Source organism: Candidatus Arsenophonus triatominarum, assembly GCF_001640365.1.
GTDB classification, from domain to species: domain Bacteria; phylum Pseudomonadota; class Gammaproteobacteria; order Enterobacterales; family Enterobacteriaceae; genus Arsenophonus; species Arsenophonus triatominarum.
On the sequence record NZ_LWMI01000017.1, the window covers coordinates 1 to 55,297 of the forward strand.

Below are 55,297 nucleotides of genomic sequence, written 5' to 3' on the forward strand. Positions count from 1 at the left end.
TTTATATTTTGATCATACCATCTATGCGCCCTTTAAAATAGATGGACAATTGAGCAATGGTTAACGCCCAGTTACTAATCGGCATAGTCCATTTATTGGATACCGGATTGATGCCAATATAGAGTAATTTTAATAAGCTGTTTTCATTAGGAAAAGCCCCTTTGGTTTTAGTTAATTTCCTAAACTGCCGATGAACCGCCTCTACTGCATTGGTCGTATAAATGGGTTTTTAATGGCTTTAGGGTATCGAAAATAAGCACTGAGCAACTCCCATTTACTTCGCCAGGATTCTAGCACTATCGGGTATTTTTCACCCCATTTCGTTTCCAGTTCATCAAGGGCAAGCTCAGCAGCCGCTTTAGTATCTGCACGATAAACCGGCTTAAAATCAGCCATAAAGGCTTTTTGGTCTTTACTGGTATAACGTAAGCTATTGCGAATTTGATGAACTACGCATAGCTGAGCTTCTGTCTGCGGGAAAATACTGGCTATCGCTTCTGGAAACCCTTTTAATCCGTCAACACAAGCGATTAAAATATCTTGTATACCACGGTTATGTAAGTCAGAACGCTCAGCCAATGATGTGCTCCTTCTGTTTCAGACATATAGAGTCCTAACAATTCCTTATGCCCATCGGTGGTTAGTCCAAGTACCGTGTAGATTGCCTTATTGATATAGTGACCATCATGTTTTACTTGTAATGAATGGCATCGAGCCAGACAAAAGGATAGAGCGCCTCCAGAGGGCGTTGTTGCCAGGCTTTTAATTCAGGGAGTAATTTGTCAGTAATATGCGTAATAGCTCCATCTGATATTTCCAGTCCATATAATTCTGCAACATGTTTTTGAATATCACGATAACTCATGCCTAATGCAAATAACGATAGGATTTTGTTATCAATATCCTCTGATAATTTTGTCTGATTTTTCTTAATGAGCTGAGGCTCAAAAGCACCTGACCTGTCTCTGGGCGTTTTCAGTTCAAATTGACCTGATGTCGATTTAACCGTTTTTCGAGTATAGCCATTTTTACGCGTATCGATTGACGTTGTCGATAGGTAGTGTTCTATTTCTGCCTGCAGGGCAGCTGTTTTATGAGTGGTGTAAGTATTCCATCCGTACCGAGTAAATTTTTACCTGATTGTAATTGCTTCAACGTTTCATCAAAATTAAATGATTGATTTCTCATATTGTCATACCTCTTTTTTTTGAGTTTAAGATATGACACAGATTTTTGAACACTACCAAAGTACCATCTTCGTTTGGAGTAATAGATGCCTGAAATCTATCCTGATAAACAGGATATGCCATTTCCTTAAGTTGGTAAAAAGCTGTCACTTTTTTAATATGGTTTCAGTATCAGGTTCATCATTGCTATGGTGTTAATTCATAAATTTTTTCCAGCGCTTCACTTGTATTGGTTCCACAAAACCAATCTTTAATTTTTTCCCATATGCCAACACGAAGCCTGTGGTGAGATTGAAACAGCGCATCCAGGTTATCTGGGTTCACAAGATACTTTTTATGTCGGTCATTTAAAAGGCGTTGGTCGTGTTTATCAACAAACTTACATTAATACTTACAGTAAAGTCGTTCATTGTAAGCTTTACACAACAAAAAGCGCGATAACGGCGGCAGATTATTAAATGACAAGGTTCTCCCTTTTTATTCCCAGCATGGGTTACCGGTGTTACGTATACTGACGGACAGAGGCAGTGAGTATTGTGGTAAAGTTGAACATCACGATTATCAACTTTATCTCGCTATCAGATGATATTGATCATACAAAAACTAAAGCTCGTTCACCTCAAACTAATGGGATTTGTGAACGCTTTCATAAAACTGTATTACAAGAGTTCTATCAGGTGGCTTTTCGTAAGAAAATCTATAGGGCTTTAAATGAATTACAAGCTGATTTAGATAAATGGTTAGCGGAATATAATAACCAACGCACTCATCAAGGAAAAATGTGTTGCGGTCGAACTCCTATGGCAACTTTACACGATGGAAAACAACTTTGGAGAGAGAAAGATTTAAATCAAATTTAACCTGACAGGTACTGTATAAATAACCGGTAACTGTCAGATTAAGTCTGAGCTACCACATGAGCTGGAGGCTCAAAAGCACCTGACCTGTCTCTGGGCGTTTTCAGTTCAAATTGACCTGATGTCGATTTAACCGTTTTTCGAGTATAGCCATTTTTACGCGTATCGATTGACGTTGTCGATAGGTAGTGTTCTATTTCTGCCTGCAGGGCAGCTTCGGTCAGCTGTTTTATGAGTGGTGTGAGTGTATTCCATCCGTACCGGAGTAAATTTTTACCTGATTGTAATTGCTTCAACGCTTCATCAAAATTAAATGATTGATTTCTCATATGTCATACCTCTTTTTTTGAGTTTAAGATATGACACAGATTTTTGAACACTACCGCTACCAAAGCTTTAGTACTGCTCAGTCAGCCATTATTCGCTACATAACCCACTAGGCATCGGATGATTGACCCTTCTGATAATTTCCCCCGTTATTCATGATATGTATTTAAAACGGCTACCAACTCTCTCAACCTAACCTTTCCCATCGTTTTGACATTATTTTGTTTGATGAAGCGCCAGGACGCTAATCCGGTTACTCACGATATTGTGTTTCGTCAAACCACGAAGTTAGTGATGGTTGGCGATGCCCATCAACAGATTTATCGTTTTTCGAGGGGCGTTCGATGTGTTGAATGCACCTTCGCTTACGGATGCTGACCGTCTCTGGTTAACCCATAGATTTCGCTTTGGTGCCTGTGTCGCGGATATGGCTAATGCATTACTGGCCATGAACGATTGAAACCCATTAGATGGTTGGCAGAGGTGAAAAAGATGAAATCCTGATTGATATTCCTAAGCAAGACTTTCCTCACCGAGTCATACTCAGTCGAATAATAGCCGGTGTGATTAGAGTAGCATTGGAAGCCAGTAGCAAAAAAGCGACTGTTTACTGGGTCAACGGAATTGATGCTTATCGTATCGATGAATTAATTAACCTTCACTGGTTTTCACTCGGTAAGCGAAAAAAGATGAGTAACCAACGGCTTTACACCGAATATCATGATTATTCGAATTATAAGCGCATGGAGAATGCCAGTGGTGACCAGGAAATGTTGCAATCTATCAAAATCATTGAAAAATTTACGCCATTACCAAAAAAAAGTGGATATTTTACGTAAACGAACCGTAGACACTGAAGAGGAAGCCAGTATTATCGTTACAACTGCCCACCGAGCAAAGGGACTGGAGTGGGACATTGTCGAAATCAATAATGATTTTCCGAATAATCTTTTTGACCCTAATATGGACAAAGCAGCCTTTAGAGATGAAGTGAATTTGTTGTATGTTTCAACAACCCGAGCGAAGAAGACACTTATCCTCCATAAATTGTTGGTAAATATTCTGGCCAAAGTTGCTGAGAATGAAAAAACGCCACAAACCTAACTCAGGAATGCCTATAAAACAGCCTGTAATCGATTGTGAGCCATTTTCTTGTGATTAGTCTAAGCTAAAAACGCACCTGAGAAGATAGGGGCGTTTTTGCATGGCTGGATTATAATGCCGGACACGTAATGAATAAATAGCGTATTTAATATAGCCGGTTTGTTTGCCATAATTCAATCTGATGCTAGCAATCATTGAAGATATCGGATGAGTAAAAAAATTTACCCCAACGCCACACGATAGTATATTCAAGCAATTCCTAAGTGAAAAAGAGACGGCAAAAGATTTTTTCGAAATTTGGCTACCCGATGAGATTAAAGCATTGTGTGATTTAGAGAGTCTCAAAATAGAGGCTGGGTCTTTTGTCGATAGCGAAATGAAAAATTACCAGAGTGATATTCTTTACTCAGTCAATACCTTAAAGGGAAGCGGTTATATCTATGTTTTAATTGAAGCACAATCTACGCCAGATAAACTTATCGCTTGGCGATTGATGCGCTACAGTATGGCTGCTATGCACAAGCATCTAGAAGCCGGAAATAAAGAACTGCCGCTCGTTTTTCCTATTTTGTTTTACTCCGGTGAACAAAGCCCTCATCCTTATAGCACGAATTGGTTTGACTGTTTTCATGACAGAAAACTGGCCGAGAGTATTTATACAAAACCGTTCCGATTAGCAGATGTCACGACTTTAGATGATGGTGAGATTATGCAACATAAGCGAATGGCTTTGTTGACCCTCATCCAAAAACACATTCGTAGACGAGATATGACGGAGCTTCTGAATGAAATTATTACTCTGTTGTCGTATAATTATTATACTGATAATCAAGTCATTACTCTGTTTAACTATCTCATCCAGGAAGGTAACGCCCAAAAGCCAATGGAATTTATCACCGAGATAGCGAAACAATCAGAAAAACACGAAGGAGCACTTATGACGATTGCTCAACAAATTGAAGAAATTGGCCTTAAAAAAGGCATACAACAAGGTAAAGCCGAAGGCCGTCAAGAAGGCTATCAGCTAGGTAAAAATGATGGTGTTCAAGAGGGCGAAAAACAGGCTTCGATGAAGATAGCGCGTCAACTTCTTGAGAAGGGCGTAGAAAGAGATATAGTGAAACTGTCAACAGGTCTTACTGATACTGAAATGAGCAACCTGTTTAAAGATTAAACTATGACGGAACGCAAGAAATTAAACTTAAATCGCCCAAGAAAGGCTTCACAGGAAGAACAGCTCCAAAGTAACTCAGTTTACCGTAAAAAGGTCTTGGTCAATACTGCGCCTAAAAAACAGGCAAAAAAGCCGCATCCTCCCAAAGTAGCAAAACAGCAGCCTAAGAAACCTGTCGTTAAACCTAAACAGGTAGTGAAGGTTAAAATACCTAAACCCACAAACCCGCCTAAAAAGCGATTGCCGTTAGAAGCAGCAATCTTACAGATAACCACTTTTTGGCCTAATTTATTTTCTGAAAATCAATTGAGACCGATGAAAATTGGTATACAACAATTAAGCCAACGTACTAAAGACGCTTTTCCAATACGGAATTGTTTCGCAGTTTCTCGAATTGTTAAACCTTCGGCTTTCCTTACAGATATTACTTTACGTCGAAAATCAATTGTATAACTCATAACACACCTTGTAATCAAAATTAAGTCGCCTAGCTATATGACTGACGAAACGAGGAAAATTGGATTTATCCCCATGATCAAAAATGGGCGCCGTCACGATAAACGCTTACTCGATAAAGTCGATATAATTCGCCATATTCCCCCTGAGGTAACCATCTGGGCCGATACCGGTTTTCAAGGTATAGATAAACAGCATCCTAATACACAAATCCCAAAAAAAGGAACTCGAAAAAGACCTTTATCGCCTGAACAAAAACAAGAAAATAAAATAATCTCGGGCATCCGTATTACGGTTGAACACGCCATCGCGGGTATCAAGCGCCTCGGTTGTATGACCCAAATTTTACGGAATCGTAAACCCTTTATTGATGATACCTTTTTACTCCTTAGTGCCGGTCTTTGGAATTTCCATCTCAGAACAGCCTAAAATTTACTTCAATCACCGAAATACCCTTATTTCACTATTAAGCAACACGCTTAAAGTTTTCACCGGATAAAGCACTCTTAGCTTTTCAACTACCGAAAATTTTTCAGTGAGTCGGACATTAAGAGCGCAGTAGCCTTTTTTAAGATGTCATTCTCCATTTCCAGCCGGTGGATTTTTTTCTTCATTTCTCTGAACTCAATTTGTTCAGGTGTTAATAAGCGTGTTGCTTAATAGTGAAATAAGGGTATTTCGGTGATTGAAGTAAATTTTAGGCTGTTCTGAGATGGAAATTCCAAAGACCGGCACTAAGGAGTAAAAAGGTATCATCAATAAAGGGTTTACGATTCCGTAAAATTTGGGTCATACAACCGAGGCGCTTGATACCCGCGATGGCGTGTTCAACCGTAATACGGATGCCCGAGATTATTTTATTTTCTTGTTTTTGTTCAGGCGATAAAGGTCTTTTTCGAGTTCCTTTTTTTGGGATTTGTGTATTAGGATGCTGTTTATCTATACCTTGAAAACCGGTATCGGCCCAGATGGTTACCTCAGGGGGAATATGGCGAATTATATCGACTTTATCGAGTAAGCGTTTATCGTGACGGCGCCCATTTTTGATCATGGGGATAAATCCAATTTTCCTCGTTTCGTCAGTCATAATAAGCCCTTTTCGAGTGGTCTGTCTTTTCTTTCCCGAATACATTTTTTTTCGCCGACGCAGATTCTTAGGCTTTTGGACAGGTCGCTCTGTCCCATCAATAAAGACGTCTTTAACTCCAGGAAAGGCGCGAAAAAATTCCTCAGCAGAGCGAATTTGACGAGCGGGCAAAACACATTCGCGCCCCAAGGTCATCTCTAAAACCTATAGCTAGGCGACTTAATTTTGATTACAGCATATGTATTAAAAACAGGTCATCGATAGTGCATCCTGTTTCCATCTTTTTACGTTTAGCTTGAGACCATTTATGTTCTATAGGATTTAAATCTGGTGAATACACAGGCAAATATTCTATCTGGTGTCCTGCGTTTATAATTGCCTGTTCAATATTCTTACCTTTGTGAAAGCTAGCGTTGTCCATAAAAATAACAGAATTTTCAGGAAGTTCTGGGAGCAATATTTTTGTGATCCAAACATAAAAAACATCACGATTAATATTGCAATCAAATAATCCGATAGCAAAAAGGGTTGTTCCCAATAAAGCGCCAATAACATTTGTTCTTCCCTTAGCACCCCAGTTTTTCAGGCCAAAACAACGGTGACCTTTTGGGGAATAGCCGTGAGTTCGTGGAGTGTCATGTGAAAAACCACTTTCATCAATAAAAACAACAGATTTATCTTTTTTTTCATACTGTTGTCTTTTTTGCTGATGTGCCAGCCTGTCGCTTTCGTTGGTTTTTGGATGGAATAGAGTTTTTTTATAGGTTAATCCCAGCTTTTTAAGGGATTGCCAAATAGTCTTTTTACAAACACCGAATCGCTCTGCCCGTTCCTTTTGGTAAGCATCTGGATACTGTTCCACATCTTTTGATAAAGCATTTTTATCGAGCTTCCTCTTACGTGGCGTTGAATTTTTTGGCTCTGGTCATTTAAGCCAACGTACTAAAGACGCTTTTCCAATACGGAATTGTTTCGCAGTTTCTCGAATTGTTAAACCTTCGGCTTTCCTTACAGATATTACTTTACGTCGAAAATCAATTGTATAACTCATAACACACCTTGTAATCAAAATTAAGTCGCCTAGCTATATCTAAACCAAAAAGAAGTCCTTGCAAATCATAGGTCGGATAACATTTTAAATACAATAAAATAAAAAGCAGTTTATCTAATGGGGTTGGGATAAATCCTTTCTGCCCTGCACCCATCTGCCGCTCGTGATCTTTTCGATTCTTTTTCCGATAAATCAAATAACAAGCTGAAAATTCAGCGGCTAAATTTTTCAATTCTTCGACTGATAATCCAATGATTGCTTTACATAAACGATTATCTCGTAACAACCGCTCTTTGTTGATCATTTCAAACCGTTATTTTCTAAGTTAAACCTCTTTTTATTGTCTATAGCGTGACAAAAAATGCAAGTCTCTATTCAGCAACTATTTTTTTGTGTCGTATTTTTAATGTTCACCGAAGCAGTTATCGCTATTGGTGTCGGCCTAAGGAGCCAGATATTGAGCGGACGATAAAACGTAGCCTAGTCAGCGAAGCGTGGAACGTTAGTGGCGGCTCTGCTGGCGCAAGGACTATCGCCACGATGGTTACCAATTTTACCTGGATTCTTGGCACTCTTGTCGGCGTACTCTTCAACTTGGGCATCCCTTCTTTGAATTCTACACGAGTTTCGCACCAATAAAAAACGCTCTATTTTTAAGTTTAATTCAGCATAATATATAAATAGACAAAATCTTATAAATTAAAAGCAACTTATTGTAATTTAAACAAATTTATACGTTTTAGTAACTTGCAAATTAACCATTGCTTTTAAGCCATTTCTGGAATTTTATATGCCTGTGCGAAACTCGTGTTCTATTCTGATAGCTGCAGTGGCTTATTGGATTTTGATGAAGCTCAAAAAAAGTTAATGTCGTTTTTGAATATTTTCACGTTTTGACTACATTCAAAACTCTACAATTATGTTTTGCGTTATAAAATCTCATTATGAGAAAAATAAATCTCAAAAAATATAATAAATAATATTTAAATTGAGTTTAATTTGTAAATACCTTGCCAAAATACTTTATTACTTCCTAAAATAATACTTTAAGTTCTCATATCGAATAACTAAACAAACAAAAAGAGATTATATATGCTCAAGATAATGTGTGATGACGGCTCAACATGTGTTAAATTAGCATGGCTAGAAGATGGAAATCTTAAAACTCATATTTCTCCAAATGCCTTTAGGGAAGGATGGAAAACGGATGCATTTAATGAAGTTTTAAATTTTGAAATTGAAGGAAAAAAATACACTTTTGATAAAGGCCATAGCGCAATAATTTCAACAACAAACATAGCATTCCAATACAGCGATATAGATATTTTAGCTATTCACAAAGCGCTGTTAACATCAAGCATAACACCACAAGAAATAGAATTAACGGTAACACTTCCAATTAATGAATTTTTTTATGCAGACGGTCAAAAAAATACAGAGAACATTGAAAGAAAAAGAAAAAATGTTTTACGCAATATAACCATAAACAACAAAAACAAATTTGAAATAAAAAAAGTCTTTGTTATGCCTGAATCTATCCCAGCCGTTGCAGAAGAACTTAAAAAAGATGAAGTTTCTGAACTTGAAAAAAGCATCATTGTTGATTTAGGTGGAACAACTATGGATTGCGGTATTGTTATTGGTGGAAATCTTGATGTATCCGAAGTATATGGAAATCCATCAATTGGAACTAGAAGTATTGCCCTTGCAATTATTAAAGCCATGAGCATAGCGGATAGCGATATCAATGAATATGAGGCGAATGTTATTTTAAGCTCAAAAAACAGGAAAAAAGAAATTAATAATATTATCAATAACTTAGAAATGACAGATACTGTTATTTCTGAAATAAACATTGCAATTGAAAACTATGCAAAAAGCGTTGTTAACCAGATTGAAAAACTACAAAAAGTGAACAGAATCTATATTGCAGGGGGAGGAGCAGAGTTAATAAGTAATTATGTCTCTGATTTTTTTAAAAATAAAAAAGTTAAGAAACTAGATGATGCTCAACTAGCATTAGTAAAAACATTGGTTCACATTTGAGATATATGCAATGAATGATAGAAGAAAAATTCAATCTTATTTACATCCTAAAATATATCCTCAAGACAATGACGTGTGTACGTTTATTGAGAAAATTCCTTTAAAAATGAGAGGTGAGTTAATAAGACAGTCTGTAATATGTGGAATTGCTCTGGCAGAAGTAGACATTCGATTGCCAGCTATAATATCCAATCTTTACAGAAAGGGGATAACTGGTAATGATATCATTGCTATGATAAATCAATTTGATAAACCAACTAATAAAATTGAAAAATTAGAAAATAAATCATTTGATATAGATAGCAATGCTTTAACAAATCTGCGTTCTATGAAATCTTGAATTTTTGCCTTGATTAGCCAACTGCGAAAGTTGGCTTTTTCTTTCTGAAATTCAAAAACACGAGTTTCGCACAGGCATATAAAATTCCAGAAATGGCTTAAAAGCAATGGTTAATTTGCAAGTTACTAAAACGTATAAATTTGTTTAAATTACAATAAGTTGCTTTTTATTTATAAGATTTTGTCTATTTATATATTATACTGAATTAAACTTTAAAATAGAGCGTTTTTTATTGGTGCGAAACTCGTGAGATAGTCATAAATGGCATGATTCCAGCCCTTTACGAGAGTGCTTATCATGCAAATTGGCTATGTACGGGTGTCAATAAATGACCAGATCACCGATTTACAGCGAAACGCGCTGGATTGCGCAGGATGTGAACTGATTTTTGAAGACAAAATAGTGTAGATTGCCTTATTGATATGGTGACCATCATGTTTTATCTTGTAATGAATGGCATCGAGCCAGACAAAAGGATAGAGCGCCTCCAGAGGGCGTTGTTGTCAGGCTTTTAATTCAGGGAGTAATTTGTCAGTAATATGCGTAATAGCTCCATCTGATATTTCCAGTCCATATAATTCTGCAACATGTTTTTGAATATCACGATAACTCATGCCTAATGCAAATAACGATAGGATTTTGTTATCAACATCCTCTGATAATTTTTCTGATTTTTCTTAATGAGCTGAGGCTCAAAAGCACCTAACCTGTCTCTGGGCGTTTTCAGTTCAAATTGACCTGATGTCGATTTAACCGTTTTTCGAGTATAGCCATTTTTACGCGTATCGATTGACGTTGTCGATAGGTAGTGTTCTATTTCTGCCTGCAGGGCAGCTTCGGTCAGCTGTTTTATGAGTGGTGTGAGTATTCCATCCGTACCAAGTAAATTTTTACCTGATTGTAATTGCTTCAACGTTTCATCAAAATTAAATGATTGATTTCTCATATTGTCATACCTCTTTTTTTTGAGTTTAAGATATGACACAGATTTTTGAACACTACCACTTGTTTCGACAAAGCCATCTTGTGTCATCCGTTCTGTCATTGAAACGGTATTTGATGAGTTAAAAATCTTTGTCAGATAGAGCATACGCGGCACCGCTCTCCTGCTAACTTTGTAGTGAATTTATTAGCCGGGCGGGTTACATATTGTTTAATTCCATCTAAACTAAAGATACCGGTGTCAGGAACATATCTTCAAGCATAATTGATAATGCTTATCCAGAACTCAGTTTATTTTTTACGTTAAGCACCCGTCGATTTTGATTAATTAAAGCGTCTATCCCACCATCTTAACAAGTTCCTGGTAGCGATAAAATGTATCTCGGGATATCCCCATAATCTTACAGGCTTTTGAGACGTTATTTAAGCTCTTCAGCGAGGTTAAGTAACCCAACTTTATGTTTGATGATAGGATTATTTGTTTGATACATAGAATTACCTTTTATTTAATTATCTAATGATGTTAATTAAAACCGGTAACGATCTTTAAATCAGAATTGTCAGATTAAGTTAAGACTAACATAGCTAAGTTTCCCTACTCTCTAAAATAAAATTATCTATTTCTTTGAGTAATTCTGATTTATTAACATTTGTTTTATCTACTTTCGCATAAATATCACCATTTATTGGTCCTTTATAATATTTATTAGATGAAATTTCTGATGAATTAGATTGAATACTCTCATAAATAGGCTCATTGTTTTTATATGGTTCAGAGTAAATAGGTTCAATCATTTATCTCATCATTAAATTCTTTGGCAAGGTTTTCTTGTGTATTTCTTCTTATTTCGTTAATTGATTGAGCAAAATGATAAATCCACTCATTTTTTGTTCCTATTACACGGGTAATATCCAAGCCATCAATAGAGTCTAGCGAGGAACGTTGTGCAGCATAATAATCAAAACATTTCATTTGTAATGCAATCCATTTTTGGGCGAAACGCTGATTAACAGCCATTTCTTGCTTTGTTTCTTCGTTCAATAAATGCAGATTCACTCTTCCCTGATTGGCTAAAGCAGCACCCTCTAATTTATTTTCCTCATTATCATATTTTACTTGGTTTAAAGCTCCATCGAGACCTTCGCGGATAACAGTATTGTTGTCCAATAACTCACTATTATTAGTTAATTCTCTTTCTTTTAAAGAATAAATATCTTTTTCAGTGTTCCCATAAACCAATGCGCGTTCATCCATAACATCTCTAATGGAAAAAGAAAAAGTATATGCTCCATCTTCGTTTGGAGTAATAGATGCCTGAAATCTATCCTGATAAACAGGATATGCCATTTCCTTAAGTTGGTAAAACGCCGTCACTTTTTTTAATATGGTTTCAGTATCAGGTTCATCATTGCTATGTGTTAATTCATAAATTTTTCCCAGCGCTTCACTTGCATTGGTTCCACAAAACCAATCTTTAATTTTTTCCCATATGCCAACATGTGTAGCTTCTTCTTTTGATGAACTATTAATAGCGTGCTGTATATCTTCATGGCTAAGCATTCTCTTGAATAGGAATAAGGAATTACCTTGAATAGAAAGTGACATAATCGCTCCTTTTTATTTACCTAAAATTTGTTTTTATTATTACAAACAAACAGGCTATATTAAATACGCCACGAGTTTCGCACCAATAAAAAAACGCTCTATTTTTAAGTTTAATTCAGCATAATATATAAATAGACAAAATCTTATAAATTAAAAGCAACTTATTGTAATTTAAATAAATTTATACGTTTTAGTAAATTGCAAATTAACCATTACTTTTAAGCCATTTCTGGAATTTTATATGCCTGTGCGAAACTCCTGTACGCTATTTATTCATTACCTATCAGGCATTATAATCCAGCCATACAAAAACGCCCCCTATCTTCTCGGTGGCGTTTATTTTTTGTTATTATATACTTATTTTCTAATCACAGGAAAACCGCTCAGACAACTCTATTTTCTCTGCTTTCCCACCCGTTAACGAAAAAATCATGAGCGGTGAATGTATCACGCTTGAGATGTTGAACGGCTGTGTTGATGCGCTGAAACCCACAGAAAGTTTAATTGTTCGCCGTCTGTCAAATAGCACCTATCACGCGGCAAGCGGTTATTCGAGTACGCAAATTAGGTTGTGCAACGGGGAGGATTGGGGGCGCTAGACTGGTACAAGAACGCCCCAAGACAGGACGACAAAAAACAAGGGGCGCTCTTGATTGGTACTGCGATTCACTCGGCTATTCTAGAGCCTGAGTGTTTTGAAATGCAATACCTTTGTGCGCCATACGTTGATTTGAGAACCAAAGACGGTAAACAGGCATTGGCAGAATTTGAAGCTCAAGCCGTAGTCAACAGTCAAATTGTGCTCAAAAAAGACGACTTTGAGCAAATTGAGCTGATGCGTGATTCTGCGTTGGCTTATCCACTGGTTGCTGAATTACTCGAAAACGGTGAACCGGAATTATCAATTTTCTACCGTGTCACCGATCATCTAAAACTGATCCACTTGGTATTATTCGTACATTTTTGTACAGGTAATTTATGTTAACCAAGGAGATATTTGTGGATATTCATGTTCGCTTTGCACAAGGACAAAGCATTTGAAAAATGGCCCGTGAACTGGGGGTATAATCAAAATATAAAATCCCCTGACACAGAATTATGAACACCATCACGCTTACTACCGTTATTCAGCAAAATTTCATGCATTTTTGGCTCGAAGTCTTTACAAAAATCATCCATCAGGCAATAAAGTTCTGTAAGATTTTCCATAATTGTTTAACAATGCTCTACTCTTTAACCAGATTGTTAGAGTATTTTAACGAAATATACGCATTCAACTATTTGAATAGCAAGACTTTCACTTTATTTCTTATCCCGAACTCAGGTTAGCACTAGAGCTTCTCTACGTTTTCTGTCCGCCTGTTTTGCCCAGAAAGGACGGGATAGCGTAGCAAAGGCTTGCGTTTCTCTGCCGTTTTCCAGCGCATCAATCACGTGGTTAACCTGAATCACACCCTCTTCGCTATCTTCTTCATCCAACATACCCAACTGCACGGGATAGCGCCCACACTCCGGTCTTTTGCCAATTGCACAGAACAGAAAATCAATATCAAGATTAAAAACTTTTTGAGCGATAATCTGGTAGAACGCTGCCTGTAAGTGATAGCCAAACTTGTCAACGGACTTACCGAAGTCATGAAAATCATCGGTCGTTTTCACATCGAGGATGAACGACGCACCGGAGTAAAGTCCCAACCAATCAGGGCGGATTTTTAACAGCGTGCCTTTTTCCGTGTGGTAGAAAATTGATAATTCCGGCTCGCCGTTTTCGAGTAGTTCTGAAACCAGCGCAGAATCACGCATCAGCTCAATTTGCTCAAAGTCGTCTTTTTTGAGCACAATTTGACTAAGCCTGTTGCTCAATAGCAAAATTAATTATGACTTACAAAAAAACCAGCCGATGATGATAAAATAATCAATTTTTGCATTAAAAACAACCTATGTAAGATTAAAAAATAAACTATTTTTGTATTTTTTAGATGTATAGCTAGGCGACTTAATTTTGATTACAGCATATGTATTAAAAACAGGTCATCGATAGTGCATCCTGTTTCCATCTTTTTACGTTTAGCTTGAGACCATTTATGTTCTATAGGATTTAAATCTGGTGAATACACAGGCAAATATTCTATCTGGTGTCCTGCGTTTATAATTGCCTGTTCAATATTCTTACCTTTGTGAAAGCTAGCGTTGTCCATAAAAATAACAGAATTTTCAGGAAGTTCTGGGAGCAATATTTTTGTGATCCAAACATAAAAAACATCACGATTAATATTGCAATCAAATAATCCGATAGCAAAAAGGGTTGTTCCCAATAAAGCGCCAATAACATTTGTTCTTCCCTTAGCACCCCAGTTTTTCAGGCCAAAACAACGGTGACCTTTTGGGGAATAGCCGTGAGTTCGTGGAGTGTCATGTGAAAAACCACTTTCATCAATAAAAACAACAGATTTATCTTTTTTTTCATACTGTTGTCTTTTTTGCTGATGTGCCAGCCTGTCGCTTTCGTTGGTTTTTGGATGGAATAGAGTTTTTTTTATAGGTTAATCCCAGCTTTTTAAGGGATTGCCAAATAGTCTTTTTACAAACACCGAATCGCTCTGCCCGTTCCTTTTGGTAAGCATCTGGATACTGTTCCACATCTTTTGCTAAAGCATTTTTATCGAGCTTCCTCTTACGTGGCGTTGAATTTTTTGGCTCTGGTCGTTTAAGCCAACGTACTAAAGACGCTTTTCCAATACGGAATTGTTTCGCAGTTTCTCGAATTGTTAAACCTTCGGCTTTCCTTACAGATATTACTTTACGTCGAAAATCAATTATATAACTCATAACACACCTTGTAATCAAAATTAAGTCGCCTAGCTATATCAACACGCCTTTAAAGTCGATCCACTTGCTTGTCTCTCATGTGGGAAAAAATTAGTTTTCGCAGGAATGAATTTTGGATTGAATCGTAAAGAACTTATGGCACGTCACCATGATCTGGCTTGTTTGCGGTGGCGATAAAAACTCACGACAGGGTAGATCTATCCTTTTGTTCAAAATTGATTAATAATTAGTCGTTTTTTAACCATCTATTCCGTTCCTTATCTCAACCTTCAACATAATTTTGGCAAAATTTAGAAGAAAATAAAAAGGATTTCATCATGGCTCAGGTTAATAAGTAACCATTTCGGGTATTAATTTCTTATACATCAAGTGCGACATCCGTCTCGCTTTTTTCCACTTCTCCCACGTTTTCCACAGGCATAACGACAAATTCAGTGGATAACTCTGTTGATTGCGGTGACAACTCGTTATTTTTTCCACACTCAAACATATCAATCGCTATTGCTTTGATTTCATTAACACGAGTTTCGCACAAACATATAAAATTCCAGAAATGGCTTAAAAGCAATGGTTAATTTGCAAGTTACTAAAACGTATAAATTTGTTTAAATTACAATAAGTTGCTTTTAATTTAAAAGATTTTGTCTATTTATATATTATGCTGAATTAAACTTAAAAATAGAGCGTTTTTTATTGGTGCGAAACTCGTGTCCGGTTTGGCATTGAGAATTACCCAGCGTAGTGGATGAAATGCCAAATCAATCCTTACTCAGAATTACTGAGGTATTAGTACAATGAAACTCCAAACACGCAAAATGGAGAAAAGAAAATCATGAAAAGATATCTCACTATCGGGTTATTACTGGGTACATTTTTGCTGCCAATGCTTGCTCTGGCTGAAACATCATTATCTTCACAAAATATTAAAAGAATGGTCGAAGCTTACGAAATGTACACTGGAAAATTAACCCCCGTTTTAAATGCAAAGTCTCGGGTAGGTGTTATTGCGCTATATAATTATCATTGTAAGTCTTGTGCAAAGATGGTTCAGACGATTTTAAATCTGGTTAAAACACACCCTGATATCCGGTTTGTTTTTAAAAATTTACCTGACAAATCAGAACAATCTGTTTTAGGCGCACAAGCAGAATTGATGGTGTGGAGCAAATGTCCCAATGCGTTTTTAAAATATTTTACTGAGTTATTTAAAAGCGGGAATGTTCAGCAAGCAATAGAAAAATCGAAGTATCCTTTTACGGATATTGAAACTGAATTAACTAATGTTGCTATTGATAATGATGTTATGTCACTTGTAACGGCTCATTATGCTAACCAGTTAAATATCAAAAAGCTCCCCACTTTTATTGTTGTTAATTTTACTAATCCTACTGCAGAAAATACGACAATGTTAACCGGTGTGGTGGATGAAAAAACATTATTAGCCGCCGTTGAAAAAGCAAAGCGAGGCGAATAATGAAACCGCGCCTCTTACGCTTAGCTTATTGTTCGCTTTTTTGTTACTTAATCCGATATTGTCGGCAAAAGCGTCATTGTGTGAGGGGCGATGAGTGAATCCCATTACTGATATCTGCTGGCGTTGTCTATTTCCAATTAGCCTCGGCAATATCGGCTTAAATAGCAGTGAATTACCGGATACGCGCAATCCCTCCTCACCGATTCAGTTATGCCCTGCGCCGCCGCCGTTATTTCAGCGGCCAGGCCTTGCGATTGGTTTTTGGGAGCCGTTTGCGATGACCGATGTCACCCGTGCCCCAATGTGTATGGTCAATATGGGCGGTTTCACGATTCCGATTGGGCAAATTGGTATGGGGAAAGGGACGAAAGATGTGAATGAAAATCCAGGCGGCGAATATGACATTGGGTATCTCTCTGAGCTCGCATCGCCCAGTTAGATTGTGCAGCTGGATGCGATTGCTGCTGAAGCCCGTTTACCACTCGATGCGCTCTTTTAGTGCGCAGGCTCTCACGGCTCGATTATCCCTTTACGGGTACGATTTATTCCGAAAGCAGTGGCATTAATAGCGCGTTGTTACTCACCGAGCGCATGAATTTTAAATTACATCGCCAGGGCATGATTTGGGACACGATAGGGGAAAACCGCGCGGTATGTCAGGAATATCCCACTGTCATTATGCCCAAAAGCCGTTACCGCTATCAGATGTTGAATCCCGTTCCGGATGCCAATCAGTGCCATCCCACCGGTCGCAGTGTTATTCGCTGGCAAACCGGCAAAGAAATGCCAAATACCAACACGAATTTCGCACCAATAAAAAACGCTCTATTTTTAAGTTTAATTCAGCATAATATATAAATAGAAAAACCCTTATAAATTAAAAGCAATTTATTGTAATTTAAACAAATTTATACGTTTTAGTAACTTGCAAATTAACCATTGCTTTTAAGCCATTTCTGGAATTTTATATGCCTGTGCGAAACTCGTGGAATTAACTTAGCTGAAGTTTTGTTGTTTAAATTCAAAACTGGGGCGGTGTTATCATCCACAAATCGATTTTAAGGTACCCAGGAAGCCCGTAGTGGCATTTTCTCTATGTAAGACATAAAACTACCAACTAAAATCTAAAATATCTCAAAATCGATTTTATGAATTTGAAGTTGAGCTTAAGTAGTTTTGGTCATAAGCTAAACCTGTTTTTAATACTCCATAGCATAAATGAACTAGTTTCCTCATTGCCGCACCTAGAGCAGACATTTTTGATTTACCTCTAGCAACTAAACGTTCATATAGTGCTTTAACGTGAGGGTTATAGCGTATTGCTGTCAAAGCTGAAAAATATAATTTAGCGCGAATTTGAGCAGAGCCCATTTTAGATAAATGAGCCCGACCGTTAACAGATGTACCCGAACGACGCTCTACAGGCACTAATCCCAAATAGGCAGCAACCTGTTCTGCACTAATAAAGTCGTGACTACGTAATACCATCAGCATCTGGCTTCCAACCTGAGCACCTATTGATTTGATTGATGTCAGTAATTCCATATCTTTTTTTAACTCAGGATGGTTATTGATATGCCTGGAAATTTCAGCTTCAATGCCCTGTAATTGTTTATTTAATGCTTTAAGTGATTTCGTAATGGATTTAATAACCACCGTGGAAGTATAACTCGTTAAAGTTTTCTCTTTCCGATTTTGTTCCCGTAATAAATCCGCTAAAATTGCTTCCCGACGTTTAATTAGAGATTTTAATTCTCGAATTTCCGACGATGGCGCAACCCAGGCAGAAGGTTTCTTTAGTTCACCGTAACAAGCCAAAGCAAACGAATCGACTTTATCCGTTTTTGTTAAAATACCTATCCCTTTTGCAAATTCTCTTATACGGTAAGGGTTGACGATGGAAACATGAAGGCCGATATCATAAAGCTCATTGCAAAGTTGTTCGTGATAAATCCCAGTAGACTCAAGATGGTCGCCTATGGCGACGACTTGTCATTGCTTGTTAGTACTGATATAACCCGATACCTATTGTCTCAATCTTTTGGTCCCTTTTATGTCACCGCGTTTTAGTCATGTTTTTCAATTTGGTCAACGCTGGCTCAATTGGCTTAATCGCCAACCCTCTGATAGTGCCTGCACTGTTGTGATGGAAACCATGGGAAAGATTATGGCTTGCGGTACTTCGCTTATGGGGTGGTCAATTTGGCGCTGTCCTGACCCTCAATGTAATTCTGAGAAACGGGTTAAATTTACCTGCAAAAGTCGAAGCTGCCCACATTGTGGCGTCAAAGCTTGCCTACAATGGATTAACATACGCTAGCTTGGTTACCCGAAGTTCCTTGGAAGCACATCACTTTTACCATGCCTTGTGAATATTGGCCTATTATTTGCGCCAACCGTTGGCTTCTCGGTGAAATGAATCGATTAGCCGCTGATGTGATATTAACCATCTGCCGTGACCTCAATATCACCCGGGCGTTTTCACTGCCATCCATACCTGGGGACGAGACCAAAATGGCATCCGCATATTCATTTTTCAACCACAGCCGGCGGGGTGACTAAAAAGAATACCTGGCGGGATATCAGCTTTTATCGCGAAAACATTATGACAATGTGGCGATATCGGATAACGGCATTACTGAGAAAACATTATTACACGCTCACCATTCCCGATGAGCTTAAAGCTGAAGGAAGAAGTAAAGCATGATGGAATCAATTACTTAACACTCACTACAAGCGCGGGTAGAATATTAATCTTTCTGATATTCTTTCCAATATTACCCATGTCACCCTTTATCTCTGATTTTATCTAAAGAAACCCCCCTGTCTCGCTCAGTCGCTTAAAACATTATTCCGGCGAAGATAACATCACGTTACGCTATAAGAGCCACCGCACGAAAAAACAGGAAGACCTGGTCATGATATCCGATGAATTTATTACCCTGTTTGCGTCTCATGTGCCAGAAAAATGGTTTCACATGATCCGCTATTACGGCTTTTTAAGTCCATCAGCACGGATGCGAAAAATGTTAACGGAGGTTGTTTATCCTTTAGCCCAGCAAGATAAAAAACCCGCTAAAAAAGTCACCTGGCGAAACATGTATCAACACGTCTTTAAAGTCGATCCACTTGCTTGTCTCTTATGTGGGAAAAAATTACTTTTCGCAGGAATGAATTTTGGATTGAATCGTAAAGAACTTATGGCACGTCACCATGATCTAGCTTGTTTGCGGTGGCGATAAAAACTCACGACAGGGTAGATCTATCCTTTTGTTCAAAATTGATTGATAATTAATCGTTTTTTAACCATCTATTCCGTTCCTTATCTCAACCTTCAACATAATTTTGGCAAAATTTAGAAGAAAATAAAAAGGATTTCATCATGACGCAGGTTAATGAGTAACCATTTCGGGTATTAATTTCTTATACATCAAGCCAATCTCTTTTCATTTTCCCTTTATTGTCGTAAATATATTGGTGATTCTATCCCAATTCTTTTTGGTTGTGCTTTATTTTCGTTGAATTGAATTGGAGCGCAAGATATTCCCGTTATGCTAATGAGAGTTGTAAGTAAAATACAAATTAACTTTGAGTCATAGGTCATGTGTTACTTCACCGCCTGTTTGAGATTTTGACCTGCTTTAAAACTCGGTACGTTTGCAGCAGCAATTTTAAATGGTTCGCCTGTTTTTGGATTTCGTCCCGTTTTGGCTACTCTTTGCTTAACTTGGAAATTACCAAAGCCAATGAGTTGTAAATCATTGCCAGATTTTAAATATTCTGTCACAGATTCGATGAAAGCGTTAACCGACTTCTCTGCGTCTTTCTTGCTCAAACCTGATTTCTCTGAAACTTTGTTGATGAGTTTTGTTTATGTTATGCCTGAATTAATAGATACGTTAATTTTTGTGATGTTAGCAGTGATAATTAGAGAGTGTAATGTTTCAGAGTTAATTAACTCAAAAAAATCTTTTTAATTAAAATCCCACCGCTCGCCGGAGTTTGTGACCGAGTATAGCGAGTGAGCAGACAAGGAAGCGGAATATCACTATTAGCAAAAAATAAATTGGGTCACTCAGTAGTAACATATTTTTAGAAGAAAAGTTATCCACAAGTAAGGTTAGGCTAATTAAAAAAGATTATATTTTTTTGATTATAAAAGATTATCAGGTTTCTGGAGATGATTGTTTTTTTTATTTTTTCTTTTATTTTCAATTAGTTATATAAAATTCTTGTTTATTTTTTTATCTTTTAAATCAATGCTTTATAAATTTAGTGAGTCGAAGTATTATCTTCTTATTTATTTTACTTAATGAATTTAAATTATTGTATTTATTAATTTTTTATGTCATAAAATTACTTTTTATTACAGCTATTCTGTACTTTCGGTCTTACATATCCCGTAAATTGGTATCCGCTATCCCGTGAATCGGTATCCGCTATCCCGTGAATCGGTATCCGCTATCCCGTGAATCGGTATCCGTTATCCCGTGAATCGGTATCCGTTATCCCGTGAGTCGGTATCCGCTATTTCGTGAATGATAGGCTTAAAGTAAAAAATCTTGATGTATAAGAAATTAATACCCGAAATGGTTACTCATTAACCTGCGCCATGATGAAATCCTTTTTATTTTCTTCTAAATTTTGCCAAAATTATGTTGAAGGTTAAGAGTAAGGAACGGAATAGATGGTTAAAAAACGATTAATTATTAATCAATTTTGAACAAAAGGATAGATCTACCCTATCGTGAGTTTTTATCGCCACCGCAAACAAGCCAGATCATGGTGACGTGCCATAAGTTCTTTACGATTCAATCCAAAATTCATTCCTGCGAAAAGTAATTTTTTCCCACATAAGAGACAAGCAAGTGGATCAACTTTAAAGACGTGTTGATACATGTTTCGCCAGGTGACTTTTTTAGCGGGTTTTTTATCTTGATGGTTAGGAAATTGAATCGCACTTAAGGTGAGGAGTAAAAGCCATCCATTATTGCTAAAAGGACACGAGTTTCGCACCAATAAAAAAACGCTCTATTTTTAAGTTTAATTCAGCATAATATATAAATAGATAAAATTTTATAAATTAAAAGCAACTTATTATAATTTAAACAAATTTATACGTTTTAGTAACTTGCAATTAACCATTGCTTTTAAGCCATTTCTGGAATTTTATATGCCTGTGCGAAACTCGTGAAGGAGAGAGAATCGGTTTATTGGAATTGTTGCAGGTCGAATTTTCATCAGATAGTGTGTTTTTTCATCTAACACCCTAATTTTAGAGACATTAACCCTAGGTTTAGCTGAGTAACCCTCGTTTTTTCTCCAGGTTATCCAGTCTTTCTTACAACAATTTCGTTGCCTGTTTGCCAGCCTGGGCGCTGGTAAAAATAGCCTGTCGCCACACAGAATACATTTGTACGGATCGGTGCGCAGAAACCCTTTCATCAGCACGGCAAAACCAGGTTTCTCCGGTTTTTTACGCGCCGTCATCTCCAACGCCTTATACACCTTCGGCAATAGCATGCCCCTTTTGCGATTCGACAAAAAACCGTAGTAACGCACTATCTTAAAATGCCTTGCCGGAATATGGCTAATATAACGCCTACACGAGTTTCGCACAGGCATATAAAATTCCAGAAATGGCTTAAAAGCAATGGTTAATTTGCAAGTTACTAAAACGTATAAATTTGTTTAAATTATAATAAGTTGCTTTTAATTTATAAAATTTTATCTATTTATATATTATGCTGAATTAAACTTAAAAATAGAGCGTTTTTTTATTGGTGCGAAACTCGTGACCAAGCATTGTTCCCGAACCTGTCGTCCGTTTTGAAACACAGCCAGGTCAACAAATGCAAATCGACTTCACGACCATCCGACGAGGCAAACGATCACTAAAAGCGTTTGTTGCAACGCTTGGCTACTCGCGTGCTAGCTATGTAAAGTTCTTTCATAATGAGCGGACAGAAGCCTGGCAACAAGGTTTAAAAGAAGCTTTCGACTATTTTGGTGGTGTGCCACAGCAAGTATTGTGTGATAACGCAAAAGCACTCATCATCGAACGAGATGCTTATGCAGAAGGTGAACATAAATTGCATGTCGAAATGCTTCAGATGTCGAAAGATTACGGGTTTAAATTGAGCGCTTACAAGCCATACAGGGCAAAAACGAAAGGTAAAGTAGAGCGCTTTAACCACTATTTAAAAAACAGGTTTATCATACCATTAAATACCGTACTTCGTGCTCATAATCTTGAACTGAATATCGAGATAGCCAATGCAAAAGTGGGTCCATGGTTAGAACGAGTCGCTCATCAGCGGATTCATGGAACAACCTTAGAAAAGCCAGTAAACAGATTAGATAAAGGAAGTTAAGTATTTTCTTCCCTTACCAGCAAGGGTAGTGTTCAAAAATCTGTGTCATATCTTAAACTCAAAAAAAGAGGTATGACATATGAGAATCAATCATTTAATTTTGATGAAGCGTTGAAGCAATTACAATCAGGTAAAAATTTACTCGGTACAGATGGAATACTCACACCACTCATAAAACAGCTGACCGAAGCTGCCCTGCAGGCAGAAATAGAACACTCCCTATCGACAACGTCAATCGATACGCGTAAAAATGGCTATACTCGAAAAACGGTTAAATCGACATCAGGTCAATTTGAACTGAAAACGCCCAGAGACAGGTCAGGTGCTTTTGAGCCTCAGCTCATTAAGAAAAATCAGACAAAATTATCAGAGGATGTTGATAACAAAATCCTATCGTTATTTGCATTAGGCATGAGTTATCGTGATATTCAAAAACATGTTGCAGAATTATATGGACTGGAAATATCAGATGGAGCTATTACGAATATTACTGACAAATTACTCCCTGAATTAAAAGCCTGGCAACAACGCCCTCTGGAGGCGCTCTATCCTTTTGTCTGGCTCGATGCCATTCATTACAAGTAAAACATGATGGTCACTATATCAATAAGGCAATCTACACGGTACTTGGACTAACCACCGATGGGCATAAGGAATTGTTAGGACTCTATATGTCTGAAACAGAAGGAGCACATCATTGGCTGAGCGTTCTGACTTACATAACCGTGGTATACAAGATATTTTAATCGCTTGTGTTGGCGGATTAAAAGGGTTTCCAGAAGCGATAGCCAGTATTTTCCCGCAGACAGAAGCTCAGCTATGCGTAGTTCATCAAATTCGCAATAGCTTACGTTATACCAGTAAAGACCAAAAAGCCTTTATGGCTGATTTTAAGCCGGTTTATCGTGCAGATACTAAAGCGGCTGCTGAGCCTTGATGAACTGGAAACGAAATGGGGTGAAAAATACCCGATAGTGCTAGAATCCTGGCGAAGTAAATAGGAGTTGCTCAGTGCTTATTTTCGATACCCTAAAGCCATTAGAAAACTCATTTATACGACCAATGCAGTAGAGGCGGTTCATCGGCAGTTTAGGACATTAACTAAAACCAAAGGGGCTTTTCCTAATGAAAACAGCTTATTAAAATTACTTTATATTGGCATCAATCAGGTGGACTATGCCGATTAGTAACTGGGCGTTAACCATTGCTCAATTGTCCATCTATTTTAAAGGGCGCCTAGATGGTATAATCAAAATATAAAATCCCCTGACACAGAATTATGAACACCCTCCCAGCAAGGGTTTGCCAATCTATCTCGCAGACTAATACGCTTAATATCCGTATCGTACCGCCCCTTGAATCTGTCAATTTGCAACACTCAATCAGCGTATATAGCTAGGCGACTTAATTTTGATTACAGCATATGTATTAAAAACAGGTCATCGATAGTGCATCCTGTTTCCATCTTTTTACGTTTAGCTTGAGACCATTTATGTTCTATAGGATTTAAATCTGGTGAATACACAGGCAAATATTTTATCTGGTGTCCTGCGTTTATAATTGCCTGTTCAATATTCTTACCTTTGTGAAAGCTAGCGTTGTCCATAAAAATAACAGAATTTTCAGGAAGTTCTGGGAGCAATATTTTTGTGATCCAAACATAAAAAACATCACGATTAATATTGCAATCAAATAATCCGATAGCAAAAAGGGTTGTTCCCAATAAAGCGCCAATAACATTTGTTCTTCCCTTAGCACCCCAGTTTTTCAGGCCAAAACAACGGTGACCTTTTGGGGAATAGCCGTGAGTTCGTGGAGTGTCATGTGAAAAACCACTTTCATCAATAAAAACAACAGATTTATCTTTTTTTTCATACTGTTGTCTTTTTTGCTGATGTGCCAGCCTGTCGCTTTCGTTGGTTTTTGGATGGAATAGAGTTTTTTTTATAGGTTATAGCTAGGCGACTTAATTTTGATTACAGCATATGTATTAAAAACAGGTCATCGATAGTGCATCCTGTTTCCATCTTTTTACGTTTAGCTTGAGACCATTTATGTTCTATAGGATTTAAATCTGGTGAATACACAGGCAAATATTCTATCTGGTGTCCTGCGTTTATAATTGCCTGTTCAATATTCTTACCTTTGTGAAAGCTAGCGTTGTCCATAAAAATAACAGAATTTTCAGGAAGTTCTGGGAGCAATATTTTTGTGATCCAAACATAAAAAACATCACGATTAATATTGCAATCAAATAATCCGATAGCAAAAAGGGTTGTTCCCAATAAAGCGCCAATAACATTTGTTCTTCCCTTAGCACCCCAGTTTTTCAGGCCAAAACAACGGTGACCTTTTGGGGAATAGCCGTGAGTTCGTGGAGTGTCATGTGAAAAACCACTTTCATCAATAAAAACAACAGATTTATCTTTTTTTTCATACTGTTGTCTTTTTTGCTGATGTGCCAGCCTGTCGCTTTCGTTGGTTTTTGGATGGAATAGAGTTTTTTTTATAGGTTAATCCCAGCTTTTTAAGGGATTGCCAAATAGTCTTTTTACAAACACCGAATCGCTCTGCCCGTTCCTTTTGGTAAGCATCTGGATACTGTTCCACATCTTTTGCTAAAGCATTTTTATCGAGCTTCCTCTTACGTGGCGTTGAATTTTTTGGCTCTGGTCGTTTAAGCCAACGTACTAAAGACGCTTTTCCAATACGGAATTGTTTCGCAGTTTCTCGAATTGTTAAACCTTCGGCTTTCCTTACAGATATTACTTTACGTCGAAAATCAATTGTATAACTCATAACACACCTTGTAATCAAAATTAAGTCGCCTAGCTATAATCCCAGCTTTTTAAGGGATTGCCAAATAGTCTTTTTACAAACACCGAATCGCTCTGCCCGTTCCTTTTGGTAAGCATCTGGATACTGTTCCACATCTTTTGCTAAAGCATTTTTATCGAGCTTCCTCTTACGTGGCGTTGAATTTTTTGGCTCTGGTCGTTTAAGCCAACGTACTAAAGACGCTTTTCCAATACGGAATTGTTTCGCAGTTTCTCGAATTGTTAAACCTTCGGCTTTCCTTACAGATATTACTTTACGTCGAAAATCAATTGTATAACTCATAACACACCTTGTAATCAAAATTAAGTCGCCTAGCTATATGAAGCATTGCTGGGAGGTGAACATGTTATTGCATGAACAAATTGAACACCTGAGTGAGTCATTGAAATTAAATTCTGTTCCGACTCATTGGTCATCACTTGCCGAATAGTGCATCGCCTAAGACAAAAGCTACGGAGAGTTTTTACTGTCCCTATTAAAATGTGAGCAACAACAACGAGATGAACGAACTCGCAATCTCTTTAGTCGGATGGCGGGATTCCCAACGCACAAAGAACTTAGTACGTTCGATTTTAAGTTTGCAACGGGCGTTCTTAAGCAACAAATACGGGAATTAAGCGCATTAACGTTTATTGAGCGTAATGAAAATGTAGTGTTGCTTGGCCCAAGCGGTGTAGGCAAAACGCATTTAGCTATTGGATTAGGATTAAAAGCAGTACAGGCCAAGAGGAAAACCCGCTTTACGACAGCGGCTGAACTGATATTGCAACTCTCAACGGCTAAACGACAAAATAAGCTCAAACAATATCTATCACGTTCGGTGATGGCACCGAAGTTGCTAATCAATAGATGAGATTGGATACCTACCGTTTGGGCGAGAGGAAGCAAACCTATTTTTCAATGTGATTGCCAAGTGTTATGAGCATGCCAGTGTTATATTGACGAGTAACTTATCATTTGGGCAATGGCCCAGTGCCTTTGCTGATGACGTAACATTAACCGCCTCTATGCTTGATCGTTTACTTCATCATTCGCATGTACTGCAATTGAGCGGTGAAAGCTATCGATTGAAAGAAGATTAAGCGGCGCTCAGGAGCAATAACCGAGTAAAACAGTGGATCAATTTTGATTGATCGTATTTAACTAAAAAGTGGATCAGTTTTCGGTGATCGTTGACAATCCGGTGGTCATAGTAATGATGGACAACCGCTCCCCCTCGGTAATGCCGCAGTTTTGACGCAGATATCGGTGGGCGTTTAAGGTAACGACCTAGGTATTTTACGTTATGCCACACCTCTTTCGTTTTCTTGGCAAAGTGCACTTTCCAGTAACGCCGCCACTGCTTCCGGTCACGGATATGCCCAAGACAGGGAAGCTGGCCAGGATTTATCAGGTCATAACTGTAACGCAGCAGCCTGATGACAACGCCTCGCCAAATTTCTTCGACTATTCTTTTTTTTGAAGAACAAGCTCACGCCATACACCATGTTCACTATCCAAACCATCCGGGTGACGGAGACATGGATATGCGGATGTTGATTGAGCTGTCTGCTATAAGTGTGCAAGGCACAGAAGATACCGATTTCGATACCCTGTTTGCGCGCCCATTGCAGCATAGCTCGGGTGGCGGCGCGAAACAAGGCGTTAAGTAGCGGCCAGTTATTGTTGAAAAAAGGCCAAAGGAGATGGGGCATGGTGAAAGTAATATGTTGCCAGTCGCAGTCGGGTAAAATATGAACCTGCAGTGCTAACCACTGCTCTGTGGCTTTGAAACCGCATGAGCTGCAGGCTTTTGACTTACAGCTCTGGCAGAAAAAACGGCTGTGAGAACAATCAGGCGAAGCACAACAATAGCGTCGGACACCCAGGAACAAGCGCCGCAGGCAAGCATACGCTCGACAGAGAGACGGGTCCACGAACAGAGGCTGTCACCGTGTTTTTCGAGGAATTTATTCCAGCCGTCATCGATGGTGAAAAGCAGTTTAGCAGGACGCGGGATATACATCTGAGTAAATTACCCTATAGGTATCTTTTCGCAGAGTATAAAACAGTACTCAGCTCATTAACGTCCCCGAAGCAGTGTAGCTGCGCCGCTCACGCGGCGCGTGCTACGTTCTCACCAAGGTTATCCTAATTCTAACTAATTCTTGTGTTTATAAACTATTTTGACTGAATCTAAGCAAATTTAATAAATATAATACATTGTAATTAAAGTTATTTTTTCCAAATAGGTATCCGCTATCCCGTGATTTTATAGTGATAAGCTATTAATAATATAATTTTTGTTTGACATGTTTAACTTGATGAACTATTATTCAAAATAATTAATAAATTAAAAATGGATATGATTGTGAATGATCAAATTGATATCAGGGCTAAGAACTTTAAATCTCAATTCCTAGAAATGAATAAAGAGATAATTTCTGATATGAGGAATCAAGGGGCATCTTTTCAACAAATCGCTGATTTTTTATATGAAAACAAAAAAATAAAAGTTAGTTCAATAACTATTTCAAGGTTTTTGAAACGTAATTCATAATTGATTATTAGTGGTATACAAGCGCGGGCAATACTACATGGCTAAATTACTGCAAGATCGTATTGATGCTATAGCAAATGCTATTAAGCAAATAGACAATAAAAAGTCGAGGGGCGATCAAAAACAAGATAGCGGTTGTGTTAACCATGTTTTGCCTTGTGTTTCTGATAATAAAAGAGCCATTCCTAATGTGATTTTACGCAGTTCGCTTTTTGGTGTTGTAGGTAAAGGTACAAGGGAATATCAAAAAGATGTTTTAAAGGCTACAGTCGGCGATATTACTATCAAGTATACGGGGGATCAACTTGATCAATCAGATCTGGACGTTTATTTGGAATGTCTTAGGCGATTATCTAATATTCCCCTAGGAAATCATGTTAGATTTTCTGTATATAATTTTTTAAAGTCACTAAATCGAAATACAGGGAAAAGAGATCACGAATGGATTAAATGTTGTTTTATTAGGCTAACATATTGCACAGTAGAAATTAATGATTGCAAACTATATTACACAGGACACTTAATAAATGAGATGTTTCGTGATGAGACTAGCGGTGAGTTTGTAATCTCTTTAAATAAGAGTATTTCTGTTTTATTTTCAGATAAAAAATGGACTGGATTACAATTAAAAGAACGGGAAACGCTTAACGGTAAACAGTTAGCAAAGTGGTTACACGGTTTTTTTAGTTCACATGATAAACCATTCCCATACAAGGTTGATACATTACGAGTTTTATGTGGTAGTGATGTGAAGTTTTTAAAAACTTTTAAGCAAAAATTAAAAAAGGCACTTACAGATTTATCTACTGCAACAGGATGGAAATGTTGGATAGATAAAAACGATCTTGTGAGAATTAAGAAGAAAAAAGTATATATTCAATAAGTAAGTTAAATAAATCGCTCTGAAGTAGTGCTGAAGACACCACTTCAAAGCTAATCCAAAACCTAGCAATAAGTAGGAGTCGGACTATGCGAAATAGTACCTTCCGTGTGCTTATCTGTGAAACACCGAATAACACAATTAAGCTGTTTGTTGAAGAATCCCGCAATTTACCCCTTAGTCAGCGTGCCCGAATTCTCAAGCGAGTGGGAGGTGCAGCATGAAATCCGAGATGATTAAATTCTTTTTGAGTAGTGGTGTTCCCTGTGGTTTTAGCGATAATGAGGGTAAAGTCGATACCAACGTCAAAATGACAGACTTGCATCTATTCAATAATTTATTCACAAGAGATTGTCGGATTTGTTAGAAAGAATAGACATTGTAGTAGCTCAGACTTGATGTATAAGAAATTAATACCCGAAATGGTTACTCATTAACCTGCGCCATGATGAAATCCTTTTTATTTTCTTCTAAATTTTGCCAAAATTATCACGAGTTTCGCACCAATAAAAAAACGCTCTATTTTTAAGTTTAATTCAGCATAATATATAAATAGACAAAATCTTATAAATTAAAAGCAACTTATTGTAATTTAAACAAATTTATACGTTTTAGTAACTTGCAAATTAACCATTGCTTTTAAGCCATTTCTGGAATTTTATATGCCTGTGCGAAACTCGTGATTATGTTGAAGGTTGAGATAAGGAACGGAATAGATGGTTAAAAAACGATTAATTATTAATCAATTTTGAACAAAAGGATAGATCTACCCTGTCGTGAGTTTTTATCGCCACCGCAAACAAGCCAGATCATGGTGATGTGCCATAAGTTCTTTACGATTCAATCCAAAATTCATTCCTGCGAAAAGTAATTTTTTCCCACATAAGAGACAAGCAAGTGGATCGACTTTAAAGACGTGTTGATACATGTTTCGCCAGGTGACTTGGTAGTGTTCAAAAATCTGTGTCATATCTTAAACTCAAAAAAAGAGGTATGACATATGAGAAATCAATCATTTAATTTTAATGAAGCGTTAAAGCAATTACAATCAGGTAAAAATTTACTCGGTACGGATGGAATACTCACACCACTCATAAAACAGCTTACCGAAGCTGCCCTGCAGGCAGAAATAGAACACTCCCTATCGACAACGTCAATCGATACGCGTAAAAATGGCTATACTCGAAAAACGGTTAAATTGTAGTGGCATACTAAATTTGGCCACCTAAGTTGAGGTGATATGCTTACCTCATAATTTTTATAGGTGCCGAAATGAGTAAAATAATTACTGCTGAATTTAAATGTGAAACCGCCAAATTAGTCCTTGACCAAAATTACACCTACCAGGAAGCCGCGAAAGGCATGAACGTCAGTCTTTCAGCGATTAGCCGGTGGGTAAGAGCCCTTCGTTTAGAACGTCAAGGGAAAACATCGCCTGGTCTGCCATTAACACCTGAACAAATTGAGTTCAGAGAAATGAAGAAAAAAATCCACCGGCTGGAAATGGAGAATGACATCTTAAAAAAGGCTACTGCGCTCTTAATGTCCGACTCACTGAAAAATTTTCGGTAGTTGAAAAGCTAAGAGTGCTTTATCCGGTGAAAACTTTGTGTCGTATTTTTAATGTTCACCGAAGCAGTTATCGCTATTGGTGTCGGCCTAAGGAGCCAAGTATTGAGCGGACGATAAAACGTAGCCTAGTCAGCGAAGTGTGGAACGTTAGTGGCGGCTCTGCTGGCGCAAGACTATCGCCACGATGGTTACCAATACACACAACGTGAAACTTGGGCGGTGGTTAGCGGGTAAGTTGATGAAAGAATTAATCATCGTCAGTTGCCAAGAGCGAAAACATAAATACAACCGCGGTGGAAATGAACGTATTGATATTCCAAATCTGCTCAATAGGCAGTTCGCTGTTACAAAGCCTGACCAGGTTTGGTGCGGCGATGTAACCTATATTTGGACAGGCTCACGATGGGCCTATCTGGCTGTGGTATTGGATTTGTTTGCCCGAAAACCGGTGGGCTGGGCAATGTCATTTGCACCAGACTCAGAATTAACCGCCAAAGCACTACAAATGGCTTGGGAACTACGTGGGCATCCCAAACAGGTGATGTTCCATAGTGATCAGGGAAGTCATTATACCAGTCGTCAGTATAGGCAGGCATTGTGGTGTTATAGCTAGGCGACTTAATTTTGATTACAAGGTGTGTTATGAGTTATACAATTGATTTTCGACGTAAAGTAATATCTGTAAGGAAAGCCGAAGGTTTAACAATTCGAGAAACTGCGAAACAATTCCGTATTGGAAAAGCGTCTTTAGTACGTTGGCTTAAACGACCAGAGCCAAAAAATTCAACGCCACGTAAGAGGAAGCTCGATAAAAATGCTTTAGCAAAAGATGTGGAACAGTATCCAGATGCTTACCAAAAGGAACGGGCAGAGCGATTCGGTGTTTGTAAAAAGACTATTTGGCAATCCCTTAAAAAGCTGGGATTAACCTATAAAAAAAACTCTATTCCATCCAAAAACCAACGAAAGCGACAGGCTGGCACATCAGCAAAAAAGACAACAGTATGAAAAAAAAGATAAATCTGTTGTTTTTATTGATGAAAGTGGTTTTTCACATGACACTCCACGAACTCACGGCTATTCCCCAAAAGGTCACCGTTGTTTTGGCCTGAAAAACTAGGGTGCTAAGGGAAGAACAAATGTTATTGGCGCTTTATTGGGAACAACCCTTTTTGCTATCGGATTATTTGATTGCAATATTAACCGTGATGTTTTTTATGTTTGGATCACAAAAATATTGCTCCCAGAACTTCCTGAAAATTCTGTTATTTTTATGGACAACGCTAGCTTTCACAAAGGTAAGAATATTGAACAGGCAATTATAAACGCAGGACACCAGATAGAATATTTGCCTGTGTATTCACCAGATTTAAATCCTATAGAACATAAATGGTCTCAAGCTAAACGTAAAAAGATGGAAACAGGATGCACTATCGATGACCTGTTTTTAATACATATGCTGTAATCAAAATTAAGTCGCCTAGCTATATCAGATGACCCAAAGTATCAGTCGCAGAGGGAATTGTTGGGATAATAGTCCGATGGAACGATTCTTCCGTAGTCTGAAGACCGAATGGGTGCCAACGACTGGCTACCAAAGCTTTAGTACTGCTCAGTCAGCCATTATTCGCTACATAACCCACTACTATAGCGATATAAGACCTCACTGGTATAACGGTGGATTAACGCCAAACGAATCAGAGCGACTGTTCCGTGAACAGTCAGGTAGGGTGGCTAATTTTAGTTGACCACTACACCCCTTAAAACTAGCTATGGGAATGCTCTTGATGAAGGACGGGCATTATATGAAACACCATTCAAAAGTTTGAATTTAATTGCTAGAGCTATGGTTGAAGAGATTCATGATTTAATTAATGATTTCATGTTATGATAAAATCATGTCATTACTAATATGGTTAGATTTTATGAAATTACCTAGTAAAAAAATTAAAATTGCTCCACCGCCAGACAATGAACCAACGTTAAACGTGACAGGTAAGAATGTTCAGCCTAATACAATTATAAAGTCTATTCAAATAAAGGTTTCTATTAATAAACATAAAGAGATGAAAACATATGCAGCTGAGCAAGGAATAACAATTACTGAAATGCTCCTTGCTGGTTATGAAATGTATAAAAATAAAATAAAGTAAAGATGTGTCTGTAGTATGTATTGACCAAAATGTTTGAGTGCAAGTCAATCCGGAGACAGGTGAGCGTTTTGGTCGCAAGTATTACCGCAATAATGGTACATAAGCTAATCCCTTTTAAGTTGAGAGAGCGTTTATATAAAATGAGAATAGAAGGTTTAAGCGGAAGATGGGCACTGGACGCAATAAATGCATTTGAAGCAAATGACATTGTAGAGAAATTACGCTCCGAACTTTCAATAGAAGAACGCCAAACTCTTTTTAACCGGTTGTTTGCATTGAAACATGAGAATTTAAAAGAGTTTTCAGCTGCATTGATTAACCTTGAAGAGATTAATATGCATAATATGCAGCTACCTCAAATTGAAATCATTCATTCCTATTTAAATAATATTAACGCAACTAACTCTAATTTACAAAACGCTAATCTTAGTCATTCTGAATTCAAAAATTCCATACTGAGAAATGTAAAGTTGCAAAAAGCCAAATTGATAGGTGTTAATTTTAAGAATGCGGTTCTTGAAGGCGCTAATTTGCAAGAAGCCGATTTAACAGAATCTATTTTAAAAAAAGCAAAATTAAATGACGCAAACCTTGAATCAGCTGTTTTAAAAAATGCTAATCTTAGAAAGGCTGTTTTAAAAAATGCTAATTTGAAAAGCGCTAATTTAGAAAAAACTGATTTATCTGAAGCTAATCTGGAATATGTTAATTTTGAAAATGCCAACTTAGAAAAAGCTGATACTCAATATGCTCTTATGTCTTATGCAAGTTTAGAGGGTGCTAATTTAAAAGATGCTATTTTAGCTTACTCTGATTTAGATAATGTCGATTTCACTGAAGCGACTTTGGATGAGGCTATTTTAAATTATTGCAAGCTAGATAATGCAAAATTCGATGGTGCTGCATTGAACAATGCAGAGATAAATGATGCATCTTTAATTGGGGTTTCATTTTTTGGCGCAACACTAGATGGTACTTCTATATCTTTTAAATTACCTAATGAATGGAATGAGAACACCCTTGATACATATATAAATCATATAACCAATGAGAATACTGGTAGCATTCTAACTACATTAGGTAGTATTGATGATGAGTATTTTAATCTAAAAATAGAATTAGCCAATGATTTAATTAATTCACTTCGCAAAGCAAACGCCAATATTACATCAGTTGCCGAACCGCTTATTGATGTTTTATCTAAAGAAGTATACCAAACTGATAGAAACATTTTCAATTTCATGCAAGAAGTATGTCATGGATATTTTTCTAGGTATAATACGAATATCTTACTCAAGCCAAGAGAATCTGTTCTTAATGCTGCAATTAACTTTTTCAATCGCGATTTATCTTTGACGACTTCTGGTGAGTTTAATGCTGCTTTTATACAGTGCATTCAAGATGCCATAGACATTCCTGAAATGAAAGAAAAAGCGATTGGATTGTATAATGGATATCTTTCCCAAGCCCAGATAAGGCCGTTATTAACAAGAGAAACAGATTTAAAATCATTCTTTGGAAATTATTCAGGTCAACCTGACTGGTCAGACATTGATAGTAATAATTATATTTTGCTATCCCCAGTAAATAATCAAAGATCAATGATGTTGTCATCTAGTAATCTCGATAAAATGCGTAATCCAAAGGAAACTATAAGTTGGGGTAATTTTTATCTATTTGATAATGGCAATATTTTACCAATAGGTAACTTGAATTTTGAAGATATATTTAAAGCACAATTTCCGCTGTTCTCTGGTCCTTACGCTTATTCTTTACGGAGTGTACGTTTTAAAAACTTACTGGATTTACTGGATCTCGGCGGAGAGCTTAATCAGAAGTTTTTATTAGCACTAAATCAGAGAATTATAACTAATGTTAATGATAAAATGGTTAGTAATGTGAAACAAACTCAATTAAGCGAAATTTTTAATGAAAAACTTGATTTTGATGAAAATAGTAATCCTTTTTTAAAGCTGGAGCATTATAATGAAATATTAGGGGTTTATAACTTGACTTGTGACAGCGAACAAGAAAAAGCAAAAAGTTTTTTATCCCTTAGCGCTGTTTTTAGTCGTTATTCATCTAGCGAGGTATTTGGTACAGAACTCGATTCCCCATTGGCACTACGGTATTATAGCTCAGCACTCATGCGTAAGGCCCATGAACTCAGTTCAGCAGTTTTTATTGGGGGTAGAGACAACGTAGACCAATTCGTAGACTGGAATAACAGACTTCTTGGGATGGGTGGTTCTTTCTCTTGCACCGCAATCTTATCAAATATGATGATAGAGCATGCAAAAGCTAAATTTCCTGGTGTCATAAATTCTCTACTATCGCCAGCATGGAGCTAAGCGTTTACGCTGTATTGACTGGTGTTGAATATGTCAGCTAGAGACTCAAAGGGTCAGAAAATTCATATTCTTATAAACCACGAGTTTCGCAATCTCCAAAAAAAGAAGTATAAAGTTCATGTATAGGAAATTAATACCCGAAATGGTTACTCATTAACCTGCGCCATGATAAAATCCTTTTTATTTTCTTCTAAATTTTGCCAAAATTATGTTGTGAAGGTTGAGATAAGGAACGGAATAGATGGTTAAAAAACGATTGATTGTTAATCAATTTTGAACAAAAGGATAGATCTACCCTGTCGTGAGTTTTTATCGCCACCGCAAACAAGCCAGATCATGGTGATGTGCCATAAGTTCTTTACGATTCAATCCAAAATTCATTCCTGCGAAAAGTAATTTTTTCCCACATTAAGAGACAAGCAAGTGGATCGACTTTAAAGACGTGTTGATACACGTTTCGCCAGGAGACTTTTTTAGCGGGTTTTTTATCTTGCTGGGCTAAGGGATAAATGACCTCCGTTAACATTTTTCGCATCCGTGCTGATGGACTTAAAAAGCCGTAATAGCGGATCATGTGAAACCATTTTTCTGGCACATGAGACGCAAACTGGGTAATAAATTCATCGGATGTCATGACCAGGTCTTCCTGTTTTTTCGTGCGGTGGCTCTTATAGCGTAACGTGATGTTATCTTCGCCGGAATAATGTTTTAAGCGACTGAGCGAGACAGGGGGTTTCTTTAGATAAAATCCGAGATAAAGGGTGACATGGGTAATATTGGAAAGAATATAGCTAGGCGACTTAATTTTGATTACAAGGTGTGTTATGAGTTATACAATTGATTTTCGACGTAAAGTAATATCTGTAAGGAAAGCCGAAGGTTTAACAATTCGAGAAACTGCGAAACAATTCCGTATTGGAAAAGCGTCTTTAGTACGTTGGCTTAAACGACCAGAGCCAAAAAATTCAACGCCACGTAAGAGGAAGCTCGATAAAAATGCTTTAGCAAAAGATGTGGAACAGTATCCAGTGTAGTGGTCAACTAAAATTGGCCACCCTACCTGACTGTTCACGGAACAGTCGCTCTGATTCGTTTGGCGTTAATCCACCGTTATACCAGTGAGGTCTTATATCGCTATAGTAGTGGGTTATGTAGCGAATAATGGCTGACTGAGCAGTACTAAAGCTTTGGTAGCCAGTCGTTGGCACCCATTCGGTCTTCAGACTACGGAAGAATCGTTCCATCGGACTATTATCCCAACAATTCCCTCTGCGACTGATACTTTGGGTCATCTGATAACGCCACAATGCCTGCCTATACTGACGACTGGTATAACCTGTTTGGGATGCCCACGTAGTTCCCAAGCCATTTGTAGTGCTTTGGCGGTTAATTCTGAGTCTGGTGCAAATGACATTGCCCAGCCCACCGGTTTTCGGGCAAACAAATCCAATACCACAGCCAGATAGGCCCATCGTGAGCCTGTCCAAATATAGGTTACATCGCCGCACCAAACCTGGTCAGGCTTTGTAACAGCGAACTGCCTATTGAGCAGATTTGGAATATCAATACGTTCATTTCCACCGCGGTTGTATTTATGTTTTCGCTCTTGGCAACTGACGATGATTAATTCTTTCATCAACTTACCCGCTAACCACCGCCCAAGTTTCACGTTGTGTGTATTGGTAACCATCGTGGCGATAGTCCTTGCGCCAGCAGAGCCGCCACTAACGTTCCACGCTTCGCTGACTAGGCTACGTTTTATCGTCCGCTCAATATCTGGCTCCTTAGGTCGACACCAATAGCGATAACTGATTCGGTGAACAATTAAAAATACGACACAAAGTTTTCACCGGATAAAGCACTCTTAGCTTTTCAACTACCGAAAATTTTTCAGTGAGTCGGACATTAAGAGCGCAGTAGCCTTTTTTAAGATGTCATTCTCCATTTCCAGCCGGTGGATTTTTTTCTTCATTTCTCTGAACTCAATTTGTTCAGGTGTTAATGGCAGACCAGGCGATGTTTTCCCTTGACGTTCTAAACGAAGGGCTCTTACCCACCGGCTAATCGCTGAAAGACTGACGTTCATGCCTTTCGCGGCTTCCTGGTAGGTGTAATTTTGGTCAAGGACTAATTTGGCGGTTTCACATTTAAATTCAGCAGTAATTATTTTACTCATTTCGGCACCTATAAAAATTATGAGGTAAGCATATCACCTCAACTTAGGTGGCCAAATTTAGTATGCCACTACACTAACTAATTGATGGAATGATTGAGCATTATTTAATTACTGCACTAAATCTTTGATAAGAATTACCTCAAAAAGACTCTTCTGTGCCATTCGTCACATAAACAGGAGTAACGGTAATAATCTGTTTGACCAGGCATGTATTTAACCGCAAAATACTGTACATGTATACATCATTGGATGTATATACATGATTTTATTAAGGAAAGAGTATGACTGTACAAAAATCCGTGGTTTTTAAGGCTGAAGATGAAACTTTTACCGATCAGAAAGGTAATTATATTATTGGTAGCGGCTCTGGAGGAACAACCAAATATTTTCGTATTCCAGCAATGTGTACAACCTCAAAAGGTACCATTGTTGTATTTGCTGATGCGCGCCATAACACTGCCAGCGATCAGTCCTTTATTGACACAGCGGTGGCCCGTAGCATAGATGGAGGGAAAACATGGAGTAAAAAAATTGCGATTTATAATGACCGTGTAAACAGTAAACTTTCCCGCGTCATGGATCCCACATGCATCGTGGCGAATATTCAGGGAAGCGAAACAATCTTAGTCATGGTTGGCAAATGGAATAATAATGATAAAACATGGGGTGCATACAGAGATAAGGCACCAGACACGGATTGGGATCTGGTCTTATATAAATCAACTGATGATGGCGTTACCTTTTCAAAGGTGGAAACGAACATTCATGATATCGTGACTAAAAATGGAACTATATCTGCAATGCTTGGAGGTGTTGGATCTGGTCTTCAACTAAATGACGGTAAACTAGTTTCCCCGGTACAAATGGTTCGCACTAAAAATATCACTACAGTTCTAAATACATCATTCATATACTCCACTGATGGCATAACATGGTCATTGCCATCAGGATACTGTGAGGGTTTTGGTTCAGAAAATAATATCATAGAGTTTAATGGTTCTTTGGTTAATAACATCAGAAACTCTGGTCTCCGCCGTTCTTTTGAAACAAGAGATTTTGGAAAAACATGGGCTGAATTTCCTCCGATGGACAAGAAGGTTGACAACAGGAATCATGGAGTACAAGGTTCAACAATTACTATTCCATCAGGTAATAAACTTGTTGCGGCTCATTCATCTGCGCAGAACAAGAATAATGACTATACCAGAAGTGATATCTCTCTCTATGCTCACAATTTATACTCAGGGGAAGTAAAGTTAATTGATGATTTTTATCCGGAGGTCGGTAATGCCAGTGGGGCTGGTTACTCTTGTCTTTCATATCGTAAAACTACAGATAAAGAAACACTGTATGTTGTATATGAAGCCAATGGAAGTATTGAGCTCCAGGACCTTAGCCGTCATTTACCAGTACTAAAATCATACACTTAACCATCAAGAAACAGCCATTGCTGCTATATGTTATATAGCAGCAGTTTCTACTACATAACCATATTTTTATCTCTGGGCGGGTTTCTCAGGCTAGTCAGGTTTTGAGGTGTCCACCCTGTTTACCAGACCCCGATACTTTTTCCACTCGTCGAGCTGCACTTTCTCTTCATCAGTTCCGCTTATTCTTGGACTAACCACCCGATGGGCATAAGGAATTGTTAGGACTCTATATAGCTAGGCGACTTAATTTTGATTACAAGGTGTGTTATGAGTTATACAATTGATTTTCGACGTAAAGTAATATCTGTAAGGAAAGCCGAAGGTTTAACAATTCGAGAAACTGCGAAACAATTCCGTATTGGAAAAGCGTCTTTAGTACGTTGGCTTAAACGACCAGAGCCAAAAAATTCAACGCCACGTAAGAGGAAGCTCGATAAAAATGCTTTAGCAAAAGATGTGGAACAGTATCCAGATGCTTACCAAAAGGAACGGGCAGAGCGATTCGGTGTTTGTAAAAAGACTATTTGGCAATCCCTTAAAAAGCTGGGATTAACCTATAAAAAAACTCTATTCCATCCAAAAACCAACGAAAGCGACAGGCTGGCACATCAGCAAAAAAGACAACAGTATGAAAAAAAAGATAAATCTGTTGTTTTTATTGATGAAAGTGGTTTTTCACATGACACTCCACGAACTCACGGCTATTCCCCAAAAGGTCACCGTTGTTTTGGCCTGAAAAACTGGGGGTGCTAAGGGAAGAACAAATGTTATTGGCGCTTTATTGGGAACAACCCTTTTTGCTATCGGATTATTTGATTGCAATATTAATCGTGATGTTTTTTATGTTTGGATCACAAAAATATTGCTCCCAGAACTTCCTGAAAATTCTGTTATTTTTATGGACAACGCTAGCTTTCACAAAGGTAAGAATATTGAACAGGCAATTATAAACGCAGGACACCAGATAGAATATTTGCCTGTGTATTCACCAGATTTAAATCCTATAGAACATAAATGGTCTCAAGCTAAACGTAAAAAGATGGAAACAGGATGCACTATCGATGACCTGTTTTTAATACATATGCTGTAATCAAAATTAAGTCGCCTAGCTATATGTCTGAAACAGAAGGAGCACATCATTGGTTGAGCGTTCTGACTGACTTACATAACCGTGGTATACAAGATATTCTAATCGCTTGTGTTGACGGATTAAAAGGGTTTCCAGAAGCGATAGCCAGTATTTTCCCGCAGACAGAAGTTCAGCTATGCGTAGTTCATCAAATTCGCAATAGCTTACGTTATATTGCCAGTAAAGACCAAAAAGCCTTTATGGCTGATTTAAAGCCGGTTTATCGTGCAGATATTAAAGCGGCTGCTGAGCTTGCCCTTGATGAACTGGAAACGAAATGGGGTGAAAAATACCCGATAGTGCTAGAATCCTGGCGAAGTAAATGGGAGTTGCTCAGTGCTTATTTTCGATACCCTAAAGCCATTAGAAAACCCATTTATACGACCAATGCTAGTAACTGGGCGTTAACCATTGCTCAATTGTCCATCTATTTTAAAGGGCGCCTAGATGGTATAATCAAAATATAGAATCCCCTGACACAGAATTATGAACACCCTCGTTCGGCCTCTAAATGCTTCGGCATGACTGCCATGCCATGAGCTTATCGGGTGTTGACTGATGCTCAATTAGCAGATAGATATAACCTTGTTCCTTTTCTGTTTTGACAAAATACAGGATATCACTCTGATAGTTTTTCATCTCACTATCGACGAATGAGCCAGATTCCACTTTGAGGCTATCCAAATCACACAATGCTTTAATTTCATCCGGCAGCCAAATCTCAAAGAAGTCTTTAGCCGTCTTTTTTTCACTCAGAAATTGGCGAAATACAGCATCATGGGGCGTTGGGGTGAATTTTTTAATCATTTAAGATTTAAGCGTACCTTCTAATATACTGATATGCTGATGGATAATTTTCCCTATTCTCTAAAATAAAATTATCTATTTCTTTGAGTAATTCTGATTTATTAACATTTGTTTTATCTACTTTCGCATAAATATCACCATTTATTGGTCCTTTATAATATTTATTAGACGAAATTTGTGATGAATTAAATTGAATTTCCTCATAAATAGGTTCATTACTCTGGTTGTATGACTCTAAATGAATAGGTTGATTATGGAGTTCATAAGAACTATGAAATCTTTCTTTAAAAGGATTTTGATATAACCAAATAACTTGACTATTAAATTCCTCAGCTAAAAATTTTATTACCTCTTTTTTTGCTTTTTCCTCAATTTTATGTAAATTGGCATAGGCTTTATAAAGCCATTCTTTAGGTGTCCGTCGCGTGTCAAAAACTTCATTAACATCTATATATCTTTGTGCTGAGTTATTGTAATAATCGAAACATTTTATTTGTAACGAAATCCATTCTTGAATAATACGTGGTTCTTGTACCATTTTTTCTTTTGTAAAATCGTTTAATAAATTCAAATGAAAATTTCTTTTATTTAAAAAATAAATTTCTTTAGTTGGCGCTGAAATACCTTTTATTTCACCATTAGGCATATAAGATATTTTATCTAAAGCGTTAAAAACATTTTCACTCTTCTTAAGATTGTTGGTCTCTAAGAATCCACTTTTATTGGTTAATTCTGCTTCTTTGATAGCAGAAATATCTTTTTTTGTATTTTTTACTCCATACACGAATTGATGTTCATCAATTACTCCAGTTATAGAAAAGGTAAAAATACAGTTTTCTTTTTCTTGTTTTATAGACGCTTGGAATTTATCTTTATAAGAGGGATATACCATTTCACTGAGTTTATGAAAAGAAACTATTTTTTTAAATACTTCTTGATTGCTTAACCCATCATTATTGTGAGTTAACTCGTAAATGTGCTTCAATGCTTCACTTTTATTGGTTCCACAAAGCCAGTCTTTAATTTTTTCCCATACTCCAATATATGTAGCTTCTTCTTTTGAAGAACTATTAATAGCGTGCTGAACATCTTCATGGCTAAGGGTTCTATCGAATAGGAATAAAGAATTACCTTGAATAGGAAGTGACATAATAGCTCCTTTTTTACCTCAAATTTGTTTTTATTATTACAAATAAACAAGGTATAGTGAATACGCTATATATGTATACTTCATCACATAATCCAGCCATACAAAAACGCCCCCTATCTTCTCAGGGGCATTTTTGCTTTAATGACTCGGACTAAATCGGTATTTCTTCCGTTCTTCGAGCACTGCGCCCGTCTCTTTGGCGTTTTTGTCCGCCTCAAAAAATCCGTGGACGATTCACCGTCTGGAAATCGCCAAGCGTTACTGCCGTTTGCGAGCCTTGCCATCCACACTTCGCTATCTTTGTTGGGTGGAATTAACCGCTTTTTGCTCGCTTTCATTTTTTCACGGAGTTGAATTTTTTCGTCATCAGACAACTCGGCGGACAATACTGTACAATGCTCAACGATTTCAGCAAGGCTTTTTTCGTCGGTGGCATCGTCGAGAGCGATTAGTGCGGCTTCCAGTTTTGACGAATCAGTGGCTTTCGGTTCAGGTTGTGACGCGGTCACTGTTTCCGGCTTTTGACGCAATTTTTCGTTACGCTCACGGATAACACCCCTCAGCGATAGTCGTTTAAACGAAGTAGGAGCCATTCTAAGCGGTTTTTCTGCTAAATTAAGTTTTTTTACCTCAAGCAGAGAAAACATCTCAGAGGCGCAAGGAAGCCGTCTGGCGAGACGATGAATCACTGTTTTGAGCGCCATTCTGTCAAACCACTGCACCCACGGGCTTGAGTCGTATTTTGCGCTTGGTACTGTATCCCGTATCTTCTCCACGTCAGAGCGATTCATCACCTCGACGACGAGTTCACCGCTATTAAGTTTTGCGAAGGCATAGACTTTCACTAAGCATGTTGCTCAATAGTGAAATAAAGTTGCTTAAAATAAAAACAAGTTAGATACATCTAAAAAATACAAAAATAGTTTATTTTTTAATCTTACATAGGTTATTTTTAATGCAAAAATTGATGATTTTATCATCATCGGCTGGTTTTTTTGTAAGTCATAATTAATTTTGCTATTGAGCAACAGGCTTACTACCTCATCATCATCAACAAACGCCGGACGGTGAGTTAAATGCTCGCCGTTTTCGTCAATTACATATTCAAACCTGTCTTGAGCATAGACAACCTTTGCAATGATATTAGCCACCTAACTGGATTGACGGGCGCGTTTGATGACGCCGTCAACCATCGGCATGTAGACGGCCTTTTTCACAAACTGATTGTTGACTTTGGTACTGCGAACAACGAGAGCAGCTTCTCGTCCATCTGGCATGAGTCCATCTTTGGCGCAACTGGTTAAGGTGAGCACCAGTGATTGTTTATCGGCTTTTTGCAAATCCGCATTTTCAATCAATGCAGTGGCGGCGGTTCGGGTGACCTGAGCAGGTAACAGGGCGGCTATTCCCTGTTGCATAATGACCGATTGCAGATTGGCATAAACGTTACTCATCGTTTCCAGTTCGGTATTCATGCTACACCCCCTTCTAGCACTAGAGCTTCTCTGCGTTTTCTGTCTGCCTGTTTTGCCCAGAAAGGACGGGATATCATCGCAAAGGCTTGTGTTTCTGCTCCGTCTTCAAGTGCATCAATCACGCTGTTAACCTGAATTACACCCTCTTCACTATCTTCTTCGTCCAGCATACCCAACTGCACGGGATAGTGCCCACACTCCGGTCTTTTGCCAATCGCACAGAACAGAAAATCAATATCAAGATGGTCGCCTATGGCGACGACTTGTCATTGCTTGTTATAGCTAGGCGACTTAATTTTGATTACAGCATATGTATTAAAAACAGGTCATCGATAGTGCATCCTGTTTCCATCTTTTTACGTTTAGCTTGAGACCATTTATGTTCTATAGGATTTAAATCTGGTGAATACACAGGCAAATATTCTATCTGGTGTCCTGCGTTTATAATTGCCTGTTCAATATTCTTACCTTTGTGAAAGCTAGCGTTGTCCATAAAAATAACAGAATTTTCAGGAAGTTCTGGGAGCAATATTTTTGTGATCCAAACATAAAAAACATCACGATTAATATTGCAATCAAATAATCCGATAGCAAAAAGGGTTGTTCCCAATAAAGCGCCAATAACATTTGTTCTTCCCTTAGCACCCCAGTTTTTCAGGCCAAAACAACGGTGACCTTTTGGGGAATAGGACAGGCTCACGATGGGCCTATCTGGCTGTGGTATTGGATTTGTTTGCCCGAAAACCGGTGGGCTGGGCAATGTCATTTGCACCAGACTCAGAATTAACCGCCAAAGCACTACAAATGGCTTGGGAACTACGTGGGCATCCCAAACAGGTGATGTTCCATAGTGATCAGGGAAGTCATTATACCAGTCGTCAGTATAGGCAGGCATTGTGGCGTTATCAGATGACCCAAAGTATCAGTCGCAGAGGGAATTGTTGGGATAATATAGCTAGGCGACTTAATTTTGATTACAAGGTGTGTTATGAGTTATACAATTGATTTTCGACGTAAAGTAATATCTGTAAGGAAAGCCGAAGGTTTAACAATTCGAGAAACTGCGAAACAATTCCGTATTGGAAAAGCGTCTTTAGTACGTTGGCTTAAACGACCAGAGCCAAAAAATTCAACGCCACGTAAGAGGAAGCTCGATAAAAATGCTTTAGCAAAAGATGTGGAACAGTATCCAGATGCTTACCAAAAGGAACGGGCAGAGCGATTCGGTGTTTGTAAAAAGACTATTTGGCAATCCCTTAAAAAGCTGGGATTAACCTATAAAAAAAAACTCTATTCCATCCAAAAACCAACGAAAGCGACAGGCTGGCACATCAGCAAAAAAGACAACAGTATGAAAAAAAAGATAAATCTGTTGTTTTTATTGATGAAAGTGGTTTTTCACATGACACTCCACGAACTCACGGCTATTCCCCAAAAGGTCACCGTTGTTTTGGCCTGAAAAACTGGGGTGCTAAGGGAAGAACAAATGTTATTGGCGCTTTATTGGGAACAACCCTTTTTGCTATCGGATTATTTGATTGCAATATTAATCGTGATGTTTTTTATGTTTGGATCACAAAAATATTGCTCCCAGAACTTCCTGAAAATTCTGTTATTTTTATGGACAACGCTAGCTTTCACAAAGGTAAGAATATTGAACAGGCAATTATAAACGCAGGACACCAGATAGAATATTTGCCTGTGTATTCACCAGATTTAAATCCTATAGAACATAAATGGTCTCAAGCTAAACGTAAAAAGATGGAAACAGGATGCACTATCGATGACCTGTTTTTAATACATATGCTGTAATCAAAATTAAGTCGCCTAGCTATAGTCCGATGGAACGATTCTTCCGTAGTCTGAAGACCGAATGGGTGCCAACGACTGGCTACCAAAGCTTTAGTACTGCTCAGTCAGCCATTATTCGCTACATAACCCACTACTATAGCGATATAAGACCTCACTGGTATAACGGTGGATTAACGCCAAACGAATCAGAGCGACTGTTCCGTGAACAGTCAGGTAGGGTGGCCAATTTTAGTTGACCACTACAGTTTGAGTCTCATGTGCCAGAAAAATGGTTTCACATGATCCGTTATTACGGCTTTTTAAGTCCATCAGCACGGATGCGAAAAATGTTAACGGAGGTTGTTTATCCTTTAGCCCAGCAAGATAAAAAAACCGCTAAAAAAGTCACCTGGCGAAACATGTATCAACACGTCTTTAAAGTCGATCCACTTGCTTGTCTCTTATGTGGGAAAAAATTACTTTTCGCAGGAATGAATTTTGGATTGAATCGTAAAGAACTTATGGCACGTCACCATGATCTGGCTTGTTTGCGGTGGCGATAAAAACTCACGACAGGGTAGATCTATCCTTTTGTTCAAAATTGATTAATATAGCTAGGCGACTTAATTTTGATTACAAGGTGTGTTATGAGTTATACAATTGATTTTCGACGTAAAGTAATATCTGTAAGGAAAGCCGAAGGTTTAACAATTCGAGAAACTGCGAAACAATTCCGTATTGGAAAAGCGTCTTTAGTACGTTGGCTTAAACGACCAGAGCCAAAAAATTCAACGCCACGTAAGAGGAAGCTCGATAAAAATGCTTTAGCAAAAGATGTGGAACAGTATCCAGATGCTTACCAAAAGGAACGGGCAGAGCGATTCGGTGTTTGTAAAAAGACTATTTGGCAATCCCTTAAAAAGCTGGGATTAACCTATAAAAAAAACTCTATTCCATCCAAAAACCAACGAAAGCGACAGGCTGGCACATCAGCAAAAAAGACAACAGTATGAAAAAAAAGATAAATCTGTTGTTTTTATTGATGAAAGTGGTTTTTCACATGACACTCCACGAACTCACGGCTATTCCCCAAAAGGTCACCGTTGTTTTGGCCTGAAAAACTGGGGTGCTAAGGGAAGAACAAATGTTATTGGCGCTTTATTGGGAACAACCCTTTTTGCTATCGGATTATTTGATTGCAATATTAATCGTGATGTTTTTTATGTTTGGATCACAAAAATATTGCTCCCAGAACTTCCTGAAAATTCTGTTATTTTTATGGACAACGCTAGCTTTCACAAAGGTAAGAATATTGAACAGGCAATTATAAACGCAGGACACCAGATAGAATATTTGCCTGTGTATTCACCAGATTTAAATCCTATAGAACATAAATGGTCTCAAGCTAAACGTAAAAAGATGGAAACAGGATGCACTATCGATGACCTGTTTTTAATACATATGCTGTAATCAAAATTAAGTCGCCTAGCTATAATTAATCGGTTTTTAACCATCTATTCCGTTCCTTATCTCAACCTTCAACATAATTTTGGCAAAATTTAGAAGAAAATAAAAAGGATTTCATCATGGCGCAGGTTAATGAGTAACCATTTCGGATATTAATTTATTATACATGAACAATCAATTTTTAATGGCAATTGCCATCATGTTGTTTTTTTAAATTTATAATAAATTAACAAAAAAATAAAATTAAATTTTTAATAAAATCATATAGACATCAAATAAAACACAAAAGAATCTAAATATATTATTTTCTTAAATAACAATTGGTTGGCAAATAGGTATTTTTATGCCACTTTTTAACGGCAAATTTAATAAAAAATATAAATTAATTAATAAAAAATAACTATATTTCATATAATTAAAATAATAATTTTGCGTATAGCGTGTAAGTTAGTAGTAGAAAAAGCGGATTTAGGTAGGTAAAATTGAAAGTCATTATTGGAATTTCTTTGAAAAATTATTTTGCTTTATAGGGGCGACAATATGCCGAATTGTTCTTATTTTGGAAAAATGAATGGGGAAGTTAGACCAGCTAAAAATATTTCCTTCTTACCTCATCATTAAATAATGAGTATTGTGATGAAGATAAAAAATTTAATGTTGCTGTTTTGTCTTGCTATATCAAAATTCTCGGTTGCCGATTGTTTTGATAGAGCAGGAATTTATTATCAAATAGACCCCGATTATTTAAGAGCGATTGCCTGGCAAGAATCCAACTTTAATCCTCATGCAAAAAACAAAAATAAAGATGGCTCGTTCGATTTAGGGGTTATGCAGATTAATAGAAAAACCTTTAGCACAATTAAAAATGAATACCCCACGTTAACTGAAAGTGACTTAATCAATCATCCTTGTTTAAATATTCATCTTGGTGCAATGATTTTAAGTCGTAATTTTGCTAGCTACGGCAAAAATTGGCTAGCCGTTGGCATGTATAACGCAGGAATGCGAAACACGAATACATCAAAAATCGTTTCCACTATGCAAGAAAAATTTATCAACATTATCAAAAAATAAAATCGGTAAAAATGAATGAGAGTAAAATTTACCGGTCGCTGGAATAAATAAAATCTTAAGAAGACAATCTATTAACCAATTCAGAAAAACAAAAAAGAGGAAATAACCATGTTTAAATCTTTATTAAAATTAGATGAAATGATAACCCCTAAGATTATAATAATTTTTTATTGGCTGGGTATAATCGCTGTTTTGTTTTCTGGAATTGCTGCTATTTTTGCTGGTAGTCATTTAGGTGGTTTTTTTTCAGGTTTTATAGGTGGATTAACCACAATTGTTATTGGGCTTATTGGTGTTCGGGTTTCTTGTGAATTAATTATTTTATTATTTAACATTTACGCCAAACTTAAAGAAATAGCTGAAAATACAAAAATAAAACCATAATAGAATTCATTTTACGATTAATTACGCCAACGTAAGTCAATTGTTTTCGTTGGTGTAATTTACTTGTCCAGTGTTCGCTTCAAATTAAAATAAAGTTCTTCTGCCATGTCGTGCAAATCTTCACACTCATCTGCACAATCATCCAGATTAAGCTGATTGAGCTTATCTAAGAGTATTAAAGTTTGGCTTTTGATAAAACCTGCCATATTTAGGGCTGTTAGCTCTTGTTTTGTCATCGCTTATTAAAAAAGTTAGGTGAAATTAAAAAGAAAATGGATATAAGATGTATTAGTCTTAACTTAATCCGACAATTCTGATTTAAAAAAGAGCGTTACCGGTTTTAATTAACATCATTAGATAATTAAATAAAAGGTAATTCTATGTATCAAACAAATAATCCTATCATCAAACGTAAAGTCGGGTTACTTAACCTCGCTGAAGAGCTTAATAACGTCTCAAAAGCCTGTAAGATTATGGGGGTATCCCGAGATACGTTTTATCGCTACCAGGAACTTGTTAACGATGGTGGGAAAGACGCTTTAATTAATCAAAATCGACGGGTGCCTAACGTAAAAAATAGAGTAGATGAACAGATTGAAAGCGCTGTAGTCGAGTATGCGATTGAATACCCTGCACACGGTCAACACCGCAGTAGTAATGAACTAAGAAAAAAAGGCATTTTTGTTTCGGGGAGTGGCGTTCGCTCTATTTGGCTGCGCCATAATCTCGAAAATTTTACAAAACGCCTAAAAGCGCTTGAAGATAAAATCGCAACAGAAGGAATTATCCTGTCAGAATCACAAATCAGTGCTCTAGAAAAGAAAGCGCAAGATGATGAAGCCTGTGGTGAGATTGAAACAGCGCATCCAGGTTATCTGGGTTCACAAGATACTTTTTATGTCGGTCATTTAAAAGGCGTTGGTCGTGTTTATCAACAAACTTACATTGATACTTACAGTAAAGTCGTTCATTGTAAGCTTTACACAACAAAAAGCGCGATAACGGCGGCAGATTTATTAAATGACAAGGTTCTCCCTTTTTATTCCCAGCATGGGTTACCGGTGTTACGTATACTGACGGACAGAGGCAGTGAGTATTGTGGTAAAGTTGAACATCACGATTATCAACTTTATCTCGCTATCAATGATATTGATCATACAAAAACTAAAGCTCGTTCACCTCAAACTAATGGGATTTGTGAACGCTTTCATAAAACTGTATTACAAGAGTTCTATCAGGTGGCTTTTCGTAAGAAAATCTATAGGGCTTTAAATGAATTACAAGCTGATTTAGATAAATGGTTGGCGGAATATAATAACCAACGCACTCATCAAGGAAAAATGTGTTGCGGTCGAACTCCTATGGCAACTTTACACGATGGAAAACAACTTTGGAGAGAGAAAGATTTAAATCAAATTTAACCTGACAGGTACTGTATAAATAACCGGTAACTGTCAGATTAAGTCTGAGCTACTACAGGGCTAATCGTTATGACAAATCCGGACAGAAAGCATGTTGCTCAATAGTGAAATAAAGTTGCTTAAAATAAAAACAAGTTAGATACATCTAAAAATACAAAAATAGTTTATTTTTTAATCTTATATGGGTTATTTTTAATGCAAAAATTGATTATTTTATCATCATTGGCTGGTTTTTTTGTAAGTCATAATTAATTTTGCTATTGAGCAACAGGCTTAGAGAGCCGGAGAGGTTACACAAGCTGATGTTGAAGATAATCAGCAACGTTTAGCACGGCGAAAAAAATCAAATCATCAATCTACTGACAGTTATGCTGATTTGGCGTTGGGAAAATGATTCTCGCTGTGTGGAAATATTTAAATTATAAATTAAGGGGATTAGAATGTTATCAGTAAATAACACCATGAATATAGTTAGAGTTATCAATAATAATTTAGCTAGCCTAACTTATGATGACGAAAAACTTTTAGCAGGCTGGGGTTAAGTGGGCAAATCAAAATTCTGCGGTAGAAAATAGGGAATATGTATTAAATAAGCTTATAGATTGTTTGGAAATGAATAGTGTTTTACTTAATCTATCACATTTAGGATTATCAACCCTACCTGATACTTTTCCTGGATTTTTAAAAGAAATTGACATCAGTTATAACAATCTAAATATGTTACCACATAAATTGCCTGAATCTTTAGAAAGATTAGACGTTAGTCATAATTGCCTAAAGGAATTACCAAGTATTTTACCAAACAATTTAAAAACTCTCGACGTTAGTTATAATTGCCTTGAATTCCTGCCAGAGTATTTACCAATTTATTTAGAAAGTCTTATAGTTACAACTTCCTGAACTACTTACCAAGTAGTTTAACTTATTGTCAAAATTTACAAGTAATATATGCTAATCATAATGTTTTAATGGATGTGCCTATTCTACCTGGTTCTTTAATTAATATTGATTTTAGAAAAAATGTTTTCTTTTAGTTATGAGCTATAATTAAGTCATAAAAGTTAACCATATTGTGTAATTATTTATTTTTGTCGGTTTTATTTCTTCTAAAATCCTCAAGGCTAATGACGGGCGCTTTTCTTCTTTTCCTTTTGCGTGGTTTTATAATGGGAATATTATTGTCATAAATAAACATGACAGGAGCATCATTTTCATTTCTAATTTCAATTTTATCAAAATTAATGTTTTCACCGTGAAAATAAAGATTAACGCCGGAGAGAAATTCAATGTCATAAAATTGTAATTCATCAATCGCCTCACAAATTGCATTCTTAAGACTTTGTTTATTCCAGCGCCCTGTAAATTTTATTCTCATTCATTTTTCCAGATTTTATTGTCTGATAATGTTGATAAATCTTTCTGGCATAGTGGAAACGATTTTTAATTGATGTATTGTTATTTTTCATTCCAGCGTTATACATCCCTACGGCTAACTAATGTTTACCGTAGATAGCAAAGTTACGACTTAAAATCATTGCACCAAGATGAATATTTAGACAAGGATGATTTATTAAGTCACTCTCCGTTAACGTGGGGTATTCATTTTTAATTGCGTTAAAGGTTTTTGTATTAATCTGCATAACCCCTAAATCTAACGAGCCATCTTTATTTTTGTTTTTTGCTTTGGGATTAAAATTGGATTCTTGCCAGGCAATGGCTCTTAAATAATCGGGGTCTATTTGATAATAAATTCCTGCTTCATCGAAGCAATCGGCGATGGCTAATTTTGAGATAACAAGACAAAACAGCAACATTAAATTTTTGATTTTCATCACCCAGCTCTTTATTCAAAAGTGAACAATTAGGCATATTGTCGCCCCTATAAAGCAAAAGAAATTTTTAAAGATATTCCAATAATCATTTTCAATTTTACCTACCCAAATCCGCTTTTTCTACCATTAACTTACATACCATTCGCAAAATATTTATTTATATTTAACTATATGACATATATCGTTTTATTTTAATTTTGTTAATGTTTACTTATCTAATTTAAAATCTTATTGGATTCTAGATAAAATCTTTAAAGCATCTTTATGTTTTATATCATTTTTTCTTAAAAGAATCTCATTAGATTCTTTTGTTATTTAATTAATATACTGATTTTAATATATAATTAATTTTGAAAAACAATGAGATTCTTTTGGGTATCCCGTAAGATTCTATTGAGATTCTTTGCTAAATTGTATTTTAATGTAAAATAATATTCACTATATAATAGTTAAGGATTTTTTTCATGGAAAAAGCTAAAAACAAATATCGTTTATCTTTGCCAATACCTGATTCTGTTTTGAAACAAATAGACGAATTCGTTGAAGATAAACGCGCAGATGGTCGCCTATGGCGACGACTTGTCATTGCTTGTTAGTACTGGTATAACCCGATACCTGTTGTCTCAATCTTTTGGTCCCTTTTATGTCACCGCGTTTTAGTCATGTTTTTCAATTTGGTCAACGCTGGCTTAATTGGCTTAATCGCCAACCCCCTGATAGTGTCCGCACTGTTGTGATGGAAACCATGGTAAAGATTATGGCTTGCGGCACTTCGCTTATGGGGTGGTCAATTTGGCGCTGTCCTGACCTTCAATGTAATTCTGAGAAACGGGGTTAAATTTACCTGCAAAAGTCGAAGCTGCCCACATTGTGGCGTCAAAGCTTTTGCCTATAATGGATTAACAATACGCTAGCTTGGTTACCCGAAGCTCCTTGGCAGCACATCACTTCTACTATGCATTGTGAATATTGGCCTATTATTCGCGCCAACCGTTGGCTTCTCGGTGAAATGAATCGATTAGCCGCTGATGTGATATTAACCATCTGCCGTGACCTCAATATCACCCCGGGCGTTTTCACTGCCATCCATACCTGGGGACGAGACCAAAACACGAGTTTCGCACAGGCATATAAAATTCTAGAAATGGCTTAAAAGCAATGGTTAATTTGCAAGTTACTAAAACGTATAAATTTATTTAAATTACAATAAGTTGCTTTTAATTTATAAGATTTTGTCTATTTATATATTATGCTGAATTAAACTTAAAAATAGAGCGTTTTTTATTGGTGCGAAACTCGTGCAAAAACGGCATCCGCATATTCATTTTTCAACCACAGCCGGCGGGGTGACTAAAAAGAATACCTGGCGGGATATCAGCTTTTATCGCGAAAACATTATGACAATGTGGCGATAACGGCATTATTGAGAAAACATTATTACACGCTCACCATTCCCGATGAGCTTAAAGCTGAAGGAAGAAGTAAAGAATCATGGAATCAATTACTTAACACTCACGACAAGCGCGGGTGGAATATTAATCTTTCTGATATTCTTTCCAATATTACCCATGTCACCCTTTATCTCGGATTTTATCTAAAGAAACGCCCTGTCTCGCTCAGTCGCTTAAAACATTATTCCGGCGAAGATAACACACGTTACGCTATAAGAGCCACCGCACGAAAAAACAGGAAGACCTGGTCATGACATCCGATGAATTTATTACCCTGTTTGCGTCTCATGTGCCAGAAAAAGGGTTTCACATGATCCGCTATTACGACTTTTTAAGTCCATCAGCACGGATGCGAAAAATGTTAACGGAGGTTATTTATCATTTAGCCCAGCAAGATAACAAACCCGCTAAAAAAGTCACCTGGCGAAACATGTATCAACACGTCTTTAAAGTCGATCCACTTGCTTGTCTCTTATGTGGGAAAAAATTACTTTTCGCAGGAATGAATTTTGGATTGAATCGTAAAGAACTTATGGCACGTCACCATGATCTGGCTTGTTTGCGGTGGCGATAAAAACTCACGACAGGGTAGATCTATCCTTTTGTTCAAAATTGATTAATAATTAATCGTTTTTTAACCATCTATTCCGTTCCTTATCTCAATCTTCAACATAATTTTGGCAAAATTTAGAAGAAAATAAAAAGGATTTCATCATGGCGCAGGTTAATGAGTAACCATTTCGGGTATTAATTTCTTATACATCAAGGTTATACTGCATTGATGAAAAAAATACTTTCCCATCATGACCATTTATTTAAAAAATTCCTTGGCGATATCACTATAGCAAGGGATTTTCTGGAAATTCATTTACCTGAAAATATTCGCCAATTGTGTGATTTTAAAACACTAGCAATGGAATCAGGGAGTTTTATTGAACCAGACCTGCGTAGTCAATACTCTGATATGCTCCATTCTGTGCAAACATCAGCGGGAAAAGGGTATATTTACACGCTCATCGAACACCAGAGCCGGCCAGAAAAATTAATGGCATTCAGATTATTGCGCTACAGCGTGGCCGCAATGCATCAACATCTAGAGCAGGGAAATGATACATTACCTGTGGTAATACCACAGCTGTTTTATCAAGGTAAAACGTCACCGTATCTTTACAGCACCCAATGGTTGGATTGTTTTGCTGACCCAGAACTGGCAAAATCAGTTTATACTAAGACGTTTCCTTTGGTTGACATTACCGCTATTCCTGATGAGGAAATTGTCAAGCACAAACGAGTTGCGCTGATGGAGTTAGTGATGAAGCATATCCGAGCGCGAGATATGCTAGAATTTAGTCAGGAAATAGCGGGATTATTGAGTCAATATATTACCCACCAGAGCTGTTTAAAGGGTTGATGTATTATATTGTCGAACGAGGAAATACTTCTGATGCAACCCAATTTTTGCATCAGATTGCCGAGAAAGCAGATGATTATCGGGAGGTGGTGATGACCATTGCAGAACAATTACGTCGAGAAGGTGAACAAAAAAAAGGTATTCAAATTGGTGAACAAAATGGCGAAAAAAAAGCATCGATGAAGATAGCACGGCAAATGCTTGAAAGTGGTATGGACAGGCAATCTGTAATGAAATTTACGGGTTTGACTGATACTGAAATGAGAGCACTGTTTAAAGATTAAACGATGACGGAACGTAAGAAATTAAGCTTAAATCGCCCTAGGAAGGCTTCTCATGAAGAGCAGACATTAGGTAATCCTGTTTACGGTAAAAAGGTCTGGCTCAATCCTGCGCCCCAAAAACAGGCAAAAAATCCTCATCCACCCAAATCAGTAAAACAACAGCCTAAGAAACCTGTTGTTAAACCTAAACAGGTGGTAGTAAAGGTTAAAATTCAAAAACCCCCAACATCGCCTAAAAAGCGATTACCGTTAGATGAGGCAATTTTACAGATAACCACTTTTTGGCCTAGTTTATTTCCTGAAAATCAATTGAGACCCATGAAAATTGGCATCCAGCAGGATATGTGGAAAGAGGTAAAGGAAAAGGGTTTGCCGATAGCCAGAAGGCGTTTAAGAGCCTGTTTAGACAGTATTGGTTATCATACTGATTATCGTGCACTTATCCAATTAGGTGCATTTCGTTATGACAAAGCCGGTCAGATAACCGGAGAGGTCACCCAAGCTGATGTTGAGGATAATTTGCAACGTTTGGCTCGTCGAAATAAATCAAACCATCAATCTACTGTTGCTCATGCTGATTTGACGTTGGGAAAATGATTCTCGCTGGTATGAAACGGAACTTTGTTATGATTTATTAAGGATGATTGATTAAGTCACTTTCAGTTAACGTGGGGTATTCATTTTTAATTGTGCGGTAGTGTTCAAAAATCTGTGTCATATCTTAAACTCAAAAAAAAGAGGTATGACATATGAGAAATCAATCATTTAATTTTGATGAAGCGTTGAAGCAATTACAATCAGGTAAAAATTTATTCGGTACGGATGGAA

56 protein-coding genes and 34 pseudogenes (1 of these 90 cut by a window edge) are annotated in these 55,297 nt (G+C 37.2%); 50 read left to right on the forward strand and 40 right to left on the reverse strand.

The features are described from left to right. Position 1: 1 nt before the first annotated feature. Both AYJ55_RS17425 and AYJ55_RS31000 read right to left on the reverse strand, forming a co-directional pair. Positions 2-1,188: pseudogene (locus tag AYJ55_RS17425) on the reverse strand (IS256 family transposase). Between the two features lie 185 nt (positions 1,189-1,373). Next, positions 1,374-1,511, reverse strand: a complete 138-nt coding sequence (locus AYJ55_RS31000; protein WP_187153304.1) for a hypothetical protein — start codon at positions 1,509-1,511, stop codon at positions 1,374-1,376. On the opposite strand from AYJ55_RS31000, the pseudogene AYJ55_RS26740 reads away from it, so the two are divergent. Beyond that, positions 1,463-2,047, forward strand: a pseudogene (locus AYJ55_RS26740) (integrase core domain-containing protein); the annotation flags it as partial. The gene AYJ55_RS31000 and the pseudogene AYJ55_RS26740 overlap by 49 nt on opposite strands. A gap of 65 nt (positions 2,048-2,112) precedes the next feature. Here AYJ55_RS26740 and AYJ55_RS17435 read toward each other — a convergent pair. Next, positions 2,113-2,373, reverse strand: a pseudogene (locus tag AYJ55_RS17435) (transposase); the annotation flags it as partial. 468 nt (positions 2,374-2,841) lie between these two features. Between AYJ55_RS17435 and AYJ55_RS31005 the strand changes: the two are divergent. From AYJ55_RS31005 to AYJ55_RS17450, 3 genes and pseudogenes are all read left to right on the forward strand, one after another. Next, complete coding sequence (locus tag AYJ55_RS31005; RefSeq protein ID WP_063657443.1) at positions 2,842-3,210, forward strand: hypothetical protein; 369 nt, start codon at positions 2,842-2,844, stop codon at positions 3,208-3,210. Further along, positions 3,194-3,475, forward strand: a complete 282-nt coding sequence (locus AYJ55_RS17445; RefSeq protein WP_187153305.1) for a 3'-5' exonuclease — start codon at positions 3,194-3,196, stop codon at positions 3,473-3,475. Before AYJ55_RS31005 ends, AYJ55_RS17445 begins: the two co-directional genes overlap by 17 nt. A 214-nt stretch (positions 3,476-3,689) precedes the next feature. Beyond that, positions 3,690-4,649: pseudogene (locus tag AYJ55_RS17450) on the forward strand (Rpn family recombination-promoting nuclease/putative transposase); the annotation flags it as partial. Between the two features lie 80 nt (positions 4,650-4,729). Here AYJ55_RS17450 and AYJ55_RS29530 read toward each other — a convergent pair. Both AYJ55_RS29530 and AYJ55_RS26745 read right to left on the reverse strand, forming a co-directional pair. Further along, entirely contained in the window at positions 4,730-4,924 is a 195-nt protein-coding gene (locus AYJ55_RS29530) for a hypothetical protein (protein WP_162505671.1), read from the reverse strand. A 27-nt stretch (positions 4,925-4,951) separates the two neighbouring features. Continuing rightward, positions 4,952-5,107: an IS630 transposase-related protein gene (locus AYJ55_RS26745; RefSeq protein ID WP_162505672.1), complete on the reverse strand. Its 156-nt coding sequence runs from the start codon at positions 5,105-5,107 to the stop codon at positions 4,952-4,954. 37 nt (positions 5,108-5,144) lie between these two features. Here AYJ55_RS26745 and AYJ55_RS17460 point away from each other — a divergent pair, with 37 nt between their 5' ends. Next, positions 5,145-5,534: a transposase family protein gene (locus AYJ55_RS17460; protein WP_074168140.1), complete on the forward strand. Its 390-nt coding sequence runs from the start codon at positions 5,145-5,147 to the stop codon at positions 5,532-5,534. Positions 5,535-5,585: 51 nt separating this feature from the next. Here AYJ55_RS17460 and AYJ55_RS33525 read toward each other — a convergent pair. From AYJ55_RS33525 to AYJ55_RS17475, 4 genes and pseudogenes are all read right to left on the reverse strand, one after another. Next, positions 5,586-5,749, reverse strand: a pseudogene (locus AYJ55_RS33525) (IS3 family transposase); the annotation flags it as partial. A gap of 53 nt (positions 5,750-5,802) precedes the next feature. Continuing rightward, on the reverse strand, positions 5,803-6,387 hold the full coding sequence (locus AYJ55_RS17465) for a transposase family protein (RefSeq protein ID WP_063657447.1): 585 nt from the start codon (positions 6,385-6,387) through the stop codon (positions 5,803-5,805). 34 nt (positions 6,388-6,421) lie between these two features. Next, positions 6,422-7,243, reverse strand: a pseudogene (locus AYJ55_RS32115) (IS630 family transposase). After that, complete coding sequence (locus AYJ55_RS17475) at positions 7,227-7,547, reverse strand: helix-turn-helix domain-containing protein (RefSeq protein WP_063657318.1); 321 nt, start codon at positions 7,545-7,547, stop codon at positions 7,227-7,229. Before AYJ55_RS17475 ends, AYJ55_RS32115 begins: the two are co-directional and overlap by 17 nt. An 86-nt stretch (positions 7,548-7,633) precedes the next feature. Between AYJ55_RS17475 and AYJ55_RS33535 the strand changes: the two are divergent. The 4 genes and pseudogenes from AYJ55_RS33535 to AYJ55_RS29540 all read left to right on the forward strand — a co-directional run. Next, positions 7,634-7,795, forward strand: a pseudogene (locus AYJ55_RS33535) (IS3 family transposase); the annotation flags it as partial. Between the two features lie 540 nt (positions 7,796-8,335). Then, positions 8,336-9,289 (forward strand): plasmid segregation protein ParM domain-containing protein, encoded by a 954-nt coding sequence (gene parM / locus AYJ55_RS17480; protein WP_063657448.1) that lies wholly within the window; start codon positions 8,336-8,338, stop codon positions 9,287-9,289. A 10-nt stretch (positions 9,290-9,299) separates the two neighbouring features. Then, positions 9,300-9,629 (forward strand): plasmid partitioning/stability family protein, encoded by a 330-nt coding sequence (locus tag AYJ55_RS17485; protein WP_063657449.1) that lies wholly within the window; start codon positions 9,300-9,302, stop codon positions 9,627-9,629. A 297-nt stretch (positions 9,630-9,926) separates the two neighbouring features. Then, positions 9,927-10,031, forward strand: a pseudogene (locus AYJ55_RS29540) (DNA-invertase); the annotation flags it as partial. Here AYJ55_RS29540 and AYJ55_RS33540 read toward each other — a convergent pair. Continuing rightward, a pseudogene (locus AYJ55_RS33540) lies at positions 10,022-10,575 on the reverse strand (transposase); the annotation flags it as partial. The pseudogenes AYJ55_RS29540 and AYJ55_RS33540 overlap by 10 nt on opposite strands. An 88-nt stretch (positions 10,576-10,663) precedes the next feature. Between AYJ55_RS33540 and AYJ55_RS29550 the strand changes: the two are divergent. Beyond that, a pseudogene (locus AYJ55_RS29550) lies at positions 10,664-10,836 on the forward strand (transposase); the annotation flags it as partial. Between the two features lie 22 nt (positions 10,837-10,858). On the opposite strand, the pseudogene AYJ55_RS26765 reads toward AYJ55_RS29550, so the two are convergent. The 3 genes and pseudogenes from AYJ55_RS26765 to AYJ55_RS17500 all read right to left on the reverse strand — a co-directional run. Then, a pseudogene (locus tag AYJ55_RS26765) lies at positions 10,859-11,062 on the reverse strand (helix-turn-helix domain-containing protein); the annotation flags it as partial. A gap of 94 nt (positions 11,063-11,156) precedes the next feature. Next, on the reverse strand, positions 11,157-11,366 hold the full coding sequence (locus AYJ55_RS33545) for a hypothetical protein (protein WP_063657451.1): 210 nt from the start codon (positions 11,364-11,366) through the stop codon (positions 11,157-11,159). After that, positions 11,359-12,177 carry a hypothetical protein gene (locus AYJ55_RS17500; RefSeq protein ID WP_245677425.1) on the reverse strand — a complete coding sequence of 273 codons (819 nt, stop codon included), beginning with the start codon at positions 12,175-12,177 and terminating at the stop codon, positions 11,359-11,361. The genes AYJ55_RS33545 and AYJ55_RS17500 overlap by 8 nt, the downstream gene beginning before the upstream one ends. A gap of 649 nt (positions 12,178-12,826) precedes the next feature. Here AYJ55_RS17500 and AYJ55_RS17505 point away from each other — a divergent pair. Continuing rightward, positions 12,827-13,162, forward strand: coding sequence for an exonuclease family protein (locus AYJ55_RS17505; RefSeq protein ID WP_187153306.1), 336 nt, complete (start codon positions 12,827-12,829; stop codon positions 13,160-13,162). Positions 13,163-13,287: 125 nt separating this feature from the next. Here AYJ55_RS17505 and AYJ55_RS31010 read toward each other — a convergent pair. The 4 genes and pseudogenes from AYJ55_RS31010 to AYJ55_RS17520 all read right to left on the reverse strand — a co-directional run. Next, positions 13,288-13,386 (reverse strand): annotated as a pseudogene (locus AYJ55_RS31010) (IS982 family transposase); the annotation flags it as partial. Positions 13,387-13,497: 111 nt separating this feature from the next. Further along, positions 13,498-14,016 carry a PD-(D/E)XK nuclease-like domain-containing protein gene (locus AYJ55_RS17510; RefSeq protein ID WP_162505675.1) on the reverse strand — a complete coding sequence of 173 codons (519 nt, stop codon included), beginning with the start codon at positions 14,014-14,016 and terminating at the stop codon, positions 13,498-13,500. A 167-nt stretch (positions 14,017-14,183) separates the two neighbouring features. Next, positions 14,184-14,717, reverse strand: coding sequence for an IS630 family transposase (locus AYJ55_RS17515; protein WP_162505291.1), 534 nt, complete (start codon positions 14,715-14,717; stop codon positions 14,184-14,186). Further along, complete coding sequence (locus tag AYJ55_RS17520; RefSeq protein WP_063655504.1) at positions 14,641-15,006, reverse strand: IS630 transposase-related protein; 366 nt, start codon at positions 15,004-15,006, stop codon at positions 14,641-14,643. The genes AYJ55_RS17515 and AYJ55_RS17520 overlap by 77 nt, the downstream gene beginning before the upstream one ends. A gap of 832 nt (positions 15,007-15,838) precedes the next feature. On the opposite strand from AYJ55_RS17520, the gene AYJ55_RS17525 reads away from it, so the two are divergent. Both AYJ55_RS17525 and AYJ55_RS33550 read left to right on the forward strand, forming a co-directional pair. Continuing rightward, the gene (locus tag AYJ55_RS17525; protein ID WP_063657454.1) at positions 15,839-16,480 is read left to right on the forward strand and encodes a thioredoxin domain-containing protein; all 642 of its coding nucleotides are present in this window, start codon (positions 15,839-15,841) and stop codon (positions 16,478-16,480) included. After that, positions 16,455-17,338 (forward strand): annotated as a pseudogene (locus tag AYJ55_RS33550) (TraU family protein). Before AYJ55_RS17525 ends, AYJ55_RS33550 begins: the two are co-directional and overlap by 26 nt. A gap of 288 nt (positions 17,339-17,626) precedes the next feature. On the opposite strand, the gene AYJ55_RS17540 reads toward AYJ55_RS33550, so the two are convergent. Continuing rightward, positions 17,627-18,460 (reverse strand): IS110 family RNA-guided transposase, encoded by an 834-nt coding sequence (locus tag AYJ55_RS17540; RefSeq protein WP_074168143.1) that lies wholly within the window; start codon positions 18,458-18,460, stop codon positions 17,627-17,629. 73 nt (positions 18,461-18,533) lie between these two features. On the opposite strand from AYJ55_RS17540, the pseudogene AYJ55_RS29565 reads away from it, so the two are divergent. After that, positions 18,534-19,722 (forward strand): annotated as a pseudogene (locus AYJ55_RS29565) (IS91 family transposase). 365 nt (positions 19,723-20,087) lie between these two features. On the opposite strand, the gene AYJ55_RS17555 reads toward AYJ55_RS29565, so the two are convergent. Both AYJ55_RS17555 and AYJ55_RS31015 read right to left on the reverse strand, forming a co-directional pair. After that, positions 20,088-20,342, reverse strand: a complete 255-nt coding sequence (locus AYJ55_RS17555; protein ID WP_063657458.1) for an HU family DNA-binding protein — start codon at positions 20,340-20,342, stop codon at positions 20,088-20,090. Positions 20,343-21,235: 893 nt separating this feature from the next. Next, complete coding sequence (locus AYJ55_RS31015; protein ID WP_187153230.1) at positions 21,236-21,379, reverse strand: hypothetical protein; 144 nt, start codon at positions 21,377-21,379, stop codon at positions 21,236-21,238. Positions 21,380-21,624: 245 nt separating this feature from the next. Here AYJ55_RS31015 and AYJ55_RS36240 point away from each other — a divergent pair, with 245 nt between their 5' ends. Beyond that, positions 21,625-21,753 carry a hypothetical protein gene (locus tag AYJ55_RS36240; protein WP_162505676.1) on the forward strand — a complete coding sequence of 43 codons (129 nt, stop codon included), beginning with the start codon at positions 21,625-21,627 and terminating at the stop codon, positions 21,751-21,753. A gap of 68 nt (positions 21,754-21,821) precedes the next feature. On the opposite strand, the pseudogene AYJ55_RS33555 reads toward AYJ55_RS36240, so the two are convergent. Continuing rightward, positions 21,822-22,081 (reverse strand): annotated as a pseudogene (locus AYJ55_RS33555) (IS91 family transposase); the annotation flags it as partial. 251 nt (positions 22,082-22,332) lie between these two features. Here AYJ55_RS33555 and istA point away from each other — a divergent pair. Together istA and AYJ55_RS17575 are read left to right on the forward strand one after the other, a co-directional pair. Further along, positions 22,333-22,854: an IS21 family transposase gene (gene istA, locus AYJ55_RS17570; RefSeq protein ID WP_222703529.1), complete on the forward strand. Its 522-nt coding sequence runs from the start codon at positions 22,333-22,335 to the stop codon at positions 22,852-22,854. A 72-nt stretch (positions 22,855-22,926) separates the two neighbouring features. After that, a pseudogene (locus AYJ55_RS17575) lies at positions 22,927-24,114 on the forward strand (IS256 family transposase). A 154-nt stretch (positions 24,115-24,268) separates the two neighbouring features. Here the strand turns inward: AYJ55_RS17575 and AYJ55_RS17580 are convergent. Genes AYJ55_RS17580 through AYJ55_RS17595 form a run of 4 tightly spaced genes read right to left on the reverse strand, consistent with a single transcriptional unit; the run spans position 24,269 to position 25,974 of the window. Then, entirely contained in the window at positions 24,269-24,802 is a 534-nt protein-coding gene (locus AYJ55_RS17580; protein ID WP_162505677.1) for an IS630 family transposase, read from the reverse strand. 28 nt (positions 24,803-24,830) lie between these two features. Continuing rightward, the gene (locus tag AYJ55_RS17585) at positions 24,831-25,364 is read right to left on the reverse strand and encodes an IS630 family transposase (RefSeq protein ID WP_162505291.1); all 534 of its coding nucleotides are present in this window, start codon (positions 25,362-25,364) and stop codon (positions 24,831-24,833) included. Then, entirely contained in the window at positions 25,288-25,653 is a 366-nt protein-coding gene (locus tag AYJ55_RS17590) for an IS630 transposase-related protein (RefSeq protein WP_063653415.1), read from the reverse strand. Before AYJ55_RS17590 ends, AYJ55_RS17585 begins: the two co-directional genes overlap by 77 nt. Positions 25,654-25,686: 33 nt before the next feature. Beyond that, positions 25,687-25,974: an IS630 transposase-related protein gene (locus AYJ55_RS17595; RefSeq protein WP_063653771.1), complete on the reverse strand. Its 288-nt coding sequence runs from the start codon at positions 25,972-25,974 to the stop codon at positions 25,687-25,689. Between the two features lie 61 nt (positions 25,975-26,035). Between AYJ55_RS17595 and istB the strand changes: the two are divergent. Continuing rightward, positions 26,036-26,774 (forward strand): annotated as a pseudogene (istB, locus tag AYJ55_RS17600) (IS21-like element helper ATPase IstB). A 77-nt stretch (positions 26,775-26,851) separates the two neighbouring features. On the opposite strand, the pseudogene AYJ55_RS36245 reads toward istB, so the two are convergent. Next, positions 26,852-27,697: pseudogene (locus tag AYJ55_RS36245) on the reverse strand (IS91 family transposase); the annotation flags it as partial. A 345-nt stretch (positions 27,698-28,042) separates the two neighbouring features. On the opposite strand from AYJ55_RS36245, the gene AYJ55_RS17610 reads away from it, so the two are divergent. Then, complete coding sequence (locus tag AYJ55_RS17610; RefSeq protein WP_063657462.1) at positions 28,043-28,231, forward strand: helix-turn-helix domain-containing protein; 189 nt, start codon at positions 28,043-28,045, stop codon at positions 28,229-28,231. A 37-nt stretch (positions 28,232-28,268) separates the two neighbouring features. Beyond that, positions 28,269-29,114 (forward strand): plasmid replication initiator TrfA, encoded by an 846-nt coding sequence (gene trfA, locus AYJ55_RS17615; protein WP_063657463.1) that lies wholly within the window; start codon positions 28,269-28,271, stop codon positions 29,112-29,114. A 781-nt stretch (positions 29,115-29,895) separates the two neighbouring features. Here trfA and AYJ55_RS29580 read toward each other — a convergent pair. Beyond that, positions 29,896-30,081 (reverse strand): hypothetical protein, encoded by a 186-nt coding sequence (locus AYJ55_RS29580; protein WP_162505678.1) that lies wholly within the window; start codon positions 30,079-30,081, stop codon positions 29,896-29,898. A gap of 30 nt (positions 30,082-30,111) precedes the next feature. On the opposite strand from AYJ55_RS29580, the pseudogene AYJ55_RS17620 reads away from it, so the two are divergent. From AYJ55_RS17620 to AYJ55_RS17650, 8 genes and pseudogenes are all read left to right on the forward strand, one after another. After that, a pseudogene (locus AYJ55_RS17620) lies at positions 30,112-30,309 on the forward strand (IS256 family transposase); the annotation flags it as partial. Positions 30,310-30,383: 74 nt separating this feature from the next. Next, positions 30,384-31,290, forward strand: a pseudogene (locus tag AYJ55_RS33570) (IS3 family transposase); the annotation flags it as partial. Between the two features lie 35 nt (positions 31,291-31,325). Next, positions 31,326-31,691: an IS630 transposase-related protein gene (locus AYJ55_RS17635; protein ID WP_063653415.1), complete on the forward strand. Its 366-nt coding sequence runs from the start codon at positions 31,326-31,328 to the stop codon at positions 31,689-31,691. A gap of 130 nt (positions 31,692-31,821) precedes the next feature. Further along, a pseudogene (locus AYJ55_RS17640) lies at positions 31,822-32,148 on the forward strand (transposase); the annotation flags it as partial. 22 nt (positions 32,149-32,170) lie between these two features. After that, a pseudogene (locus AYJ55_RS26780) lies at positions 32,171-32,431 on the forward strand (integrase core domain-containing protein); the annotation flags it as partial. Then, complete coding sequence (locus AYJ55_RS26785; RefSeq protein WP_245677429.1) at positions 32,428-32,574, forward strand: hypothetical protein; 147 nt, start codon at positions 32,428-32,430, stop codon at positions 32,572-32,574. The pseudogene AYJ55_RS26780 and the gene AYJ55_RS26785, both read left to right, overlap by 4 nt. A 34-nt stretch (positions 32,575-32,608) precedes the next feature. Next, entirely contained in the window at positions 32,609-32,836 is a 228-nt protein-coding gene (locus AYJ55_RS17645; RefSeq protein WP_063657465.1) for a hypothetical protein, read from the forward strand. Between the two features lie 68 nt (positions 32,837-32,904). Beyond that, positions 32,905-35,187: a pentapeptide repeat-containing protein gene (locus tag AYJ55_RS17650; RefSeq protein ID WP_063657466.1), complete on the forward strand. Its 2,283-nt coding sequence runs from the start codon at positions 32,905-32,907 to the stop codon at positions 35,185-35,187. A 358-nt stretch (positions 35,188-35,545) separates the two neighbouring features. Here AYJ55_RS17650 and AYJ55_RS29595 read toward each other — a convergent pair whose 3' ends face one another. After that, positions 35,546-36,013: a transposase gene (locus tag AYJ55_RS29595; protein WP_162505681.1), complete on the reverse strand. Its 468-nt coding sequence runs from the start codon at positions 36,011-36,013 to the stop codon at positions 35,546-35,548. Between AYJ55_RS29595 and AYJ55_RS17660 the strand changes: the two genes are divergently transcribed. Further along, positions 36,012-36,221 carry an IS630 transposase-related protein gene (locus tag AYJ55_RS17660; RefSeq protein ID WP_063654431.1) on the forward strand — a complete coding sequence of 70 codons (210 nt, stop codon included), beginning with the start codon at positions 36,012-36,014 and terminating at the stop codon, positions 36,219-36,221. The genes AYJ55_RS29595 and AYJ55_RS17660 overlap by 2 nt on opposite strands. 3 nt (positions 36,222-36,224) lie before the next feature. Here AYJ55_RS17660 and AYJ55_RS17665 read toward each other — a convergent pair. Further along, positions 36,225-37,363 (reverse strand): annotated as a pseudogene (locus tag AYJ55_RS17665) (IS3 family transposase). Positions 37,364-37,560: 197 nt separating this feature from the next. Between AYJ55_RS17665 and AYJ55_RS17675 the strand changes: the two are divergent. Next, a pseudogene (locus AYJ55_RS17675) lies at positions 37,561-38,793 on the forward strand (sialidase family protein). Between the two features lie 90 nt (positions 38,794-38,883). On the opposite strand, the pseudogene AYJ55_RS26790 reads toward AYJ55_RS17675, so the two are convergent. Then, positions 38,884-38,967 (reverse strand): annotated as a pseudogene (locus tag AYJ55_RS26790) (tail fiber assembly protein); the annotation flags it as partial. Positions 38,968-39,060: 93 nt separating this feature from the next. Here AYJ55_RS26790 and AYJ55_RS32140 point away from each other — a divergent pair. The 3 genes and pseudogenes from AYJ55_RS32140 to AYJ55_RS17685 form a co-directional block, all read left to right on the forward strand. Continuing rightward, on the forward strand, positions 39,061-39,546 hold the full coding sequence (locus AYJ55_RS32140) for an IS630 transposase-related protein (RefSeq protein WP_245677430.1): 486 nt from the start codon (positions 39,061-39,063) through the stop codon (positions 39,544-39,546). Positions 39,547-39,574: 28 nt separating this feature from the next. After that, positions 39,575-39,883, forward strand: a complete 309-nt coding sequence (locus AYJ55_RS32145; protein ID WP_063653413.1) for a transposase — start codon at positions 39,575-39,577, stop codon at positions 39,881-39,883. Between the two features lie 20 nt (positions 39,884-39,903). Further along, positions 39,904-40,389, forward strand: a pseudogene (locus AYJ55_RS17685) (IS256 family transposase); the annotation flags it as partial. A gap of 40 nt (positions 40,390-40,429) precedes the next feature. On the opposite strand, the gene AYJ55_RS17690 reads toward AYJ55_RS17685, so the two are convergent. From AYJ55_RS17690 to AYJ55_RS17715, 7 genes are all read right to left on the reverse strand, one after another. Continuing rightward, positions 40,430-40,729: an Rpn family recombination-promoting nuclease/putative transposase gene (locus AYJ55_RS17690; protein WP_074168147.1), complete on the reverse strand. Its 300-nt coding sequence runs from the start codon at positions 40,727-40,729 to the stop codon at positions 40,430-40,432. Positions 40,730-40,736: 7 nt separating this feature from the next. Next, positions 40,737-41,879 (reverse strand): hypothetical protein, encoded by a 1,143-nt coding sequence (locus tag AYJ55_RS17695; RefSeq protein ID WP_063657470.1) that lies wholly within the window; start codon positions 41,877-41,879, stop codon positions 40,737-40,739. Between the two features lie 113 nt (positions 41,880-41,992). Continuing rightward, positions 41,993-42,724 carry a recombinase RecT gene (locus AYJ55_RS17700; protein ID WP_074168148.1) on the reverse strand — a complete coding sequence of 244 codons (732 nt, stop codon included), beginning with the start codon at positions 42,722-42,724 and terminating at the stop codon, positions 41,993-41,995. 33 nt (positions 42,725-42,757) lie between these two features. After that, complete coding sequence (locus AYJ55_RS17705; protein ID WP_063657472.1) at positions 42,758-43,030, reverse strand: hypothetical protein; 273 nt, start codon at positions 43,028-43,030, stop codon at positions 42,758-42,760. Next, positions 43,031-43,354: a recombinase RecT gene (locus AYJ55_RS17710; protein ID WP_063657473.1), complete on the reverse strand. Its 324-nt coding sequence runs from the start codon at positions 43,352-43,354 to the stop codon at positions 43,031-43,033. Further along, on the reverse strand, positions 43,351-43,524 hold the full coding sequence (locus tag AYJ55_RS31025; protein ID WP_187153308.1) for a hypothetical protein: 174 nt from the start codon (positions 43,522-43,524) through the stop codon (positions 43,351-43,353). Before AYJ55_RS31025 ends, AYJ55_RS17710 begins: the two co-directional genes overlap by 4 nt. A 131-nt stretch (positions 43,525-43,655) precedes the next feature. After that, a complete protein-coding gene (locus AYJ55_RS17715) occupies positions 43,656-44,120 on the reverse strand; it encodes a transposase (protein ID WP_245677431.1) in 465 nt (154 codons plus the stop codon). Here AYJ55_RS17715 and AYJ55_RS17720 point away from each other — a divergent pair. From AYJ55_RS17720 to AYJ55_RS17750, 9 genes and pseudogenes are all read left to right on the forward strand, one after another. Next, positions 44,045-44,305: pseudogene (locus tag AYJ55_RS17720) on the forward strand (DDE-type integrase/transposase/recombinase); the annotation flags it as partial. The gene AYJ55_RS17715 and the pseudogene AYJ55_RS17720 overlap by 76 nt on opposite strands. 37 nt (positions 44,306-44,342) lie before the next feature. Then, positions 44,343-44,612: pseudogene (locus AYJ55_RS33575) on the forward strand (IS630 transposase-related protein); the annotation flags it as partial. A gap of 65 nt (positions 44,613-44,677) precedes the next feature. After that, the gene (locus AYJ55_RS26805) at positions 44,678-45,166 is read left to right on the forward strand and encodes an IS630 family transposase (RefSeq protein WP_063653499.1); all 489 of its coding nucleotides are present in this window, start codon (positions 44,678-44,680) and stop codon (positions 45,164-45,166) included. A 23-nt stretch (positions 45,167-45,189) separates the two neighbouring features. Then, a pseudogene (locus AYJ55_RS26810) lies at positions 45,190-45,402 on the forward strand (IS3 family transposase); the annotation flags it as partial. A gap of 12 nt (positions 45,403-45,414) precedes the next feature. Further along, positions 45,415-45,708: pseudogene (locus tag AYJ55_RS17730) on the forward strand (IS91 family transposase); the annotation flags it as partial. 84 nt (positions 45,709-45,792) lie between these two features. After that, positions 45,793-46,158, forward strand: coding sequence for an IS630 transposase-related protein (locus tag AYJ55_RS17735; protein ID WP_063653415.1), 366 nt, complete (start codon positions 45,793-45,795; stop codon positions 46,156-46,158). Beyond that, positions 46,127-46,615 carry an IS630 family transposase gene (locus AYJ55_RS17740; RefSeq protein ID WP_063653499.1) on the forward strand — a complete coding sequence of 163 codons (489 nt, stop codon included), beginning with the start codon at positions 46,127-46,129 and terminating at the stop codon, positions 46,613-46,615. The genes AYJ55_RS17735 and AYJ55_RS17740 overlap by 32 nt, the downstream gene beginning before the upstream one ends. A gap of 621 nt (positions 46,616-47,236) precedes the next feature. After that, positions 47,237-47,686, forward strand: coding sequence for a lytic transglycosylase domain-containing protein (locus tag AYJ55_RS17745; RefSeq protein ID WP_162505683.1), 450 nt, complete (start codon positions 47,237-47,239; stop codon positions 47,684-47,686). Positions 47,687-47,794: 108 nt separating this feature from the next. Further along, complete coding sequence (locus tag AYJ55_RS17750; protein ID WP_063657475.1) at positions 47,795-48,070, forward strand: DUF4282 domain-containing protein; 276 nt, start codon at positions 47,795-47,797, stop codon at positions 48,068-48,070. Positions 48,071-48,129: 59 nt separating this feature from the next. Here AYJ55_RS17750 and AYJ55_RS26815 read toward each other — a convergent pair whose 3' ends face one another. Beyond that, positions 48,130-48,306: a Rop family plasmid primer RNA-binding protein gene (locus AYJ55_RS26815; protein WP_074168150.1), complete on the reverse strand. Its 177-nt coding sequence runs from the start codon at positions 48,304-48,306 to the stop codon at positions 48,130-48,132. 144 nt (positions 48,307-48,450) lie between these two features. Between AYJ55_RS26815 and AYJ55_RS17755 the strand changes: the two genes are divergently transcribed. Beyond that, positions 48,451-49,491: an IS481 family transposase gene (locus tag AYJ55_RS17755; RefSeq protein WP_063657476.1), complete on the forward strand. Its 1,041-nt coding sequence runs from the start codon at positions 48,451-48,453 to the stop codon at positions 49,489-49,491. 1,078 nt (positions 49,492-50,569) lie between these two features. Here the strand turns inward: AYJ55_RS17755 and AYJ55_RS17765 are convergent. Together AYJ55_RS17765 and AYJ55_RS17770 are read right to left on the reverse strand one after the other, a co-directional pair. Next, positions 50,570-50,866: a hypothetical protein gene (locus tag AYJ55_RS17765; RefSeq protein ID WP_063657478.1), complete on the reverse strand. Its 297-nt coding sequence runs from the start codon at positions 50,864-50,866 to the stop codon at positions 50,570-50,572. A gap of 118 nt (positions 50,867-50,984) precedes the next feature. Continuing rightward, entirely contained in the window at positions 50,985-51,323 is a 339-nt protein-coding gene (locus tag AYJ55_RS17770) for a lytic transglycosylase domain-containing protein (protein WP_245677437.1), read from the reverse strand. A gap of 464 nt (positions 51,324-51,787) precedes the next feature. Between AYJ55_RS17770 and AYJ55_RS34770 the strand changes: the two genes are divergently transcribed. From AYJ55_RS34770 to AYJ55_RS17800, 7 genes and pseudogenes are all read left to right on the forward strand, one after another. After that, a complete protein-coding gene (locus AYJ55_RS34770; RefSeq protein ID WP_281181179.1) occupies positions 51,788-51,919 on the forward strand; it encodes a hypothetical protein in 132 nt (43 codons plus the stop codon). Positions 51,920-51,966: 47 nt separating this feature from the next. Further along, positions 51,967-52,431, forward strand: a pseudogene (locus AYJ55_RS36250) (transposase zinc-binding domain-containing protein); the annotation flags it as partial. 190 nt (positions 52,432-52,621) lie between these two features. Continuing rightward, positions 52,622-52,738: a transposase gene (locus AYJ55_RS36255; protein ID WP_425393820.1), complete on the forward strand. Its 117-nt coding sequence runs from the start codon at positions 52,622-52,624 to the stop codon at positions 52,736-52,738. Further along, positions 52,729-53,348, forward strand: a pseudogene (locus tag AYJ55_RS33580) (transposase). Before AYJ55_RS36255 ends, AYJ55_RS33580 begins: the two are co-directional and overlap by 10 nt. 207 nt (positions 53,349-53,555) lie before the next feature. After that, a pseudogene (locus AYJ55_RS17790) lies at positions 53,556-54,469 on the forward strand (Rpn family recombination-promoting nuclease/putative transposase). Between the two features lie 3 nt (positions 54,470-54,472). Next, on the forward strand, positions 54,473-55,066 hold the full coding sequence (locus AYJ55_RS17795) for a ProQ/FINO family protein (protein WP_063657481.1): 594 nt from the start codon (positions 54,473-54,475) through the stop codon (positions 55,064-55,066). 152 nt (positions 55,067-55,218) lie between these two features. Then, positions 55,219-55,297, forward strand: a pseudogene (locus AYJ55_RS17800) (IS256 family transposase) (it continues 1,085 nt past the right edge of the window).

What these genes read in the sequence shown, in the direction of transcription:
- AYJ55_RS17525 (WP_063657454.1), top strand. Translation starts at nt 15,839, where the DNA reads ATGAAAAGATATCTCACTATCGGGTTATTACTGGGTACATTTTTGCTG.
- istA (WP_222703529.1), top strand. Translation starts at nt 22,333, where the DNA reads ATGCAAATCGACTTCACGACCATCCGACGAGGCAAACGATCACTAAAA.
- AYJ55_RS17750 (WP_063657475.1), top strand. Translation starts at nt 47,795, where the DNA reads ATGTTTAAATCTTTATTAAAATTAGATGAAATGATAACCCCTAAGATT.
- AYJ55_RS31005 (WP_063657443.1), top strand. Translation starts at nt 2,842, where the DNA reads ATGGTTGGCAGAGGTGAAAAAGATGAAATCCTGATTGATATTCCTAAG.
- AYJ55_RS17475 (WP_063657318.1), bottom strand. Translation starts at nt 7,547, where the DNA reads ATGATCAACAAAGAGCGGTTGTTACGAGATAATCGTTTATGTAAAGCA.
- AYJ55_RS17460 (WP_074168140.1), top strand. Translation starts at nt 5,145, where the DNA reads ATGACTGACGAAACGAGGAAAATTGGATTTATCCCCATGATCAAAAAT.
- AYJ55_RS31025 (WP_187153308.1), bottom strand. Translation starts at nt 43,524, where the DNA reads ATGCTGGACGAAGAAGATAGTGAAGAGGGTGTAATTCAGGTTAACAGC.
- AYJ55_RS17520 (WP_063655504.1), bottom strand. Translation starts at nt 15,006, where the DNA reads ATGAGTTATATAATTGATTTTCGACGTAAAGTAATATCTGTAAGGAAA.
- AYJ55_RS29580 (WP_162505678.1), bottom strand. Translation starts at nt 30,081, where the DNA reads ATGACACAGATTTTTGAACACTACCAAGTCACCTGGCGAAACATGTAT.
- AYJ55_RS17500 (WP_245677425.1), bottom strand. Translation starts at nt 12,177, where the DNA reads ATGTCACTTTCTATTCAAGGTAATTCCTTATTCCTATTCAAGAGAATG.
- AYJ55_RS33545 (WP_063657451.1), bottom strand. Translation starts at nt 11,366, where the DNA reads ATGATTGAACCTATTTACTCTGAACCATATAAAAACAATGAGCCTATT.
- AYJ55_RS17765 (WP_063657478.1), bottom strand. Translation starts at nt 50,866, where the DNA reads ATGAGAATAAAATTTACAGGGCGCTGGAATAAACAAAGTCTTAAGAAT.
- AYJ55_RS17710 (WP_063657473.1), bottom strand. Translation starts at nt 43,354, where the DNA reads ATGAATACCGAACTGGAAACGATGAGTAACGTTTATGCCAATCTGCAA.
- AYJ55_RS17635 (WP_063653415.1), top strand. Translation starts at nt 31,326, where the DNA reads ATGAGTTATACAATTGATTTTCGACGTAAAGTAATATCTGTAAGGAAA.
- AYJ55_RS17660 (WP_063654431.1), top strand. Translation starts at nt 36,012, where the DNA reads ATGAGTTATACAATTGATTTTCGACGTAAAGTAATATCTGTAAGGAAA.
- parM (WP_063657448.1), top strand. Translation starts at nt 8,336, where the DNA reads ATGCTCAAGATAATGTGTGATGACGGCTCAACATGTGTTAAATTAGCA.
- AYJ55_RS26815 (WP_074168150.1), bottom strand. Translation starts at nt 48,306, where the DNA reads ATGACAAAACAAGAGCTAACAGCCCTAAATATGGCAGGTTTTATCAAA.
- trfA (WP_063657463.1), top strand. Translation starts at nt 28,269, where the DNA reads ATGGCTAAATTACTGCAAGATCGTATTGATGCTATAGCAAATGCTATT.
- AYJ55_RS17485 (WP_063657449.1), top strand. Translation starts at nt 9,300, where the DNA reads ATGAATGATAGAAGAAAAATTCAATCTTATTTACATCCTAAAATATAT.
- AYJ55_RS17755 (WP_063657476.1), top strand. Translation starts at nt 48,451, where the DNA reads ATGTATCAAACAAATAATCCTATCATCAAACGTAAAGTCGGGTTACTT.
- AYJ55_RS17695 (WP_063657470.1), bottom strand. Translation starts at nt 41,879, where the DNA reads ATGTCACTTCCTATTCAAGGTAATTCTTTATTCCTATTCGATAGAACC.
- AYJ55_RS32140 (WP_245677430.1), top strand. Translation starts at nt 39,061, where the DNA reads ATGAGTTATACAATTGATTTTCGACGTAAAGTAATATCTGTAAGGAAA.
- AYJ55_RS17770 (WP_245677437.1), bottom strand. Translation starts at nt 51,323, where the DNA reads ATGAAAATCAAAAATTTAATGTTGCTGTTTTGTCTTGTTATCTCAAAA.
- AYJ55_RS17595 (WP_063653771.1), bottom strand. Translation starts at nt 25,974, where the DNA reads ATGAGTTATACAATTGATTTTCGACGTAAAGTAATATCTGTAAGGAAA.
- AYJ55_RS17645 (WP_063657465.1), top strand. Translation starts at nt 32,609, where the DNA reads ATGAAATTACCTAGTAAAAAAATTAAAATTGCTCCACCGCCAGACAAT.
- AYJ55_RS31015 (WP_187153230.1), bottom strand. Translation starts at nt 21,379, where the DNA reads ATGTATCAACACGTCTTTAAAGTTGATCCACTTGCTTGTCTCTTATGT.
- AYJ55_RS17735 (WP_063653415.1), top strand. Translation starts at nt 45,793, where the DNA reads ATGAGTTATACAATTGATTTTCGACGTAAAGTAATATCTGTAAGGAAA.
- AYJ55_RS17690 (WP_074168147.1), bottom strand. Translation starts at nt 40,729, where the DNA reads ATGATTAAAAAATTCACCCCAACGCCCCATGATGCTGTATTTCGCCAA.
- AYJ55_RS17465 (WP_063657447.1), bottom strand. Translation starts at nt 6,387, where the DNA reads ATGACCTTGGGGCGCGAATGTGTTTTGCCCGCTCGTCAAATTCGCTCT.
- AYJ55_RS26745 (WP_162505672.1), bottom strand. Translation starts at nt 5,107, where the DNA reads ATGAGTTATACAATTGATTTTCGACGTAAAGTAATATCTGTAAGGAAA.
- AYJ55_RS17795 (WP_063657481.1), top strand. Translation starts at nt 54,473, where the DNA reads ATGACGGAACGTAAGAAATTAAGCTTAAATCGCCCTAGGAAGGCTTCT.
- AYJ55_RS17590 (WP_063653415.1), bottom strand. Translation starts at nt 25,653, where the DNA reads ATGAGTTATACAATTGATTTTCGACGTAAAGTAATATCTGTAAGGAAA.
- AYJ55_RS17715 (WP_245677431.1), bottom strand. Translation starts at nt 44,120, where the DNA reads ATGACATTGCCCAGCCCACCGGTTTTCGGGCAAACAAATCCAATACCA.
- AYJ55_RS17745 (WP_162505683.1), top strand. Translation starts at nt 47,237, where the DNA reads ATGAGTATTGTGATGAAGATAAAAAATTTAATGTTGCTGTTTTGTCTT.
- AYJ55_RS34770 (WP_281181179.1), top strand. Translation starts at nt 51,788, where the DNA reads ATGGAAAAAGCTAAAAACAAATATCGTTTATCTTTGCCAATACCTGAT.